This window comes from Actinocrinis sp. (genome assembly GCF_035946395.1).
Classification (GTDB): Bacteria; Actinomycetota; Actinomycetes; order Streptomycetales; family Catenulisporaceae; genus Actinocrinis.
This window is the reverse complement of record NZ_DASYZI010000079.1, coordinates 1-42,418: the sequence shown is the minus strand read 5'-3', so window position 1 is coordinate 42,418 and position 42,418 is coordinate 1. Positions and strand designations below refer to the sequence as shown.

Annotated in this window: 38 protein-coding genes; 23 read left to right on the top strand and 15 right to left on the bottom strand. The window is 69.1% G+C overall.

Features of this window, described 5'->3' with window-relative positions; translation table 11 throughout:
* Both VGS97_RS05585 and VGS97_RS05580 read right to left on the bottom strand, forming a co-directional pair.
* Positions 1-976, bottom strand: a 976-nt coding sequence (locus VGS97_RS05585) for a GlgB N-terminal domain-containing protein (protein WP_414641648.1), incomplete at its 3' end; no start/stop codon positions are given.
* Between the two features lie 149 nt (positions 977-1,125).
* Positions 1,126-1,422 carry a LapA family protein gene (locus tag VGS97_RS05580; RefSeq protein ID WP_326852128.1) on the bottom strand — a complete coding sequence of 99 codons (297 nt, stop codon included), beginning with the start codon at positions 1,420-1,422 and terminating at the stop codon, positions 1,126-1,128.
* Between the two features lie 280 nt (positions 1,423-1,702).
* Between VGS97_RS05580 and VGS97_RS05575 the strand changes: the two genes are divergently transcribed.
* Positions 1,703-2,011 carry a DUF3017 domain-containing protein gene (locus VGS97_RS05575; protein WP_326852126.1) on the top strand — a complete coding sequence of 103 codons (309 nt, stop codon included), beginning with the start codon at positions 1,703-1,705 and terminating at the stop codon, positions 2,009-2,011.
* Between the two features lie 193 nt (positions 2,012-2,204).
* A complete protein-coding gene (locus VGS97_RS05570) occupies positions 2,205-3,422 on the top strand; it encodes an NADP-dependent isocitrate dehydrogenase (RefSeq protein WP_326852125.1) in 1,218 nt (405 codons plus the stop codon).
* Between the two features lie 24 nt (positions 3,423-3,446).
* Here the strand turns inward: VGS97_RS05570 and VGS97_RS05565 are convergent, their stop codons facing one another.
* Together VGS97_RS05565 and VGS97_RS05560 are read right to left on the bottom strand one after the other, a co-directional pair.
* Positions 3,447-4,040 (bottom strand): RloB family protein, encoded by a 594-nt coding sequence (locus tag VGS97_RS05565; protein WP_326852131.1) that lies wholly within the window; start codon positions 4,038-4,040, stop codon positions 3,447-3,449.
* Between the two features lie 64 nt (positions 4,041-4,104).
* Entirely contained in the window at positions 4,105-5,409 is a 1,305-nt protein-coding gene (locus VGS97_RS05560; protein ID WP_326852124.1) for an ATP-binding protein, read from the bottom strand.
* A 267-nt stretch (positions 5,410-5,676) separates the two neighbouring features.
* Here VGS97_RS05560 and VGS97_RS05555 point away from each other — a divergent pair, with 267 nt between their 5' ends.
* The 3 genes from VGS97_RS05555 to VGS97_RS05545 all read left to right on the top strand — a co-directional run bounded on the left by VGS97_RS05555 (position 5,677) and on the right by VGS97_RS05545 (position 9,020).
* Positions 5,677-6,666: a malate dehydrogenase gene (locus VGS97_RS05555; RefSeq protein WP_326852123.1), complete on the top strand. Its 990-nt coding sequence runs from the start codon at positions 5,677-5,679 to the stop codon at positions 6,664-6,666.
* A gap of 95 nt (positions 6,667-6,761) precedes the next feature.
* Positions 6,762-8,423 carry a DUF885 domain-containing protein gene (locus VGS97_RS05550; protein ID WP_326852121.1) on the top strand — a complete coding sequence of 554 codons (1,662 nt, stop codon included), beginning with the start codon at positions 6,762-6,764 and terminating at the stop codon, positions 8,421-8,423.
* 150 nt (positions 8,424-8,573) lie between these two features.
* Positions 8,574-9,020 carry a cellulose binding domain-containing protein gene (locus VGS97_RS05545; protein WP_326852120.1) on the top strand — a complete coding sequence of 149 codons (447 nt, stop codon included), beginning with the start codon at positions 8,574-8,576 and terminating at the stop codon, positions 9,018-9,020.
* 21 nt (positions 9,021-9,041) lie between these two features.
* On the opposite strand, the gene VGS97_RS05540 is transcribed toward VGS97_RS05545, so the two are convergent.
* Positions 9,042-9,479, bottom strand: coding sequence for an Lrp/AsnC family transcriptional regulator (locus VGS97_RS05540; RefSeq protein ID WP_326852119.1), 438 nt, complete (start codon positions 9,477-9,479; stop codon positions 9,042-9,044).
* 147 nt (positions 9,480-9,626) lie between these two features.
* Between VGS97_RS05540 and VGS97_RS05535 the strand changes: the two genes are divergently transcribed.
* The 14 genes from VGS97_RS05535 to VGS97_RS05470 all read left to right on the top strand — a co-directional run bounded on the left by VGS97_RS05535 (position 9,627) and on the right by VGS97_RS05470 (position 26,158).
* Entirely contained in the window at positions 9,627-11,033 is a 1,407-nt protein-coding gene (locus VGS97_RS05535; RefSeq protein WP_326852118.1) for a hemolysin family protein, read from the top strand.
* A gap of 69 nt (positions 11,034-11,102) precedes the next feature.
* Positions 11,103-12,191: a tryptophan--tRNA ligase gene (trpS, locus tag VGS97_RS05530; protein WP_326852117.1), complete on the top strand. Its 1,089-nt coding sequence runs from the start codon at positions 11,103-11,105 to the stop codon at positions 12,189-12,191.
* Positions 12,188-12,718, top strand: a complete 531-nt coding sequence (locus tag VGS97_RS05525; RefSeq protein ID WP_326852116.1) for a 2'-5' RNA ligase family protein — start codon at positions 12,188-12,190, stop codon at positions 12,716-12,718. Before trpS ends, VGS97_RS05525 begins: the two co-directional genes overlap by 4 nt.
* Positions 12,719-12,749: 31 nt before the next feature.
* Positions 12,750-13,670 carry a YihY/virulence factor BrkB family protein gene (locus VGS97_RS05520; RefSeq protein ID WP_326852115.1) on the top strand — a complete coding sequence of 307 codons (921 nt, stop codon included), beginning with the start codon at positions 12,750-12,752 and terminating at the stop codon, positions 13,668-13,670.
* The gene (locus VGS97_RS05515; protein ID WP_326852114.1) at positions 13,667-14,095 is read left to right on the top strand and encodes an OsmC family protein; all 429 of its coding nucleotides are present in this window, start codon (positions 13,667-13,669) and stop codon (positions 14,093-14,095) included. Before VGS97_RS05520 ends, VGS97_RS05515 begins: the two co-directional genes overlap by 4 nt.
* Before the next feature lie 253 nt (positions 14,096-14,348).
* Complete coding sequence (locus tag VGS97_RS05510) at positions 14,349-15,920, top strand: acyl-CoA mutase large subunit family protein (protein WP_326852130.1); 1,572 nt, start codon at positions 14,349-14,351, stop codon at positions 15,918-15,920.
* A 215-nt stretch (positions 15,921-16,135) separates the two neighbouring features.
* On the top strand, positions 16,136-17,431 hold the full coding sequence (locus tag VGS97_RS05505) for an amidohydrolase (RefSeq protein WP_349261992.1): 1,296 nt from the start codon (positions 16,136-16,138) through the stop codon (positions 17,429-17,431).
* 595 nt (positions 17,432-18,026) lie between these two features.
* Positions 18,027-19,115, top strand: coding sequence for a BMP family ABC transporter substrate-binding protein (locus VGS97_RS05500; RefSeq protein WP_326852112.1), 1,089 nt, complete (start codon positions 18,027-18,029; stop codon positions 19,113-19,115).
* A gap of 100 nt (positions 19,116-19,215) precedes the next feature.
* Positions 19,216-20,790, top strand: coding sequence for an ABC transporter ATP-binding protein (locus tag VGS97_RS05495; RefSeq protein WP_326852111.1), 1,575 nt, complete (start codon positions 19,216-19,218; stop codon positions 20,788-20,790).
* Complete coding sequence (locus tag VGS97_RS05490; protein ID WP_326852110.1) at positions 20,787-22,040, top strand: ABC transporter permease; 1,254 nt, start codon at positions 20,787-20,789, stop codon at positions 22,038-22,040. The genes VGS97_RS05495 and VGS97_RS05490 overlap by 4 nt, the downstream gene beginning before the upstream one ends.
* Entirely contained in the window at positions 22,037-23,335 is a 1,299-nt protein-coding gene (locus VGS97_RS05485; protein ID WP_326852109.1) for an ABC transporter permease, read from the top strand. The genes VGS97_RS05490 and VGS97_RS05485 overlap by 4 nt, the downstream gene beginning before the upstream one ends.
* 10 nt (positions 23,336-23,345) lie before the next feature.
* Positions 23,346-23,747: a cytidine deaminase gene (locus tag VGS97_RS05480; RefSeq protein ID WP_349261989.1), complete on the top strand. Its 402-nt coding sequence runs from the start codon at positions 23,346-23,348 to the stop codon at positions 23,745-23,747.
* Positions 23,744-25,039: a thymidine phosphorylase gene (locus VGS97_RS05475; RefSeq protein WP_326852108.1), complete on the top strand. Its 1,296-nt coding sequence runs from the start codon at positions 23,744-23,746 to the stop codon at positions 25,037-25,039. Before VGS97_RS05480 ends, VGS97_RS05475 begins: the two co-directional genes overlap by 4 nt.
* Before the next feature lie 9 nt (positions 25,040-25,048).
* The gene (locus tag VGS97_RS05470) at positions 25,049-26,158 is read left to right on the top strand and encodes an adenosine deaminase (protein WP_326852107.1); all 1,110 of its coding nucleotides are present in this window, start codon (positions 25,049-25,051) and stop codon (positions 26,156-26,158) included.
* A gap of 37 nt (positions 26,159-26,195) precedes the next feature.
* Here VGS97_RS05470 and VGS97_RS05465 read toward each other — a convergent pair whose 3' ends face one another.
* The 3 genes from VGS97_RS05465 to VGS97_RS05455 are packed head-to-tail and all read right to left on the bottom strand — an operon-like array spanning position 26,196 to position 29,066.
* Entirely contained in the window at positions 26,196-26,789 is a 594-nt protein-coding gene (locus VGS97_RS05465) for a hypothetical protein (RefSeq protein WP_326852105.1), read from the bottom strand.
* On the bottom strand, positions 26,786-28,372 hold the full coding sequence (locus tag VGS97_RS05460; protein WP_326852103.1) for a HAMP domain-containing sensor histidine kinase: 1,587 nt from the start codon (positions 28,370-28,372) through the stop codon (positions 26,786-26,788). Before VGS97_RS05460 ends, VGS97_RS05465 begins: the two co-directional genes overlap by 4 nt.
* Positions 28,373-28,379: 7 nt before the next feature.
* A complete protein-coding gene (locus VGS97_RS05455) occupies positions 28,380-29,066 on the bottom strand; it encodes a response regulator transcription factor (protein WP_326852101.1) in 687 nt (228 codons plus the stop codon).
* Positions 29,067-29,475: 409 nt separating this feature from the next.
* Here VGS97_RS05455 and VGS97_RS05450 point away from each other — a divergent pair, with 409 nt between their 5' ends.
* Both VGS97_RS05450 and VGS97_RS05445 read left to right on the top strand, forming a co-directional pair.
* Positions 29,476-30,054 (top strand): SigE family RNA polymerase sigma factor, encoded by a 579-nt coding sequence (locus VGS97_RS05450; RefSeq protein ID WP_326852100.1) that lies wholly within the window; start codon positions 29,476-29,478, stop codon positions 30,052-30,054.
* A 236-nt stretch (positions 30,055-30,290) separates the two neighbouring features.
* On the top strand, positions 30,291-31,367 hold the full coding sequence (locus VGS97_RS05445) for a hypothetical protein (protein WP_326852098.1): 1,077 nt from the start codon (positions 30,291-30,293) through the stop codon (positions 31,365-31,367).
* 606 nt (positions 31,368-31,973) lie between these two features.
* Here the strand turns inward: VGS97_RS05445 and VGS97_RS05440 are convergent.
* The 3 genes from VGS97_RS05440 to deoC all read right to left on the bottom strand — a co-directional run bounded on the left by VGS97_RS05440 (position 31,974) and on the right by deoC (position 35,440).
* Positions 31,974-32,873, bottom strand: coding sequence for an aldehyde dehydrogenase family protein (locus tag VGS97_RS05440; protein WP_349261991.1), 900 nt, complete (start codon positions 32,871-32,873; stop codon positions 31,974-31,976).
* Between the two features lie 85 nt (positions 32,874-32,958).
* Positions 32,959-34,431: an aldehyde dehydrogenase family protein gene (locus VGS97_RS05435; protein WP_326852096.1), complete on the bottom strand. Its 1,473-nt coding sequence runs from the start codon at positions 34,429-34,431 to the stop codon at positions 32,959-32,961.
* A gap of 4 nt (positions 34,432-34,435) precedes the next feature.
* Positions 34,436-35,440, bottom strand: a complete 1,005-nt coding sequence (gene deoC / locus VGS97_RS05430; protein ID WP_414641649.1) for a deoxyribose-phosphate aldolase — start codon at positions 35,438-35,440, stop codon at positions 34,436-34,438.
* A gap of 315 nt (positions 35,441-35,755) precedes the next feature.
* Here deoC and VGS97_RS05425 point away from each other — a divergent pair, with 315 nt between their 5' ends.
* Entirely contained in the window at positions 35,756-36,481 is a 726-nt protein-coding gene (locus tag VGS97_RS05425; protein ID WP_326852094.1) for a hypothetical protein, read from the top strand.
* A gap of 34 nt (positions 36,482-36,515) precedes the next feature.
* Here the strand turns inward: VGS97_RS05425 and VGS97_RS05420 are convergent, their stop codons facing one another.
* The 3 genes from VGS97_RS05420 to VGS97_RS05410 all read right to left on the bottom strand — a co-directional run bounded on the left by VGS97_RS05420 (position 36,516) and on the right by VGS97_RS05410 (position 40,421).
* Positions 36,516-38,201, bottom strand: a complete 1,686-nt coding sequence (locus tag VGS97_RS05420) for a phospho-sugar mutase (RefSeq protein ID WP_326852093.1) — start codon at positions 38,199-38,201, stop codon at positions 36,516-36,518.
* Positions 38,202-38,265: 64 nt separating this feature from the next.
* Positions 38,266-39,108, bottom strand: coding sequence for a purine-nucleoside phosphorylase (locus VGS97_RS05415; protein ID WP_326852092.1), 843 nt, complete (start codon positions 39,106-39,108; stop codon positions 38,266-38,268).
* Positions 39,105-40,421 (bottom strand): MFS transporter, encoded by a 1,317-nt coding sequence (locus VGS97_RS05410; protein ID WP_326852091.1) that lies wholly within the window; start codon positions 40,419-40,421, stop codon positions 39,105-39,107. Before VGS97_RS05410 ends, VGS97_RS05415 begins: the two co-directional genes overlap by 4 nt.
* A gap of 130 nt (positions 40,422-40,551) precedes the next feature.
* Between VGS97_RS05410 and VGS97_RS05405 the strand changes: the two genes are divergently transcribed.
* Positions 40,552-41,946: an NAD(P)H-quinone dehydrogenase gene (locus VGS97_RS05405; RefSeq protein WP_326852090.1), complete on the top strand. Its 1,395-nt coding sequence runs from the start codon at positions 40,552-40,554 to the stop codon at positions 41,944-41,946.
* An 18-nt stretch (positions 41,947-41,964) separates the two neighbouring features.
* Here the strand turns inward: VGS97_RS05405 and VGS97_RS05400 are convergent.
* Positions 41,965-42,418, bottom strand: a 454-nt coding sequence (locus VGS97_RS05400; protein WP_326852089.1) for an acetyl-CoA carboxylase biotin carboxyl carrier protein subunit, incomplete at its 5' end; no start/stop codon positions are given.

Here is a 42,418-nt window from a genome sequence, read left to right as displayed (position 1 = left end):
ACTCCACGTGCGTAAAGCCGAGCTCGTTCAGGTAAGGCGGCAACTGCTCCGCCAACCCGCGGTAATCCAGCCCAGGGCGCCAGGACGCGAGGTGCAGTTCGTACACGGACATCGGCGCGCGGTATGGATCCCACTTCGCGCGCCGGTCCAGCCACTGGGAGTCGGACCACTCGTAGTGCGACTCATCGACGATCGAGGCGTTCGCCGGAGGATGCTCGCACTGGCGGGCCAGCGGATCGGCCTTCTGCCGCCACACCCCGTCGCGGCCGAGGATCTCGTACTTGTACCGCGCGCCGGTGCCGACCCCGGGCACGAACAGTTCCCACACGCCGCTGGAGCCCATCGAGCGCAGCGGATGGCTGGTGCCGTTCCAGTAGTTGAAGTCGCCGACAACGCGCACGCCGCGTGCGTTGGGCGCCCACACCGCGAAGGATGTGCCCACCGGCGCTTCGAACGGTGAGCCCGTACCGGCAGGCGCGTCGAAGCGGCGCACCCGCGAGCCGAGCACCTCCCACAGCTGTTCGTGCCGGCCCTCACCGATCAGGTGCAGATCGATCTCGCCGAGTGTCGGCAGGAAGCGGTACGGATCGTCGGTCTCGACGGTCGCGTCGCCGTACCCGATCTCCAGCCGGTAGTCACTGATCTCGATCGGCAGCACCCCGCCGAACAAGCCCTCGCCCTCAGCCGGCAGCGCACAGCGCGAACCGTCGGCCGTGACCACCGTGACCGTCTCGGCGAACGGCCGCAACACCCGCACCAGCGTGCCGCCCTCGGCCGGGTGCGCGCCGAGCAGGCGGTGCGGATCGTGTATGGCCCCGTCCAGCAGGGCCCTGCGTTCGTCCTCGGCGATCGGCTCGGCGGGCACGGCGACCAAGGCGCCGCGGTCGCGGTCGTCGTCGCCACGGACCTCGTCGTCGCGTCCCTCGTCACCGCCGCCGGCCTGGCCGGCGGTCCGTTCGTCGTCGCGCACGGTCACAGCCCCACGTCCTGTCTCGTTCGAGCGGCCCGAGGTCTCGTTTTTCCGTTTTCTACGATGCCATGCACGGTGGCCGGGTGTCGCGCCGCCGCCGCCCCACCCAGCCATGCTCAACCAGACACGCCCAACCAGAGGCGTGTGCCGTCACCTCATCCACGCTGCTTGCGATCCCGGTCCCGGTCCCGCGTACGCCGCTTCAACAGGAAGCCGAGCACCATCCCGGCGAGAAAGGTCCCGGCCAGCACCATCCACAGCTGCGCGGTCACCCAGACCAGCCAGAAGTGGATCCGGGTGTGACTGGTGTTGGCCAGGATGAACCACACCGTCGCGGCGACGATCAGCAGCCCGATGACCGGTTTCGGACCGACCATCCGCTCGCCCAGCGAGCGTCGCCCTCTCGTCGCGGGTTCGTCCGATGCTGCGCCGATCGGTGGAACGCTACTCATGACTCACTGCTCCATTCGAAGACCACGCGCCGACTGCGACGACAACCACACCGGATGCGTACGTAAGTACCACGCGCCCATACCTTCGCGCCCGAGAATCCAACCGCTCATATGGCTTCTACCCGGATGGCGTACCACCCATCGCCTGTCCATCGCCCGCCCGCCCACTGCCCACCCTCCGCCCGCCCATCCCCCACCCATCACACGCGCTCGACCCCCATCCCTCTTCCCCCCTCCTCCATCGCCCCGGCTGACGTCCGAAAGGTGGTTTAGTGGCTTCATGGAACTTGCCTCTCGCCGGGATGGAGCCTCGATCGGCCGCGCATTGCGCGTACTGGCGGTCGAATGGCCGTTCGCCCTCGTGTTCACCACCGCCTTCGTGGCCGTGATCGTGGTGTCCCTCGGCGCACTCAAGCACGGGCTGACCATTCTCGCCGCGTCCCTGCTGCTCGGCTCGGCGCTGCGCTTCGTGCTGTCCCCGGCCCGCGCCGGCCTGCTGGCGGTGCGCCGTCGCGGCGTGGACGTCGTGACCATGGCCCTGCTGGGCGCGCTCCTACTGCTGCTGGCCCTGTTCGCCGACACCTTCTGACATCCACTCACCCGAGCACCGCCCCTGGCACCGGCTCCAGTTCCCAACGCCAGCCCCGGCCCCCGGCCCCTGAGTAACGGGCTGGTTTCACCCCCACCACGCCGCCACGGTACTCTCGTCCACGGCGACTTATCTTGACGCCAAGATAAGTGCCCGCCCCAGTCGAACCCGCCGTGCGCGAAGGACCGTCCCCATGCCCAAGATCAAGGTAGCCAACCCGGTCGTCGAACTCGACGGCGACGAGATGACCCGGATCATCTGGCAGTTCATCAAGGACTCGCTGATCCTGCCGTACCTCGACGTCGACCTGAAGTACTACGACCTCGGGATCGAGCACCGCGACGCCACCGCCGACCAGGTCACCGTCGACGCAGCCAACGCGATCAAGCAGTACGGCGTCGGCGTGAAGTGCGCGACGATCACTCCGGACGAGGCGCGGGTCGAGGAGTTCGGCCTGAAGAAGATGTGGAAGTCCCCGAACGGCACCATCCGCAACATTCTCGGCGGCGTGATCTTCCGCGAGCCGATCATCATGCAGAACGTGCCGCGGCTGGTGCCCAGCTGGACCAAGCCCATCGTGATCGGCCGCCACGCCTTCGGCGACCAGTATCGCGCCACCGACCTGAAGGTCCCCGGCGCCGGCACGCTGACCCTGACCTTCACCCCGCAGGACGGCTCCGAGCCGATCGAGCTGAACGTCTTCGACTTCCCCGGCTCCGGCGTGGCGCTGTCGATGTACAACCTCGACGAGTCCATCCGCGACTTCGCCCGTGCCTCGATGCGCTACGGCCTCGACCGCGGCTACCCGGTGTACCTGTCCACGAAGAACACGATCCTCAAGGCCTACGACGGCCAGTTCAAGGACATCTTCCAGGAGGTGTTCGAGACCGAGTTCAAGGCCGAGTTCGAGAAGGCCGACCTGACCTACGAGCACCGGCTGATCGACGACATGGTCGCCTCCGCGCTCAAGTGGGAGGGCGGTTACGTGTGGGCCTGCAAGAACTACGACGGAGACGTGCAGTCCGACACCGTGGCCCAGGGCTTCGGCTCCCTCGGCCTGATGACCAGCGTCCTGATGACCCCCGACGGCAGGACCGTCGAGGCCGAGGCCGCCCACGGCACGGTCACCCGCCACTACCGCCAGCACCAGCAGGGCAAGGCCACCTCCACCAACCCGATCGCGTCGATCTACGCTTGGACCCGCGGCCTCGCGCACCGCGGCAAGCTGGACAACACGCCCGAGGTGACGGCCTTCGCCGACACCCTGGAGCAGGTCTGCGTCGCCACCGTCGAAGGCGGCCAGATGACCAAGGACCTCGCACTGCTCATCGCCCCGGACGCCCCCTGGCTGACCACCCAGGACTTCCTCGCCGCGCTCGACGAGAACCTCAAGAAGGCCATCGCCGGCTGACCCGGCATCCCGAAGCCGAACGAGTTAAGGACGGCCCCGCACGGACTCATCCTGCGGGGCCGTCCCGCCGTTCCGATAACGTAAGGCCTCGACCAACTGCCACATGTTCGTGGAGGGATTCGTCTGGTAGGCGGCGCCCGTCGGATCCAGCATCCGAGCACGGTCAGCGGCGTCCAGGTATCGATCGGCGTAACCGTCACGTACGAAGTCGAGTGCGCTCTTGCGGTAGCCGGGCACGTGTTTCTTGACGACCGCCTTCATCTGTGCGTAATTCGCCAGGTGGGCGCGATGGTTCGCAAAGTGCAACACGAGCCAGAACTCGAAGCACGGATTCGTGATCACCATGGTGATGGCGAGATCGGCAGTCGATGTCCGCGCCGCGCGCTTGACCGCCTTGCCGAGGTTGTCGCCGCTGGCGATGAATTCATCCACGTCGACGACGCACCACAGTTCGTCGTAGGGTTCTGTCGAGCGTGACGCCTTACCCAATCCGTATTCGAGCACGTCAAGCGGCGCGCTTCCCTTCTCCTTCACGTCGACCCGCACTGCCGGGTTCCTCAAGTGAAGTCTCAGGCCATTGATGTACCGCGCCTCGTTCCCCTCCGAACCACATACCACGAGAAGCCGTCGGGACTGACGTACGGCCTGACCGCGTTGGATTGAGGTGCTGCGGGTGGGGTGTCTACTCACCGTCCGCACCGGCCTCGTCAGGGTTCGAGTCGGTCTCGTGCTGTAGTGCGGCGATCACCAACTGGTCGTCGATGAAGGGGACCGCGCCATAACCACCGCCCAGATAGCGGCGCTCGGTGTTCTCCTTGTTCCTCGGCTTGAAGTCGCTGAGCGGGAACAGGACGGTCGCTCCGTCCTGTTCTCCTTTCTCGACGAACCAGATCTGATCTCGCTTCAGGATCTCGAAGTTGCTTCCGAGCAGTGAAGTGTTGTGCGTAGTGAAGACCAGTTGGGCGGCACGTGGATTCGACTCGGGACTCTGGAACAGACTGACGAGGTGTTGAGCCAGATTCGGATGCAGATTCGACTCGAGTTCGTCGATGACCATCACCGAACCGGTTTCAAGACACCCCAGAACGCCAGGCAGCATCGCAAGGAAGGTTCTCGTGCCGGCTGACTGCTGCTCAAGAGACAGGTGGGCGTTCCCCTTGTCGCCGCTCATCTCGAAAAGCAGCTCCACCTGAATTCGGGCCGATCTCCTGCGGCCGTCCACTGTCTTCGTCTCTCGGAAGATGCGATAACCAGCTCTCGGGTCTGCTGAAGCGCCGTCATCGAGCTCGCGGACGATCACGTCTCTGATGCCGACGTCCGCGAACTTCAGCAACTTCAGCGCTTTCTTGCGATTATCCTCCCGGTACAGCCACGAGGCGGTTCTTACCGGATTGGATGAGGGCTGCTGCGAGCTGGTCGAGACTTCCATGTCTCGTAGCCAGCCATAAACGGGGAGCACATCCTCTTGTGCGTACCGCGCCGCGCTGGTGATGAAAAGAACCGACTCGGGAGTGATCTCCGCGATGCGGTGCAACTCGTTCTGGACAGTGGTACCGAAATGGTATTCGCCGTCTTTTCTTTCGAAGACGATCTGCCTTTTCTTCGACGGGTAGCGGTAAAGCCATTCTTCGGTGACGCCACTGTCGTTCAAGGCGAAACCGTATGTGAAGCGAACACCGCCGATGTCGGCATCGACGATGAACCAGCTGTCCTCTCCCGCCATGGCGGGGTCGAGCACGAAGGGGGAGCGCTCGACGCCGAAGCCGGGTTCTGTCTCCAGATCCGAGCGAAGCGCCATCGTTCGCATGTATCTCAACGCATCGATGAGATTCGACTTTCCGGACGCATTCGCGCCGAAGATGGCCGCTACGGGTACAGCCGGCCAGTCGACACCCTCGGGGCGGTCGGCTTTGAACGCCCATGCCAGGTTCAGCTGCTGCTCATCGCGCAGCGAGCGGTGGTTCGCGGCTCGGAAGGACAGGAGCATGGACGCTTCCTCCGTCTAGCGGTCAGATCCAGGCGCCACTGTGCAAAAAAATAGCACAAAGAGCGGTCTAGCTCCCTGCAGAGCTCAGCTTACCGTAGCTCCACCTACGTATTGAAGGATGTCGCACGTGTCGTGTTTGTCACGGGAGGGGGGACGGGCTGCGGTCTCGCGGCGGAGTACGGTTGCCTCGGCAAGAAAATCCCAAGTCGTCAACCATTCGTCGACCGGCATCCGGGATGACTCGGTGTCGGCTTGCAGGAGATCGCGATGACCCGCACCCCCGTCAACGTCACCGTCACCGGCGCCGCCGGCCAGATCGGTTACTCGCTGCTTTTCCGCATCGCCGCCGGGCATCTGCTCGGGGCGGACACGCCCGTCCGGCTGCGGTTGCTGGAGATCCCGCAGGCGGTCAAGGCCGCTGAGGGCGTCGCCATGGAGCTCGACGACTGCGCCTTCCCGCTGCTGGCCGGGATCGACATCTTCGACGACCCCATCCCGGCGTTCGCCGGGGCGAACGTGGCGCTGCTGGTCGGGGCGCGGCCGCGTACCGCCGGGATGGAGCGCGGCGACCTGCTGTCGGCCAACGGCGGCATCTTCAGGCCGCAGGGCTCGGCGATCAACGCCGGCGCCGCGTCCGACATCCGCGTGCTGGTGGTCGGGAACCCGGCCAACACCAACGCGCTGATCGCCGCGCATCACGCTCCGGACGTGCCCAAGTCCCGGTTCGGCGCGATGACCCGGCTGGACCACAACCGGGCGGTCGCGCAGGTGGCCGCGAAGGCGGGTGTGCCGGTCACCGAGATCAGCAACCTGACCATCTGGGGCAACCACTCCGCGACGCAGTACCCGGACCTGTTCAACGCCAAGATCTCCGGCAAGAGCGCCGCCGAGTACATCGCCGACCAGGACTGGCTGGAGAACACGTTCATCCCGACCGTGGCCAAGCGCGGCGCGGCGATCATCGAGGCCCGGGGCTCGTCCTCCGCGGCGTCGGCTGCTTCGGCGGCGCTGGACCACGTCTTCACGCTGTTCAACGGCACCGCCGAGGGGGACTGGACCTCCATGGGCATCGTCTCGGACGGTTCCTACGGCGTCCCCGAAGGGCTGGTTTCGTCGTTCCCGGTCACCACTGCGGGCGGGGACTTCTCGATCGTCCAGGGGCTGGAGATCAACGCGTTCTCGCGCGCCCGGATCGACGCCTCTGTCAAGGAGCTGGCGGACGAGCGCGACGCCGTCCGCGCGCTCGGTCTGATCTGATGCCGATCTGACCTGTAGGGATTTCCCTCGTCCCACGCCGACTGCCCGGGAAACCGGCATGCCCCGGCGGGCAGTCGGCGATAGCGTGCGGTTGCATGAGCCATGTCGATGAGATCGCCGACCGGTACGTCGAGCGCGCCGCCGAACTGAACCCGATCGAGGCCACGTACAGCGGCGTGCCCGGCTTCGACGACCTGATGCCCGACCTGAGCCCCGACGGCTTCCGGGCCCGGGCCGAGCTCGACCGCGAGACCGTCGCCGCGCTCGACGCCGAGGCCGTCCCGGACGTGGACGTGCAGGTCGCCAGGGACGCGATGCTGGAACGGCTCGGCCTCGCCGTCGAGATCTACGACGCGGGCGAGGCCACCAGCGACCTCAATGTCATCTCCAGCCCCTTGCAGGCGGTGCGCCAGGTCTTCGACCTGATGCCGGTCGAGGGCGAGAAGGCGCACCGCGACCTCGCCGCGCGGATGGCCGGCGTCCCGGAGGCGTACGCCGGGCTGCGGCGCACGTTGCTGGAGTCGGCGAAGGACGGGCACGTCTCGGCACGGCGTCAAGTTGTCGCGTGTGCGAAGCAGTGCGCCGAGTGGTCCGGGGCTGAAGGCACCGACTTCTACGGCGATCTCGTCGAGCGCACCGGAGCCGAGGGTGCGATGCGAGCCGATCTGGACCGTGCGGCTGCGGCGGCGCGGCGGGCCACTGCGGACTTCGGCGCATTTCTTGAGACCGAGCTGTTGCCGTACGCGCCGGAGCAGGACGCGGCCGGCCGCGACCGGTATCGCCTGGCCTCCCGCTACTTCCTCGGCGCCGCCATCGACCTGGACGAGGCGTACGCGTGGGGTTTGGCAGAGGTGAGGCGGCTGGAGACGGAGATGAACCGGGTCGCCGGGCAGATCGTCCCCGGCGGCACCGTCGATGACGCCGTCGCCGCACTCGACGCCGAACCCGGCCGCCGGATCCAGGGCAAGGCGGCCTTCCGCGACTGGATGCAGGAGCTGGCCGACCGCACCATCGGCGAGATGCACGGCAAGCATTTCGACATCCCGGAGCCGGCCCGTCGCATCGAGTGCATGATCACCCCGACGAGCGACGGCGGCATCTATTACACCGGCCCGAGCGAGGACTTCAGCCGGCCCGGCCGGATGTGGTGGGCGGTGGCCGACGGCGTCACCGAGTTCTCCACCTGGCGCGAGGTGACCACCGTCTACCACGAGGGCGTGCCCGGCCATCATTTGCAGATCGCGCAGGCCGTCTACCAGCGGGAGAAGCTGAACCGGTGGCGGCGGCTGATGTGTTGGGTCTCCGGGCACGGCGAGGGCTGGGCGCTGTACTCCGAACGGCTGATGGAGGAACTGGGCTACCTGGAGGACCCGGGCGCACGCCTCGGCATGCTCGACGGCCAGATGCTGCGCGCCGCCCGCGTCGTCGTCGACCTCGGCGTGCATCTGGGGCTGTCGATCCCGGCCGGTACCGGCTGGCATGACGGCGAGGTCTGGAACGCCGGGCTGGCATGGGAGTTCCTGCGCGGCCACGTCCGGACCGAGGACGAGATGCTGCGCTTCGAGCTCAATCGCTACCTCGGCTGGCCGGGCCAGGCCCCGTCGTACAAGCTCGGCGAGCGGATCTGGCTCCAGGCGCGTGAGGACGCGCGGGCGAGGAAGGGCGCGGCGTTCGACCTCAAGGAGTTCCACAGCCAGGCACTCGCCCTTGGCGCGCTTGGTCTCGACCCGTTGCGGGCCGCGTTGGCGCGCCTGTAGCCGTGACGGGTTGCGGCTGAGAGTTTCAGGGTGGGCGGCGGAGCGTGCGGTGACGACCTGCGCATCAGGGCCCGGTGTCGGATTTGCGGTTGCTGTGCGGATTTCTCGGCCGTACCGTGCACTCGGTTTTCGACGCGAGGAAGGACTCTGATGCACAAGCGGGGAATCGCGCTGCGCGCCGTCGTCCCGATGCTCGCCCTCGGCCTCGTGCCGGTGTCCGCCGCTGCGGCGTCTGCGGCGCCGGCTCCGGCGGCCGCGAGCGGGGTGATGGCGTGCAAGGCCACGCCGGTCGTCTCCACCGCCTGGCAGGGCGGTTTCGACCTCCAGTTCGTGATCACGAACACCGGCACCGTCGCGTTCAACGAGTGGACCGTCACGTTCGACCTGCCGGTCGGCGACACGGTTTACACCACCTGGAACGGTGAGATCCAGCAGAGCGGGCAGCATGTCGTCGCGACGAACTACCCGTCGACCGGCTACAACTCGTTGCTCGCGCCCGGCAGCTCGACTACCAGCTTCGGCATGGTGGTGGAGGGTACTGGTGGCGACACGATCAGCAACGTCACATGCACGCCCGGACTGTTCCCGACGCAGTGAGCGAGTGGCCGGGAGTGAGGGTCAGCGGCGGTCGATGAGGCGGGAGAGCACGAGTACGGATTTGGTCTGCTGTACGAACGGCGCCGTGCGCACGCGCTCCAGCACCGTCTCCAGGTGAGCGGTGCCCCGCGTGCGCAGGTGCAGTAACGCGTCGGCTTCGCCGGTTACGGTGTACGCCGCCACGATCTCCGGGTTCTCGGACATCGCGGTGCGGATTGCGTCAGGCGACGTACGTCCCGTGCAGTAGAGCTCGACGAATGCCTCGGTGGTCCAGCCGAGTGCGACCGGATCGACCAGCGCGGTGAAACCGGTGATCAGCCCCTCGGCGCGTAACCGGTCCACCCGGCGCTTCACCGCCGGCGCCGACAGGCCCACCTGCGCGCCGATGTCGGCGTAGGCGCTTCGGGCATCGCGTAACAGGCAGCCGATGATCCGCTCGTCCGTCTCGTCCGTTCGCACGCGGCGAGTTTAGAGGCGCCCTCCACAGAACGGCAGGCTGGGCCGTACGCAGGCAGCTCGCATCCGCCGAATCGCTAAACTTCCGCGTATGGGCGAAAGTACCGGCTCCAGAGCCAGATCTCTGGACCCAGGCGGACATAGACAGGCGTGCGCGCCACCCCGGCGGAGCCTCCGGCCACAGCGGCGGCCGGAGCCGACCAGGCAGGTGCTGCGCACGCCGTGAACTCGACCATCGCCTCAAGTCTCGTCGTACTCGCCCTGATCCTGATCGAGGCGCTGTTCGTCGCCTCCGAGATCGCGCTGGTCTCGCTGCGCGAGGGCCAGCTCCAGGCGCTGGCCACGTCCGGCAAGCGCGGCAGCACCGTGGTGCGCCTCGTCGGCAATCCGAACCGCTTCCTGGCCACGGTGCAGATCGGCGTCACCCTCACCGCGCTGCTCTCCTCCGCCTACGGCGCGACCACGCTGTCCGAGGACGCCAAGCGGGCCCTGGTCCGCGCCGGGCTCGCCTCCGGTCTGGCCGGGTTCATCGGCCTGGTCGGCGTCACGATGATCATCTCGTTCGTCACGCTGGTGATCGGCGAGCTCGCGCCCAAGCGGCTGGCCCTGCAACGGGCCGAGTCGACCTCGAAGGCCGTGGCCCCCTTCCTGCAAGGGATGGCCCGGCTGTGCCGGCCGGTCATCTGGCTGCTGTCGGTCTGCACGGACGGCATCGTGCGGCTCTTCGGCGGCGATCCGGCGGCTTCTCGCGAGCAGGTCAGCGAGGAGGAACTGCGCCAACTCGTCGCCTCCACCGAGACGCTGACCAGCGACGAGCGGCGGCTGATCGACGAGGTCTTCGGCGCCGGCGACCGGCAGCTGCGCGAGGTGCTGGTCCCGCGTACCGAGGTGGTGTTCCTCGACGGGGCGATGCCGCTGGCCGACGCCGCAGCTCTGATAGGCCGCCGTCCGCACTCCCGCTATCCGGTGACCGACGGCTCGTCGGACAACGTCGCCGGGTTCGTCCACGTGCGCGACCTACTCGCCCCGGACACCGCGCAGCAGGCCGCGCGCGTCGCCGATCTGGCCCGGCCGGTGATATTCCTGCCGGAGACCAAGCACGTGCTCTCGGCCCTCTCCGAGATGCGCCGGGACTCGTTCCACCTGGCCATCGTGCTCGACGAGTACGGCGGCACCGCCGGGATCGTCACGCTGGAAGACCTCGTCGAGGAGGTCATCGGCGACATCCGCGACGAGTACGACATCGCCCGCGCCCGCGTCACCCGGCTGCGTGACGGAGACCTCGAACTCGACGGCCTGATCAACCTCGAAGACTTCCACGAGGAGACCGGCATCGAGCTGACCGACGGTCCGTACGAGACGCTCGCCGGGTACATCATGGCCCGGCTCGGCCGGGTGCCTGCCGTCGGCGACCAGGTCACGTTCGACGGCCTGAAGCTGACCGTGCACGCGATGGACGGCCGCCGCATCTCACGGGTACGGCTCAGCCGTACCGAGTCGGCCGGCTCAGCCGATGTCGCGCCCGACGCGGCCCGGGGAGCCCAGCAGGACGGTTGACGTGCTGCGCACATACTACCGGGATTACACGGATGAAGCGGGTACGCGGTGTCTGCGACAATGGAGGCTATGTCCGCCGACCGTGATGAGCCGAACACCCAGCAGTCCGCCGCGCCTCCCGCGCGCCCGCGGGTGCTCAGCGGGATCCAGCCCACCGCCGACTCGTTCCACCTCGGCAACTACCTGGGTGCGATCAGCAACTGGGTGAAGCTCCAGGACGAATACGACGCCTTCTACTGCGTCGTCGACCTGCACGCGATCACCGTCGAGCAGGACCCGGCCACGTTGCGCCGCCGCACCCGCGTCGCCGCCGCGCAGCTGCTCGCGGCCGGCCTGGATCCGCAGCGCTGCACGCTGTTCGTGCAGAGCCACGTGCCCGAGCACGCGCAGCTGGGCTGGGTGATGAACTGCATCACCGGCTTCGGCGAGGCCTCCCGGATGACCCAGTTCAAGGACAAGTCGGCGCGGCACGGTACCGGCGCGACCACCGTCGGGCTGTTCACCTACCCGATCCTCCAAGTCGCCGACATCCTGGTCTACCAGGCGAACTACGTGCCGGTCGGCGAGGACCAGCGCCAGCACGTGGAGCTGACCCGCGATCTGGCGCAGCGGTTCAACGGCCGGTACGGCGAGACGTTCACGGTCCCGCAGCCGTACATCGTCAGGGACACCGCCAAGATCATGGACCTCCAGGACCCCGCCTCGAAGATGTCGAAGTCGGCCGAGTCGCCGGCCGGCCTGATCGAGCTGCTGGCCGATCCCAAGGCCAACGCGAAGAAGATCAAGTCGGCGGTCACCGACGCCGAGCGGGAGATCCGCTTCGACGAGGAGAACAAGCCCGGCGTCTCCAACCTGCTGCGCATCTACTGCGCGCTGGACGGCCGCTCGATCCCCGAGCTGGAGCGGGACTACGCGGGCCGCGGCTACGGCGACCTGAAGACGGACCTCGCCGAGGTCGTCGCGAGCACCTTCGGCGCCTTCAAGGAGCGCACCGAGGCGGTGCTGGCCGATCCCGACAAGCTCGACGCGATCCTGGCCGACGGCGCGGAGCGGGCGCGCGCCGTGGCCGCCCCGACCCTGGCGGCGGCCTACGACCGGATCGGTTTTCTGGCCGGCGCACCGGTGGCCGGGCGATCGGCTACTGTGCTGCCTAAATGAGTACGATCGGCATACTGCTGGCGATACCGGAACCGTACGGCGGCGAGCTGCGTGCCCGGCGTGCCGCGTACGGCGACCCGCAGGCGGCGGTGGTGCCGACGCACGTCACCCTGCTCCCGCCGACCGAGGTGGATCCGACGGTGGTGCCGCAGATCGAGGGGCATCTGACCGCCATCGCCGCGCGCGGTCGGCCGTTCGCCATGCGGCTGTCCGGCACCGGCACGTTCCGTCCGGTCTCACGGGTGGTCTTCGTGCGAGTGGTGCAGGGCTTGCTGGAGTGCGTGGAGCTTGAGGCACACGTGCGCACCGGGGTGCTGTACCGGGAGCTTCAGTTCCCGTATCACCCGCACGTCACCATCGCCCACGACCTCGGCGACGCGGCGCTCGACGCGGCGCAGGCGGACCTCGCGCACTACGATGCGCGGTTCGACATCGACGGCTTCGGCCTCTATCAGATGGAACCCGCGGGGAAGTGGCGCACGGTGCGTTCCTTCGCCTTTCCGACAGCGGCCCGCGCCGCTGCATAGTCGGTACACGCTGCGCGACTAGCCTGGACGAGTGCCGGGCAGCGGAGTCAAGGGGCGGATCAAACGGCGTTTCGGGCCGCTGCTTGAGCGGGCAGGGCGCACCACGGTGATGCGTGCCTACGACCGCTACCGCATCCATCGCGGCAGCCGCCTGGCCGCGGCGATCACCTACTCGGCGTTCCTCTCGCTCTTCCCGCTGCTGGCGATCAGTGTCGCGATCGCCGCCGCGGCGCTCGGCGACTCCGGCGCGAAGCGCCTGCGCGACCACGTCTCGGCGAACGTGCCGGGCATCGCCGACAAACTGCCGCTGGACGGGGTCGTCAACAACGCGGCCACGATCGGCCTGATCAGTGGGCTGCTGCTGGTCTGGTCGGGGCTGTCGTGGGTCAACGCGGCGCGCGGCGGCCTGCGCACCATCTGGGCGGTGGAGGACATGCCGGGCAGCTTCGTCACCCGCAAGCTCGTCGATCTCGTCGCGCTGGTCGGCCTGGGCGTCACGGCCGTCGTCTCGTTGGCCGCCTCGGCGGCGACCTCCGCGCTTGCCGACGTGATCCTGCGTCACCTCGGGCTCGCCGACACCACGGGTGCGCGCGTGTTCCTGTGGACACTCGGCACCGTCGTCGCCCTGGCCGCGTCCACCGTGATGTTCGCCTACCTGCTCGCCGGCATCCCGCGTCTGCGCATCCCCCGAGGCGTCCTACTGCGCACGGCGTTGGTCGCCGCAGTGCTGTTCGAGGTGACCAAGGGCCTGGTGGCCGCGTATCTGGATCGTGTCGCCGGCAAGACCCTCTACGGTGCGTTCGGCGTCCCCATCGCACTCCTGCTCTGGTTCGACATCACGTTCCAGGCGCTGCTCTTCCTGTCCGCCTGGACGGCGGTCCGTACCGGGGACGTGCTCGGCAAGAACGCTGCTGGCCGGGTGCCGGGCGATCACCTAGGGTCGGCAGCATGACCCAGACATCGCTTCGCACGGTCCAACTCGAACGCGTCTCCGACTTGAGTTTCACCGCGACCAACGCGCACGGCGCCACGATCAACATCGGCAACAGCAGCGAGAACACGTTCGCCCCGGTCGAACTACTGCTCGCGGCGATCGGCGGCTGCACGGCGATGGACGTCGACTACGCGACCAACCGCCACGCCGAGCCGACCGACTTCACCGTCGTCGTGAACGGCAACAAGGTGAGCGACGAGCAGGGCAGTCGGGTCACCGATCTGACGGTCTCGTTCCACGTCACGTTCCCCGAAGGCACCGACGGGGATGCGGCTCGCGCCATCCTGCCGCGCTCGGTGAAGCTGTCCCACGACAAGTTGTGCACGGTCTCCCGGACGGTTGAGACCGGAACCCCGGTCACGCCGATCATTGAACCGGCGTAGCCGCCACGCGGTCGCGCATCGTCTTTCGCTCTTCGACCGCTGTCGCGCGAACAGCCAGCGTGTGATTCGCGCGACAGCGGGGTGCGCGGGTGAAGGGCCATCGGCAATACTCGATTCAGAGGCAGCAACCCTCCGGGTGCCGACCGACCACACTGATTGCACGAGGTAACGCATGTCGCCCGACAGCGCACGGTTTGAGAGCGTTCGGCCTGAGACTGCGCAGTCCGACAGCGCGTCTTCCGAACCGGGCGCGCTGAGCGAGTCGGGCCTGCCGATCCGTCCGGTGTACCGCCCGGACGATCTTGCCGGCTGGGATCCGGGGGAGCGGCTCGGAGAGCCGGGGGCCTACCCGTTCACTCGGGGTGTTTATCCGACGATGTACACCGGTCGGCCCTGGACCATGCGGCAGTACGCCGGCTTCGGCACGGCCGCGGAGTCGAACCGCCGTTATCGGCAGCTGATCGAGGCCGGGTCCACCGGCCTCTCGGTCGCCTTCGACCTGCCCACCCAGATGGGTTACGACTCGGACGAGCCGATCGCGCACGGCGAGGTCGGCAAGGTCGGTGTCGCGATCGACTCGATCGAGGACATGCGTACCCTGTTCGGCGGCATCCCGCTGGACCGGGTCTCCACCTCGATGACCATCAACGCCCCCGCCGCGATCCTGTTGCTGCTTTACCAACTGGTCGGCGAGGAGCAGGGCGTCGCGCCCTCGGCGCTGAACGGGACCGTCCAGAACGACATCCTCAAGGAGTACATCGCCCGCGGGACGTACATCTTCCCGCCGGAGCCCTCGCTGCGGCTGGTCTCCGACGTCTTCGCGTACTGCAACCGGGAGATCCCCAAGTGGAACACGATCTCCATCTCCGGCTACCACATGGCCGAGGCCGGGGCGACTCCCGCGCAGGAGATCGCGTTCACGCTGGCCGACGGGATCGCGTACGTACGTGCCGCCGTCGAGTCGGGGCTGGACGTGGACCGGTTCGCCCCGAGGCTGTCGTTCTTCTTCGTCGCGCGTACGACGCTGCTTGAAGAGGTCGCCAAGTTCCGTGCCGCGCGGCGGATCTGGGCGCGGGTGATGCGCGACGAGTTCGGCGCCAGGGACCTCAAGTCGCAGATGCTGCGCTTTCACACCCAGACCGCGGGCGTGCAGCTGACCGCGCAGCAACCCGAGGTGAACATGGTCCGGGTCGCCCTCCAGGCGCTCGGCGCGGTGTTCGGCGGCACTCAGTCGCTGCACACCAACTCCTTCGACGAGGCCATCGCGCTGCCCACGGAGAAGGCCGCGCGCCTCGCCCTGCGCACGCAGCAGGTGATCGCGTACGAGTCCGACGTCACAAAGACGGTGGACCCGTTCGCGGGCTCGTACGTCGTGGAGAAGCTGACCGACGAGCTCGAAGCTGAGATCAGCACGCTGATGGACCGGGTCGAGGCGCTCGGCGGCGCGGTGCGCGCGATCGAGCACGGCTTCCAGAAGTCCGAGATCGAGCGCTCCGCGTACCGGGTCGCGCAGGAGATCGACGGCGGCGAGCGGGTCGTGGTCGGCGTCAACCGGTTCGCCCTCGATGCCGAGGAGCCGTACGAGCCGTTGCGGGTGGACCCGGCCATCGAGTCCCGGCAGGCCGAACGGCTGGCCAAGCTGCGCGCGGACCGGTCCCAGGGCGACGTGGACCGGACGCTCGGCGAGCTGCGGCGGGCGGCTTCGGGCACTGAGAACGTTCTGTTCCCGATGCGCGAGGCGCTGAAGGTCCGTGCTACGGTCGGTGAGGTCTCACACGCACTTCGTGACGTGTGGGGCACGTACGTACCGACCGATGCCTTCTGATCCTGAGCGACCCTGGCCCCGGTGCTCCACCGGAACCGCGCCGATGCGCCGATGCTGGCAGAGCACGAACAGACGGCTGACTGCACCATGCGGACTAGTCCAGAAGAGCTCCTGACAGGTGGCCCTTTGGGGCCATCTTTGGTCACAGTCAAGCTCTCAACTGGCGAGATCACTGTGATTCCCAGGATTGAACGGTCTACCGTAGGGGAATGAGAATGAGTCCGCTGCCGCAAGCCCGGGATCGAGCCGTCGATGACACCGCGTCGTCGCGGCTCTCTGCATTCCTGGCCCGGCAGGAGCCGGAGCTGCTCCGATTCCGGCGGGACCTGCACGCGCACCCCGAGCTCGGTCGCCAGGAGCGGCGCACCACCGAACGGCTCGTCGAGCAGCTTGAGGCCGCGGGCCTGGTTCCGAAGGTCCTTCCGCACGGCTGCGGCGTGATCTGCGACATCGACCCCATCGACGACGATGGCCCGATAGGTGCCGAGCTCTCGGCCGACAGTGCGCACCGGCGCGGCCGACTGGCCATCCGCGCGGACATCGACGCGCTGCCGGTCCAGGAGGCCGAAGCGCTGCCCTTTCGCTCGACCGTCACGGGCGTCTCGCACGCCTGCGGGCACGACGTGCACACAGCCTGCGCGCTGGGCGCCGGCCTGTTCCTGGCCGAGGAGGCCCGCGCCGGGCGGCTGCCGCGCGGCGTGCGGCTGGTGTTCCAGCCGGCCGAGGAGCTGCTGCCCGGCGGCGCGGTCGACATGGTCGACGCGGGGGCGCTGGACGGGGTCGCCTCGATCATCGGCGTGCACTGCGACCCGAAGGTGGACGCCGGGCAGATCGGCCTGCGCACCGGCGCGCTGACCGCCGCCTGCGACACGATCGAGCTGCGGATGTCCGGGCCCGGCGGGCACACCGCGCGGCCGCATCTGACGGTGGACATCGTCTACGCGCTGGCCGCCATGGTCACCGAACTGCCCGCCGCGCTCTCCCGGCGGATGGACCCGCGCGGCGGGGTCTCCGTGGTGTGGGGCCAGATCAACGCCGGGCACGCCTCGAACGCCATTCCGCAGTACGGCGAGGTGCGCGGCACCCTGCGCGCCATGGACCAGCGCGCCTGGAGCCAGGCCCCGGACCTGATACACGAACTGGTGGACTCGATCGCCGCCGTCTACGGGGCCAAGACCGAAATGGAGTACGTGCGCGGCGTGCCGCCGGTGGTCAACGAGGAACACGTCGTGGAACTGCTGCGCGAGGCGGCGCACCGGGCGCTGTCCGTGCCCGGGGGCGCGGGCCCGGACGGGATCGTCGCGGTCGAGCAGTCCATGGGCGGCGAGGACTTCTCCTGGTACCTGCAACACGTGCCCGGCGCGATGGCCAGGCTCGGCGTGCGCACCCCGGGCGACCCGACCCCGCGCGACCTGCACCAGTCGACCTTCGTGGCCGACGAGGCCGCCATCGCGGTCGGCGTGCGGCTCTTCGCGGAGGCGGCCATGGCCGCCGACCACGCTCGGGTGTGAGGCGCCAACCACTGAGTTAGCGGGTGCGCGGGGGTGGATTGCCGACGGTGCAGCGCATGCGGCTGGCGCCGCCTGGGTGCGGGTTGACGGCTGAGCGTGGCGGGGGTACAGAGGGCGTCGCAGCGCTACGTGGTGTTAGCCGCATGAGCGACACCATGCGGCGCCGACGACACCGTCGCCAGGCGACGTCCATCGGCACGTGAGTCCGGCCACCAATCCGCGCACCCTTTTATCGGGTTGCGTGTCCTCTTAGCCCGTTTACAGCCATCCGAAGTGCTACTGGCCTGGCTTTCCGCGATGCTGGCGGTATGTCCGCGACCGCTGCGCATCACAGTTTCATCTCGGGTTCCAGTCGGACCCGTTGCGTTCCGCACACTGGGAAAGACTTCGTCCGGTACGCCGGTCGCCGCGATCTATTCTCGCTGAATCGGCGCCTCTTCGACGCCGACCGGCGCCGGCGGCGCAGGGTCGTCCGACGCGTAGCGGCGGGCGAGCCCGAAGCCGCCGCAGAAAGCCCCGGTCGAGGTCGAAGAGCCGGATCGGCACGGTGTCGCCGCAGTTCTTGTCTCTCGGGTCTTCTCTCAGGAGGTAATCGGTGAAGCAGACCAAGTTGGTGGCGGCGCTCGCGGTGGTGGGCCTGGCCGCCGCGGCCTGTGGGTCCAAGCCGGTCAGCACGCCTTCGAGCCCTGGCGCCAGCGCGTCAGGCAGCGGTGCCGCCGCCAGCAGCTATAAGGCCTGTATGGTCACCGACACCGGCGGTATCGACGACCACTCGTTCAACACCGCCGCGTGGGCGGGTATGCAGAAGGCGCAGTCGGACGGCAAGGCGACGGTCTCCTACGTGCAGTCCACCACGGAGAACCAGTACTCCTCGAACATCGGCTCGCTGGTGACCGAGAACTGCCAGCTGATCGTCACGGTCGGCGGTCTGATGGCCGACGCCACCACCGCCGCGTCCAAGGCGCACACCGGCCAGAAGTTCGCCATCGTGGACTCGTCCTCGGTCGCCCCGAACATCAAGGGCCTTGAGTTCAACACCGCTCAGGGCGCCTTCCTCGGCGGCTACCTGGCCGCCGGCTACAGCAAGTCCGGCAAGGTGGCCACCTTCGGCGGCCTGAACATCGCCCCCGTCACCGTCTACATGGACGGCTTCTGGGAGGGCGTGCAGTACTACAACTCCAAGCACGGCACTCACGTGCAGGTGCTCGGCTGGAACGAGACCACCCAGCAGGGCTCGTTCGCCCAGTCCTTCACCGACCAGAACGCCGGAAAGCAGATCGCCCAGGGCTTCCTGAGCCAGGGCGCGGACATCGTCTTCCCGGTGGCCGGCGGCACCGGCCTCGGCGCGCTGGCCGAGGCGCAGCAGTCCAACGGCGGGATGAACGCGATCTGGGTCGACACCGACGGCTTCACCGCCGCCCCGCAGTACCAGAACGTGCTGATCACCTCGGTGCTCAAGGGCATCGCGGACGCGGTGACCAAGGCGGTCGACGATTCCTCGTCCGGCACCTTCGACCCGACCGCGTACGTCGGCACCCTGGCCAACGGTGGCACCGGCCTGGCGCCGTACCACAACTTCGAGGGCAAGATCCCGGCGAGCCTGACCGCCGAGCTCGACACGGTGAAGCAGGGCATCATCAGCGGCACCATCACCATCAAGTCGAAGTCGCAGCCCACCGGCTGACCGGCCCGCGCTTGGGGCGCGTCCGGCCGCGGTCTGCGCTGGCCGGACGCGCCGTATGTGTGTTGAGGCACGCAACGGCTACGCACGGAAGGGTCTGACGGTGCGTCTGGAACTGCGCGGCATCACCAAGCGGTTCGGGTCGCTGGTCGCCAACGACCGGATCGATCTGATCGTCGAGCCCGGCGAGATCCACTGCCTGCTCGGCGAGAACGGCGCGGGCAAGTCCACCCTGATGAACGTCCTGTACGGGCTCTACCACCCGGACGAGGGCGAGATCGTGGTGGACGGCGAGGCGCGCGCCTTCCACGGCCCGCGCGACGCGATCGCCGCCGGGATCGGGATGGTGCACCAGCACTTCATGCTGGTGCCGGTGTTCACCGTGGCGGAGAACGTGGTGCTCGGCGACGAGACCGTGGCCGCGGGCTTCGGCAACGCGTTCGGCTGGCTGGACCGGCGCAGGGCGCGCCGTCAGGTGCGCGAGGTCTCCGAGCGCTACGGCCTGCCGATCAACCCGGACGCCCGGATCGAGAACCTGCCGGTCGGCGTGCAGCAGCGGGTCGAGATCGTCAAGGCCCTGGTGCGCGAGGCGCAGGTACTCATCCTCGACGAGCCCACCGCGGTGCTCACCCCGCAGGAGATCGACGAGCTGTTCGCGGTCATGAACACGCTGCGCGCGGCGGGCAAGTCCATCGTCTTCATCACGCACAAGCTCAAGGAGGTCCGGGCGATCGCGGACCGGATCACCGTGATCCGCCGCGGCCGGGTGGTCGGCAGCGCGACCCCGCAGATGACCGAGCAGGAGCTGGCCTCGATGATGGTCGGCCGCGAGGTGCGGCTGACCGTCGACAAGCAGCCCGCGCAGCCGGGCGCCGCCGCCTTCGACGTCGCCGGGCTGACCGTGCTCGACCAGCACGGCAACCGGGCCGTGGACGACATCTCCTTCACGGTGCGCGCGGGCGAGATCCTGGGCATCGCCGGGGTGGACGGCAACGGCCAGTCCGAGCTGGCGCAGGCGATCCTCGGGCTGACCCCGGTGCACTCCGGCTCGATCACCCTGGACGGCAGGCAGCTGGTCGGGCGCACGCCGCGGCAGACCCTGGACGCCGGAGTCGGCTTCGTGCCCGAGGACCGCTCGCACGACGGGCTGGTCGGCGGCTTCACCGTGGCCGAGAACCTCGTGCTCGACCTGTACAAGTCCGCGGACTTCGCCGGGGCGCTCTCGCTCGACCTCGGCGCGATCGAGCAGAACGCACGCGCACGCATCGAGGAGTTCGACATCCGGCCGACCGATCCGGCGCACCTGGCCGGGCAGCTGTCCGGCGGCAACCAGCAGAAGGTCGTGGTCGCCCGGGAGATGTCGCGGCCGCTGCGGCTGCTGGTCGCCTCGCAGCCGACCCGCGGCGTGGACGTGGGCGCGCAGGAGTTCATCCACCGGCGGATCGTGGCCGAACGGGACCAGGGCCGGCCGGTGGTGATCGTGTCCACCGAACTGGACGAGGTGCTCGCCCTCGCGGACAAGGTCGCGGTCATGTACCGCGGGAAGATCGTCGGCGTGGTGCCGCCGGACACCTCGCGGGACGAGATCGGCCTGCTGATGGCCGGCATCACGGACGGCGGGGCCGCCCCGGCCACGGAAGCGGTGGGCGAGGACGCAGGGAGCCGGGAGAGCTCATGACCAGCGACAGCACCACCGAGCAGGAACCGCAGCCGCAGGAGCCCCTCGGCGGGCTGAGCGCGGCCGCGCGCAACGTCTTCACCGCGGAGAACTCGCTGCTGGTGACGCTGCTCGCGATCGTCATCGCGCTCGTAGTCGGCGCGATCCTGATGGTCGTCTCGGACACCGACACCCTGGGCAAGGCGAGCTACTTCTTCGCCTCGCCCGGCGACTTCCTCTCCGCGGTCTGGCACGACATCTCCAACGGGTACACCGCGCTGTTCAAGGGCGCGGTCTTCGACCCGGCCACGGTCAACGGCACGCCCGCGCAGTTCTTCGGCCCGATCAGCAACACCCTGCTCAACGCGACCCCGCTGATCTTCGGCGGCCTGGCGGTCTCGCTGGCCTTCACCGGCGGCCTGTTCAACATCGGCGGCCAGGGCCAGCTGATCACGGGCGCGATCTTCGCCGCGTACGTCAGCTTCGCCTGGCACCTGCCCGGCGGGCTGCACGTGCTCGTGGCGATCCTCGCCGGGGCGTTGGGCGGCACGCTCTACGGCGCGGTGGTCGGCTGGCTCAAGGCGTGGCGCGGCGCGCACGAGGTCATCGTCACGATCATGCTCAACTACGTGGCCTTCTACCTGCTCGGGTACCTGCTCAACGCCAACGGCTTCCACGACCCGGCCAAGCTCGGGCAGGCGGTCTCCAAGCCCGCCGACGCGGACGCCCGGCTGCCGCACCTGTTCGGCGACTCCGTCAGCACCGACGTCAGCCTGGTGATCGCGCTGGCCGCCACCGTCGCGGTGGCCTGGTTCCTCAAGCGCTCCAAGCTCGGCTTCGAGGTGCGCGCGCTGGGCATCAACCCGCGCGCGGCCCGGATCGCCGGCATCGACGTCGGGCGCACCCAGATCCTCGCCATGGGGCTGTCCGGGCTGCTGTTCGGCCTGGTCGGCGTCGTGCAGACGCTGGGCACCACGAACCCGAACGACAACTCGCTGAGCCCGAACATCGACGCCGGGCTCGGCTTCGACGCGATCACCGTGGCTCTGCTCGGCCGCAACCGGCCCTGGGGCATCGTCGGGGCGGCGCTGCTGTTCGGCGCCTTCAACGCGGGATCCTCGGTCATGCAGGCCAGCGCGCAGCTGCCGGTGGACATCGTGACCGTCATCAAGGCCGTCATCGTGATCTTCGTCGCGGCTCCGCGACTGGTGCAGGAGCTCTTCCGGCTGCGCTCCCGGCGCGCCGCCGTCCCGACTGGAGGCCAGGCGTGAGCGCCACCACCGCCGAGATCGCCGCGCCCACGGCCCGCGGCATCGACCGCGCCCGGCTCATCCCCGGCGCCGCACAGGCCCTGGTCGGCGCCTACGCCGTGTGGGCCTTCGGGCTCGGCTCGCGCACCGCGCACGGCGCACGCGCCGCGGTCGGCATGGCGCTGAACCCCAACGCCCCCGGCGCGCTGGGCATGCAGCGGTTCCCGGCCACCCCGGTCGCCGTCGCCTTCTCGCTGATCTGCGTCGCCTGTGGCGTGGTGCGCGTCTTCGTCCCGCTCAGTGCGGTCGGCCGCCGCTGGCTGACCGTCGGCTACGTCGCCTCGTTCGTCATCGCGTTCCTCGTCTGGGCCTCGGCCGGAACCAGCGCGCTCGGCGGCGTCAGCCTGCCCGGGGTGTTGCAGAACACGCTCATCGTGTCGGTCCCGCTGATCCTCGGCGCGCTGTGCGGCATCGTCTGCGAGCGCTCCGGCATCGTGAACGTGGCGATCGAGGGGCAGTTCCTGTTCGGCGCGTTCTCCTCGGCGATGGCCGCGTCGATGTCCGGCTCGGTGTGGATCGGCCTGATCGTGGGCTGCCTGTCCGGGGCGCTGCTCGGCTCGGTGCTGGCGGTGCTGGCGATCCGGTACCACATCGAGCAGGTCGTGCTCGGCGTCGTGCTCAACGTCTTCGCGCTCGGGCTGACCACGTTCCTCTACAACAAGGTGCTCTCGGCGAACGCCGCGCGATACAACCAGCCGCCGGTCTTCCAGTCGATCCGGATCCCTGGGCTGGCGAGCATCCCGGTGATCGGCGACGTGTTGTTCGACCAGAACGTGCTGTTCTACGCGACCTTCGTGATCGTCGCGGTGGTTCAGGTCGGCCTGTTCCGCACCCGCTGGGGCCTGCGCACCCGCGCCGTCGGCGAGCACCCGAGGGCGGCGGACACCGTCGGCGTCAAGGTGCTCGGCATCCGCTACCGCAACGTCATCCTGGCCGGGCTGGTCTCCGGCTTCGGCGGGGTCTGGCTCACCATCGGCCAGGTCGGCTCGTTCACCACGAACATGTCCGCGGGCAAGGGCTTCATCGCGCTCGCCGCGCTGATCGTCGGGCGCTGGTCGCCGGTCGGCGCGCTCGGCGCGGCGCTGCTGTTCGGCTTCGCCGGCGGGTTGAACAACTCGCTCGCCCCGCTCGGCACCCCGATCCCCGGCCAGGTCCTGTCCATGGCCCCGTATCTGGCGACCGTGTTCGTGGTCGCGTCGCTCGGCGGCATCGTGCGCGCCCCCGCCGCCGAGAACCAGCCTTACGTCAAGGGGTGATGATTACCCCATGATGGATGTGGACTGGCCCGCGTTGCGGGACGAGGCGCTGGCCGCGATGGGCAAGGCGTACGCGCCGTACTCGAAGTTCCCGGTCGGCGCCGCGGCGCTGGTCGACGACGGTCGTGTCGTCACCGGCTGCAATGTCGAGAATGCCTCGTACGGCCTGACGCTGTGCGCCGAATGCGGCTTGGTTTCGGCCTTGCACATGAGCGGCGGCGGTCGGCTCGTCGCCTTCGCCTGTGTAGACGCCGCCGGACGGCCGCTGATGCCCTGTGGCCGTTGCCGGCAGCTGCTTTACGAGCACGGCGGGCCGGAGCTGCTCGTCGAGACCCCGCAGGGTGTACTGAGGATGGCCGAGGTGCTACCCCAGCCCTTCGGCCCCGAGCATCTGGAACAGAGAGCCTCATGAACGTCATCGACGTGATCCGTGCCAAGCGTGACGGCGGCGAGCTGACGGACCCGCAGATCGACTGGGTGATCCGCGCCTACACCGGCGGCGCCGTGGCCGACGAGCAGATGTCCGCGCTGGCGATGGCGATCCTGCTCAACGGGATGACCCGGCGGGAGATCGGCCGGTGGACCGAGGCGATGATCGCCACCGGGGAGCGGATGGACTTCTCGGCGCTGGACCGGCCCACCACGGACAAGCACTCCACCGGCGGAGTCGGCGACAAGATCACGCTGCCGCTGGCCCCGCTGGTGGCCTCCTGCGGCGCGGCCGTGCCGCAGCTGTCCGGCCGCGGCCTCGGCCACACCGGCGGCACGCTGGACAAGCTGGAGTCGATCCCCGGCTGGCGCGCCTCGCTGACGAACGATCAGATGCTCGCCGTGCTGCGCGAGGCGGGCGCGGTGGTCTGCGCGGCCGGCGACGGGCTGGCCCCGGCCGACCGCAAGCTTTACGCGCTGCGGGACGTGACCGGCACGGTCGAGTCCATCCCGCTGATCGCCTCCTCGATCATGTCCAAGAAGATCGCCGAGGGCACCGGGGCGCTGGTGCTCGACGTGAAGGTCGGCTCCGGCGCGTTCATGAAGGACCGGGAGCAGGCCCGCCGGCTCGCCGAGACCATGGTCGCGCTCGGCACCGACCACGGCGTCAAGACGGTGGCGCTGCTGACCGCCATGGACACCCCTCTCGGTCTGACCGCGGGCAACGCGCTCGAAGTGCGCGAGGCGGTCGAGGTGCTGGCCGGGGGAGGTCCGGCGGACGTCGTCGAGCTCACCCTCGCGCTGGCCCGCGAGATGCTGGCGGCGGCGGGGATCGACGGTGTCGATCCGGCCGAGAAGCTGGCCGACGGCTCGGCGATGGACGTCTGGAACCGGATGATCCGCGCGCAGGGCGGCGATCCGGCGGCCGAACTGCCGACCGCCGGGGAGCGGCACGTGGTCGTCGCGCCGGTCACCGGAACGCTCACCCGGCTCGACGCGCTCGCCGTGGGGGTCGCCGCGTGGCGGCTCGGCGCCGGCCGCACCCGCAAGGAGGATCCGGTGCAGGCGGGCGCGGGCGTCGAACTGCACGCGAAGCCCGGTGACCCGGTCCTCGCCGGGACGCCGCTGCTCACTCTGCACACGGACACGCCCGAGCGGTTCGAGACCGCGCTCGACGACCTGCGGGGCTCGTACGCGATCAGCCCGGACGGGAGTTCCGGTCACGGGGAGGACTTCGCCGCACGTTCGCTCATCCTTGAGCGGGTTAGCGCATAAGGTACTGCGGTGACTGAAACGAATTTCTTGACACCGGACGAGATCAGGCAGGCGCCCAAGGTGGCGCTGCACGACCACCTCGACGGCGGCCTGCGTCCGCAGACCGTCATTGAACTCGCCGACGCCGCGGGCTACGCCGGGCTGCCGACCCATGACGCGGCGAAGCTCGGCCTCTGGTTCCGCGACGCGGCCGACTCCGGCTCGCTGCCGCGGTACCTGGAGACCTTCGACCACACGATCGCCGTCATGCAGACCGCGGACGCGCTGCGCCGGGTCGCCGCCGAGACGGTCGAGGACCTGGCCGCCGACGGCGTCGTCTATGCCGAGACCCGCTACGCCCCCGAGCAGCACCTGCGGGGCGGCCTGACCCTCGACGAGGTCGTCGAGGCGGTCAACGAGGGCTGCCGTCAGGGTGAGGAGCGCGCCGCCGAGGCGGGCCACTTCATCAAGGTCGGCACTCTGGTCACCGCGATGCGGCAGAACACCGAGCCCGGTCACAGCCTGAAGATCGCCGAGCTGGCGGTGCGGCACCGGGACCGCGGCGTGGCCGGCTTCGACATCGCCGGGCCCGAGCTCGGCTTCGGCCCGAACCTGCACGCCGACGCGTTCAAGTACCTGCGCGAGCAGTTCTTCCGCTTCACCATCCACGCCGGCGAGGCGGACGGCCCGTCGTCGATCGCCGAGGCGCTGCTGTGCGGCGCGGACCGGCTCGGCCACGGCGTGCGGATCATCGAGGACGTCGCGTTCACCGAGGACGACGCGCAACTCGGCCTGGTCGCCGCCTACGTGCGGGACAAGCGGGTCCCGCTGGAGGTGTGCCCCTCCTCGAACCTACAGACCGGCGTCGCCGGCGAGTTCGGTGCGCACCCGGTGCAGCGGCTCTACGAGCTCGACTTCAACATCACCGTCAACTGCGACAACCGGCTGATGAGCGGCACCACGATGAGCCGCGAGTTCGGCCTGCTGGCGGAGAACTTCGGCTGGGACCTGTCCGACCTGGAACTGGTGACGCTCAACGCGATCGACGCCGGGTTCCTGACGCACGACGTGCTCGACGCCATCGCGGACCAGATCATCAACGGCTACAGCGACCTGCGCGGCGACGAAGACGACGACTGACACCGGCGCTGCGTGAACCGAGCCCGGCGCGTGTGGATCAGCCGCCCGTGCCGGGGCTCGGGGCCGCCGACGCCTCACCCCTCATCGGGATGTACTGGTTGGTCGTGTCCGAACAGGCGTTCCAGATCACGTTGGAATCCTGGACCTGTATCCCGATCGACTCGATCTGGTCGTAGTACTGCATGGTGCAGATGAACTGCGACTTCGCCCGCTGGCCGAGCGGCTGGCTGAGGTTGTAGGCGCCGAGCAGCCCGTTGGCGCGCGGCTTGGCCACCAGACCCGACGGGACCGCCGAGCTGTAGCCCGCGGCCTGCTCGGCCTGTGTCGGACCCATGACCAGTGCTTCGAGCACTATCCGCTCGGACACCCCCACCCCGCCCTTCGTGGACCGGTAGGCAGGGGCGAGCCGGTCGTTCTGGTAGAAGAACACCAGGTACTGCGTCGAGCCGGGCGAGGTGTCGAACGGTGCGGCCGGCGAGGCCAGCTGCGCTGCGGGCGCGGCGCCGAGCACGATGATTCCGGTCGGCTGGATCCCGCAGGCCGCGCCGGTCGGCAGCAGCAGCGCCGCGAGCAGCGCGCCGCGCCGCAACCGCCGCTTCGCGTCGCGTCCGGACGGCCGCCTCGGCCTCACGTCTTCACTCCCAGTCGACCGAGGTTTCCCGGCTCCGTCGCCGGACCCAGCACGGGGTCGTCCGGCGCGGTGGAGGCCTCGCCGAGGACGCCCTTCGGGAACCTGAGGGTGAAGACGGCTCCGCCTCCCGGACGGTTGCCCGCCGACAGCTCGCCGCCGTGCATCCGGGCGTTCTCGAACGCGATCGACAGGCCGAGACCGCTGCCTTCGGAACGGCCGCGCGCCTTGTCCGCCTTGTAGAACCGGTCGAAGATGTGCGGCAGCGCCTCCGCCGGGATGCCCGGCCCCGAGTCCGCGACCTGCACCACCACGAACGCGTCGTCGTCGAACACGCTGAGCGCGACCGGCTCGCCGCCGTGCTTGAGCGCGTTGCCGACCAGGTTCGCGATCACCACGTCCATCCGCCGCGCGTCGATCCGGGTGGCCAGCATCGGCGGCGCGGTCACCGTCACCTTGCTGGTCCAGCCGCGGGTGGCCAGCGTCGCCTCGACCAGCTCGGGCAGGTTGATGTCCTCGATCCGCATCGCCGCGGTGCCCGCGTCGAATCGGGAGATCTCCATCAGGTCCTCGACCAGCCGGGCCAGCCGCTTGGTCTCGTTGGCGATCAGGTGCGCGGCGGAGACCGTGGTCGGGTCGGCGTCCTCGACGTCCTCCAGCACCTCGGTCACCGCGGTCATCGCGGTCAGCGGGGTGCGCAGCTCGTGCGAGACGTCGGCGACGAACCGGCGGGACGCCGCGTCCATCGCGCGCAGTTCCGCCATCGACCGGGCCAGCGCCTCGGCGGTCTCGTTGAACGTCAGCGCGACGTCCGCTATCTCGTCGGTGCCCTTGACCTCGATGCGCACGTCGAGGTTGCCCTGCCCGAGCATCCGCGCGGCGTGGCCGAGCCGCCGGATCGGCACCAGCACGTTGCGGGTGGCCAGGAACGCCACGCCGCCGGCGCCGAGCAGCGCCAGCCCGCCGGAGAGCGCGCCGATGGTCACCAGTTCGGTCAGGATCGCCTGCTCGGCGTCCAGCGAGGTGAACAGGTAGACCTGCGGGCCGTTCGGCTGAATCTGCGTGCCGGTCAGCAGGTACGGCGTGCCGTTGACGACCGTGCGCTGCTGCACCACCTGGTCCAGCGCGGCGACCTGGAAGGCCTTCGGGATGTTCTGCGCGCTGAACTGGGAGTTGCTGGCCGAGGTGCCGTGCGGCGTGATCAGCACGACGACCACGCCGCCGCTGCCGTTCTTCGCCATCGCGTCGGCGATCTGCACGTCGGTCTGGCCCGAGCTGGACTGTTGCAGCTGCTGGCCGTTCTCCTGCACGTCCGCGATCAGCTGGGTGTTCGCGTTGCTGCTGACCCGGCTCAGCAGCGCGTCGCGGATCAGGAAGTACGAGGAGGCGGTGATGATCGCCGCGGTGATCAGGGCCACCGCGGCGAAGCCCACGAACAGCCGGGTGCGCATGCCGGACAGCCGCAGCCGGCGCCGGTGCAGGCCGGTGTGGGTGTGCCGTCTGCGCGCCTCGCGCTCCCAGGCGTCGTCCGGCCCGGGGGAGAAGCCAGCGGCCGTGCCGCGCGGCATCGGTGTCTTTCGATTCACCCGCCGGTCACCTCGGCGGGTCCAGCCGGTACCCGATCCCGCGCACGGTCCTTATCAGCCGCGGGTCGGACGGCACCAGTTCGACCTTGGCCCGCAGCCGCTGCACGCAGGCGTCCACCAGCCGCGAGTCGCCGAGGTAGTCGTGGTCCCAGACCAGGCGCAGCAGCTGCTGTCGAGAGAGGGCCTGGCCGGGCCGGCGGGAGAGCTCGACCAGCAGTTTGAGCTCGGTGGGCGTCAGCGAGATGGGAACGCCGCCCCGGGTGACCGTCATCGCGGCCCGATCGATCACCAGGTCGCCGAACACGGCCGTGTCGCCGATGTCGGCCACGCCGTTGCCCTGGCGCCGCAGCACCGCGCGGATGCGCGCATCAAGCACGCGGGGCTGTACCGGCTTGACCACGTAGTCGTCCGCCCCGGACTCCAACCCGACCACCACGTCGATGTCGTCGCTGCGCGCGGTCAGCAGGATGATCGGCACCTGGTCGGTGCGCCTGATACGGCGGCAGACCTCGAATCCGTCGAGGCCCGGCAGCATCACGTCGAGCACGACGAGCTCGGGGCGCTGTGTCTGCCACAGCTCAAGGGCCTCCTCGCCGGTGGCGGCGGTCGCGACCTGATGACCCTGGCGGGTCAGCGCGAGCTCGATCGCCATCCGGATCGACGGATCGTCTTCAACGAGGAGAAGGCTGGGCACCTACCCATTCTTACAAAAGTCACACGTAGATGGTCGAGTGGGCTGCGGGTTTTAGCAGACCTTCACGGTTATGGTCACTGTGTGTGGCAATCAGCGCTCTGAACCGTGATCGCGGCGCAACTGTGATGACTCCCAGTAGTCGCAGACTCGCGCTCGGTTGGAGAATGTGCCGGTTCCACGGCCCCTGTGGCAAAGCTGTGACGGGAGGAGTACGTGACGATGAAGTGCGGGGGCCAGGCTGGTCACCATGAGCTTCCAGACTCTGGCACCACATCCGACCCCCGACTGCCCTGTGGACGCGGATGAAGTGGAATCCGGTTCCATGCAGGTAAACGCCCAGGTAGATATCACAGCGGTGGATGCCACAGTGGTAGGCGTCACAGTGGTAGACGTCGCGGCGGGAAATGTCATGGCGGGAAATGTCACAGCGCGGGCCGCCTCGGCCGCTGACGCACCGGCGGACTTCGCCGCGTACGTCGCCGAGCGCCGCTCGTCGCTGCTGCGTACCGCGCACCAGGTGGCCGGTGACCGCACCGAGGCCGAGGACCTGTTGCAGGAAGGCCTGCTCAAGACGTACCAGGCCTGGCACCGGATCGAGGACAAGGCGGTCGTCGGTTCGTATCTGCGCCGGACGATGACCAACCATCAGATCTCCCAGTGGCGCAAGCGCCGCGTCGAGGAGTACCCGACCGACGAGCTGCCCGAGCACGGCTACGACGGCGAGTCGATGTCCCAGGTGGAGATGCGGGTCGCGGTCGCCCGCGCGCTGATGCGGCTGTCGGCGCGCGACCGCGAGGCGCTCTCGCTGCGTTACTACGGCTCGTACACGGACACGGAGATCGCCGAGCGGATGGGTGTCTCGGTCGGTACGGTCAAGTCGGCGCTCTGGCGCGCGCTGCGAAAGTTGCGAGACGACCCGGCGCTTCGCCCGCTGGCCGGCTATGTGTCGCAGAAGAGCGAGTGGCTCACGCAGCCGCAGGCTGCCTGAGTGCGGGACCGTGCAAGGCTGAGATAGAGCAAGGCAGCGCAAGGCTGAGGTACGTGCGCAGCACCGTTACGCGGCATGGCCGTGTGGCGGTGTCACGGTCGTGACCATCACGGATTATCGGAGGCTGCGGTTCGGATCTTGACGGATCGGCCGGGGCGAGCACTTCAGCCACGCTCGGTAATGTGGAAGTCTTGCGCCGAAAGAAAACCGGACCGATACGGGAGCGTTCCACCCAGATGCCTGAGACGTTGAAAAAGCTGCGGGAACCGGCGGCGTTGGCCGCCGTCGTGTACGCGGGTCTGGTGATCCTGGTGGGAATCATCAACCTGCTGGCCCCGCCGGGCAACGGCGGGACGTCGGTGCCGTTCGCCGACCGGGCCTTCGACGAGTCGACCGTCTTCCTCGACCTGGACATCGCGGCGGCGGTGGCCTTCGCGGTGTACCTCGCCAACCACGTCGCCCCGGCGCTCGCCAAGGCGCGGCTGATCACGCTGGTCGCGCTGGTCGAGGTGGGCTTGGCGGCGCTGTTCGGTGTGGTGGCGGCGCTGGCCCAGTTCGGCGCGAGCGGCGTCGACGGCGAGAGCAAGCTGCTGAAGTTCTTCAGTGCGGCGGGCGGCGCGGCCGTCGTGGCAGTCGCCGGCTTGTTCGTGTGGCTCACCTGGCAAACGCTTGCCCCGGCGCGTCCGACGCAGGGCCAGGGCGGTGCGTTCGTCGGCGGCAACTGGCCGGGCGGCCCCGGCGCGAGTGGGCCCAACCCCGGCGCAGGCGTCGGCGGCCAGCAGTACGGCCAGCCCGCCCCGCCTCCCGGTGGCTTCGGCTGGTCGCCGCAGCAGGGCACCCAGCCGATCGGCGGCCAGTCCATGCCGACCGCATTCGGCCAGCAGCCGGGCGGCCAGCAGGCAGGCGGCTACGGCCAGCCCCAGCCCCAGGGCGCGCCACAGCCGTTCGGCACCGACCGCACGCAGATGCTGCCGCCGGTCCAGCCCGGCCAGCCCCCGTTCGGCCAGCAGCCAGGCCCGGGCCAGCAGCCCGTCCAGCTGCCCGGTCAACAGCGTGGCCAAGCCCCCGCGCTCTCCGGCAGCGGCTCGCAGCAGACCCCGCCGCTCCCGCCGACCATGCAGGGTTACGCGGCGCAGCCCTCGCCGTGGTCGCCGGGCGGCCCCGGTGGCGGCGGCCAGCACGCGGGTATGCACCAGCAGCCCGGCCAACCTTTGCCACCGGCGCCGGGCCAGCAGATCCCTCCGGCCCGCAACGAGGACCAGGACCCGCAGCACCCCGGCCCGTTCCAGATCGGCGACTGGCGTTCCGAATAGCTCTGAGTGCTTCCGAGCAATCCGAGTAGTCGCAGCGCCGCGCCGAGTAGTCGTAGGTAGCTCCGGCCCTGATCCTGAGCAGTCCTAGACCCGAGCAGTCCTAGACCTGGGCACTAGCAGAGTGAGGGCCCGTCACTTCGGACCGGCACCCGGATATCCGGGTGCCGGTCCGTTTTTGGACAGAATTCTGCAAGCACCGCGCTGAGCCGACGGACGAAAAACCGCGCGCTATGCAAGCGTTCGCGCGTACGCTCTCGATGCCGGTCCGGAGATTCCCCACGGGTCTCTGGACCGGCGTTTCGCATCACCCCGGCGACCAGCCCCGGCACCGCCCCGGCGTCGGGGCTGGCATGGGTCCCGGCGCTGGTCCTGATATTGAGCTGGTATTTGAGTCCCGGCATCGGCTCCGGTGTCAGCCACAGTGCCAACTCAGCGTCCGCCGCACTCCGTGCCGTCCCGACGTCGGCAGTGTCCGTCGAACGTTGACTTCCGCCGACCGCTGCCCTCTGTCGACTGCTGCCTTCTATCGACTGCTGCGTTCTATCGACCACGGTCCTTTTCGACCACTGCCTTCCATCGAGCGGCTTCATCGACCGCTGCCTTCGCTCAGACGCCTACCGGGTGCCACACGGTCTTGATCTCCAGGAACGACGTGATCCGGTCGAGCCCCGGATCTGTCGTCCAATCCGGGTTCGGCACCGGGCGCCGTAGCCGCTTGAGGTTCTGCGCGCCGGCACGCTCCAACTCGGTCGCGAGGCTCGGATCCTCGACACCGGCCAAGTCGAGCGCGTCCACGTCGAGGTGCTCGGCCAGCGGCTTGCCGAGTTCGGCGACGCGTCCGGTGAGGAGGTTGACCACCCCGCCCGGCAGGTCGGAGGTGGCCAGCACCTCCGCGAGCGTGATCGCGGGCAGCGCGGCCGCGTCGGGCGCGACCACGACGGCCGCGTTCCCCGAGACGATGACCGGAGCGAGCACCGAGACCAGGCCGAACAGCGACGGCCGCAGCGGCGCGAAGACCGCCACCACGCCGGTCGGCTCCGGAGACGAGACGTTCCAGTACGGTCCGGCCACCGGATTGACCGTGCCGCGGACCTGGCTGAGCTTGTCGGCCCAACCCGCGTACCAGACCCACCGATCGATCGCGGCGTCTACTTGAGCGAGGGCCGAGTCCTGTGTGACTCCCTCGACCGCGGCCACCTCGCCGGCGAACTGCTCGCGTCGCCCCTCAAGCATCTCGGCGATCCGGTACAGGACCTGGCCGCGGTTGTACGCCGTGGCCCCTGACCAGCCGCCGAACGCGGATCGCGCCGCCTTCACCGCGTCGCGGGCGTCCTTGCGGGAGGCCAGCGCCGCGTTCGCCAGGAACTCGCCGTCCGCAGAGGTCACCTGATAGCTCCGTCCGCTCTCCGAGCGCGGAAACGCTCCGCCGATGTAGAGCTTGTAGGTCTTGCGCACGGCGACACGCACACGGCTCCACGTCTCCGCAGCCGCCGCGTCATCAGTCATTTGCTTTACCACCTCGTCAGGCGCCTCCGCGACAGCTCGGGTCTCCTTCAGCGGGCCGTTCTTCGCTGCCGCCTTGCCGGTCTTCTCAGACATCGAGGTACGCCTCCAGACCGTGTGCCCCGCCCTCCCGGCCGTAGCCGGACTCGCGGTAGCCGCCGAAAGGCGACGACGGATCGAACTTGTTGAACGTGTTGGCCCACACCACGCCTGCGCGCAGCTGCTTGCTTATCGCGAGAATGCGCGACCCCTTCTCGGTCCAGACGCCCGCCGACAGGCCGTATGGCGTGTTGTTGGCCTTTGCCACCGCTTCCTCGGGAGTGCGGAAGGTCAGGACGGACAGCACCGGGCCGAAGATCTCCTCGCGCGCGATCCGGTGCGTCGCCGAGACGTTGGTGAACACGGTGGGTACGAACCAGTAGCCGGTGGACGGCAGTTCGCAGGCCGGCGACCAGCGCTCGGCGCCCTCGGCCTCGCCCGCCGCCGCGAGTTCGGTGATCTTGGCGAGCTGTGCGGCCGAGTTGATCGCGCCGACGTCGGTGTTCTTGTCCAGCGGATCGCCGACGCGCAGAGTCTCCATCCGGCGGCGCAGCGCGTCCATCAGTTCTTCCTCGATCGACTCCTGCACCAGCAGCCGCGACCCGGCACAGCAGACCTGGCCCTGGTTGAAGAAGATCGAGTCGACGATCCCCTCGATCGCCTGGTCGATCGGCGCGTCGTCGAACACGATGTTCGCCGCCTTGCCGCCGAGCTCAAGCGTCACCTTCTTGCGGGTGCCCGCGACGGCACGCGCGATGCTGCGTCCGACCTCGGTCGAACCGGTGAACGCGACCTTGTTCACGTCCGGGTGCGCGATCAGCGCCGCCCCGGTCTCGCCCGCGCCGGTCACGATGTTGACCACGCCGGGCGGCAGCTCGGCCTGCACGCAGATCTGCGCGAAGGCCAGCGCGGTCAGCGGGGTGGTCTCGGCGGGCTTGAGGACCACCGTGTTGCCGCAGGCCAGTGCCGGAGCGATCTTCCAGGCCAGCATCAGCAGCGGGAAGTTCCACGGGATGACCTGCGCCGCGACGCCGAGCGGCCGCGGGTCCGGGCCGTAGCCCGCGTGCGAGAGCTTGTCCGCCCAACCCGCGTAGTGGAAGAAGTGCGCCGCGACCAGCGGCAGGTCGACGTCCCTGGTCTCCCGGATCGGCTTGCCGTTGTCGATCGACTCCAGTACCGCCAGCTCCCGTGAGCGCTCCTGGATGATCCGGGCGATCCGGAACAGGTACTTGGCCCGCTCCGATCCGGGCAGCCGCGACCAGATCCGGTCGTACGCGTGGCGCGCGGCGGCCACCGCGCGATCGACGTCCGCGGCCGAGGCCACGCCGAACTCGGCGAGTACTTCCTCGGAGGCCGGGTTCACCGTCTTGAGCGAGCCGCCGGTGGCCGGGACGAATTCGCCGCCGATGAACAGGTCATAGCTCGGCTCGATCTTGACGATGGCGCGCGACTCGGGCGCGGGGGCGTACTCGAACAGCGCTGTGCGCTCGTTCGCCTGTGTTCGCTCGGGTACTTGTGACATGCCGTCAGTCCACCGTCACGTAGTTGGGGCCGGAGTAATGGCCGGAGGTCAGCTTCTGGCGCTGCATCAGCAGATCGTTGAGCAGCGAGGAGGCGCCGAACCGGAACAGGGCCGGATCAAGCCAGTCCGGGCCGCAGGTCTCGTTGACCACCACCAGGTACTTGATCGCGTCCTTCGCCGTGCGGATCCCGCCGGCGGGCTTCATCCCCACGGTCCGGCCGCCGGCCGCCCGGAAGTCGCGCACCGCCTCCAGCATGACCAGCGTCACCGGCAGCGTCGCGGCGGGGGAGACCTTGCCGGTCGAGGTCTTGATGAAGTCAGCGCCGGCCAGCATCGCCAGCCACGAGGCGCGCCGCACGTTGTCGTAGGTGACCAGTTCACCGGTCTCCAGGATCACTTTGAGGTGCGCCGCGCCACAGGCCGCCTTCACCGCCGCGATCTGCTCGAAGACCTCCGCGTACCGCCCTGTGAGGAACGCCCCGCGGTCGATCACCATGTCGATCTCGTCGGCGCCGGCGGCCACCGCGTACCGGGTGTCGGCGAGCTTGACCTCCAGCGAGGTGCGACCCGAGGGGAACGCGGTGGCGACCGACGCGACGTGGATCCCGGTGCCGTGCAGCTCCCGTCTGGCGACCGCGACCATGTCCGGGTACACGCACACCGCGGCGACCTGAGGGCACGTCGGGTCGGCCGGATCGGGCCGCCGCGCCTTCGCCGCGAGCGAGCGGACCTTGCCGGGGGTGTCCGCGCCCTCCAGCGTGGTCAGGTCGATCATCCGGATCGCCAGGTCGAGCGCGAAGCCCTTGGACGTGGTCTTGATCGAGCGGGTGCCGAGCCGGGCGGCCCGAGCCTCCGCGCCGACCTTGTCCACGCCGGGCAGCCCGTGCAGGAAACGGCGCAGCGCGGCCTCGCTGCCGGTCGCCGCGCCCAGATCGAGGTGCCCGGCGCCGGCCCGGTCAGCCGGCGCCCTGCCCTGGCCTATTTCCGGGAGCGGTTCTGTGTGCGGCAGCTGGGCTGCCTCGGTAGTGCTGGTCATGCAATCCACAGTAATCGGCGGCCGAGCCGGTCGCTCGATTCGTTTTCGAAGCTGTGGATAACTCCTTTTCGAGCTTGACCGTGGCCGGCGGCGCAGGGGCGGCTGACGCGCAGCGGCGGGCGACCCTACAGCCGCACACAAGGCCACGGTCAAGCTCGAAGAGCCTGGATAACCGGCTCTTCGAACGGAATGTCGAGGAATATCTTCGGCGGGGTTCGAAAGAGGCCGGGTGGCGTCGGGCCACCCGCGCGTGGACCGGCCAGGGCGCGTGGGGCAGAATCCAGGTTCATGACGCCGCTCACAGCCGACCCCAGTTCGCCATCCGAGAAGCCGACTGTGTACCGCGGCGCGGGCGCGCTCATCGGCGGTGCGCTCGTCGTGCTGTTCTGCGGTTTCGGCTCGGTCGACCTGATGGTCGAGGACGGCACCAGGGACCTGACCGGCGCCGCGATCCTCGCGTTGGTCGCGGTGCTCGCCTGGCTCTACGGCGTCTACCCGGCTGCGTTCGCCTGGACCGATCGGCTCGTCGTGCGCAACCCGTTCCGCACCATCGCCCTGCCGTGGGAGACGGTGACCGATCTGAGTGCGCGGCTGTCTTTCGTCGCCCGCACGGAGACCAAGCGGTACACGGTATGGGCGATCCCGGTGTCGCTGCGCGATCGCCGCAAGTCCGAGCGCGTGCGGATGAAAGAGATGTCGCAGGCGCAGCGCGCGGCCAGGCGAGGTGTCTCGTCCGAGTTGCTCCAGCCGAGCCGCGGCCGGCGCCCGTACGACGCGGTCGACCGGCTCTCCTTCGCCGACCAGGCGATCTCCGAGATGGACGCGCGACGCGAGGCGCACACGGTCAAAGCCAGGCTCGCCGCCAAATATGCAGGCGCGGGTGAGGGCGGGAGCGGGGCTGGCCAAGCGGTGGAAACGGCGCCGATGCTTTCGGGCACCATCCGCTGGTCTTGGCTTTCGCTCGGGCTGTTCGCCGCGTCAGTGCTCTTCGTGATCGCCGCGTTCAGCGTGTGATAGCCCCAGTGGGCCGGGGTCGCAGCCCAGTAGCTCAGTCTGCGCTGAGGCGTTCCCGCAACGCGGCCTTCAGCGAGTCGAGCAGCGTGGTGGCGTCGGCCGCCGAACCACGCGTCACGACTTCGATGTAGCACTTGAGCTTGGGCTCAGTGCCCGAAGGCCGCACGACGATGCGTGTGTCGCCGTCGAGCGAGAGCCGCAGCCCGTCGGTCGGTGGCAGGCCGGGCGAGCCGAGCGACAGATCGTCCAGCAGCGTCACCGCCAAACCGGCCAGCTCCTTCGGCGGCGCGGAGCGCAGCGAGGCCATCATCCGCGTGATCTGCTCCAGATCGTCGACGCGGATGGAGAGCTGGTCGGTGGCGTGTCGGCCATACTCGGCGGCGAGACGCTCCAACTCGTCTTCGACGGTGCGCCCTTCCGCCTTGAGCGTCGCGGCCAGCTCCGCGACCAGCAGCGCCGCAGTGATCCCGTCCTTGTCCCGCACGCCCTCGGGGTCGACGCAGTACCCCAGTGCCTCCTCGTAGGCGTAGGACAGGTCATCGACCTTCGTCAGCCACTTGAATCCGGTCAGTGTCTCGCGGTAGTCGATCCCGTGCCGCCGCGCGATCTTGCCGAGCAGGGTCGATGAGACGATCGTCGTGGCGAACGTACGCGCACCGCCCCGCTCGGCCAGATACGCGCCCAACAGCGCGCCGACCTCGTCGCCACGCAGCATCCGCCACCCGGCCGTACCGTTGTCACGCCGCGCTCCGGCACCCTCTGCACCGACCGGGACAGCTACCGCGCAGCGGTCCGCGTCGGGATCGTTCGCGATGACCAGGTCCGCGTTCGAATCCTTGGCGAGCGCGAGTGCGAGGTCGATCGCGCCCGGCTCCTCCGGGTTGGGGAACGCCACGGTGTGGAAGGTCGGATCCGGGTCCTGCTGCTGAGGAACCGTGATCGGCGCGGTGAAACCGGCCCGGCGGAACGCCTCGACGAGCACGGTGCCACCGACGCCGTGCAGCGCCGTGGACACGACGCGCAGATCCCGTGGGCCCACAGGGTTGAGGCTGGTCAAATGAACGGCGCGCACCGCGCGGTCGAGATACGCGTCCAGCACGGAGTCGTCCAGCGTCTCCCATTCGGTGCCACGCGGTACCGAACCGAACGTCCCGACTGCGGCGATCGCCGCGGCGATCCGCTCATCGGCCGGGGGAGTGATCTGGGAGCCGTCGCCGAGGTAGACCTTGTAGCCGTTGTCGCGCGGCGGATTGTGACTCGCCGTCACCATGACGCCCGCGCACGCTCCCAGATACCGGATCGCGAACGCGAGCACCGGCGTGGGCAGCGGCCTCGGCAGGATCATCGGACGAAGCCCCGCGCCGCTGAGCACCTCGGCGGTGTCCCGCGCGAACACGTCGGAGTTCTTCCGCGCGTCGTACCCGATGACGACCGGCTCGTCAGCATGGCCGGTGTCTAACAGATAGCGACTCAGCCCGGCGGCGGCTCGGCTGACCACGACCCGATTCATCCGGTTCGGTCCCGCGCCGAGTTCGCCGCGCAAGCCGGCGGTACCGAACTGGAGCGTTCCGGCGAAGCGGTCCGTGAGTTGATCGTAGGCGTCGGAGTCGCCCGCGTCGGCGTTCGTGCACGCCTCGATCAGCGCACGCAACTCCTCGCGCGTCTCGGGATCGGGGTCCTCGTCCAGCCAGGTCCGTGCGCTGGAGAGCAGTCGTTCCACGGCGACTCCCTTTGTCTTACGTGTAGCCAGTAGCCGAGCCTTGGATCCCTGTCAGCGTCAGCGCCTAGAGGCGGCTGAGCACGTCGCGCAGCAGAACGCCCATACGCGCTGCCGATGCGTTACCCGTATCGATGACCTCTTGCGCGCTCAGCGGCTGCCCTGTCATCCCGGCGGCCATGTTGGTCACCAGCGAGATGCCCAAGAGCTCGGCTCCGGCCTCACGCACCGCGATCGCCTCAAGCACCGTGGACATGCCTACAAGGTCCGCGCCGAGCGTACGTATCATCCGGATCTCGGCCGGAGTCTCGTAGTGCGGCCCGGTCAGTTGCACGTACACGCCCTCCGTGAGCGTGGAGTCGACTTCCTTGCACAGCGCACGCAGCCGTGCCGAGTAAAGGTCCGTCAGGTCCACGAAGTTCGCGCCGACGATCGGTGAGGTCGCGGTCAGGTTCAAGTGATCGCTGATCAGCACCGGCTGCCCTGCCGAGTACGCCGGATTCACCCCGCCGCAGCCATTGGTCAGCACGACGGTCGAGCAACCCGCGGCGACCGCTGTGCGCACGCCGTGCACGACGCGTGCGACGCCGTGCCCTTCGTAATAGTGCGTGCGGCCAAGGAAGACCAGGGCTCGCTTTCCGGATCCGGACAGCCGCACGGACCTGATCTTCCCGGCGTGCCCGAGCGCTGCCGCCGCGGTAAACCCGGGCAGTTCGGTGACCGGGAACTCGTGCTCCGGGGTGCCGAGCGCGTCGGCCGCGGGTACCCAGCCGGAGCCGAGGACCAGCGCGATGTCGGGCGTGCCGCCGATCCTCGCGGTCAGCGCCTTCGCCGCGTCACGGGCGGCCTCGTACGGGTCGGTGCTCGTCGTGCTGGTGCTCGTCGCGTCGGAGCTCGTCTCAGTCGTCACGCATCAGACGATATAGCCGCTACGGGTACGACGCTGTCCATGGCTGGCGCGGCGAGCACCGCCACAGCCACAGCGGCAGCCGTAGCCATCGGGGTGTCATCGACGTGCCGCGTGCGGATGTCGCGCGAGAGTAGCGTCAGCCCGCTCGCTGTGAGGATGACCACAACGGCCGCATACTGTGTCGCCGATACGCCGATCGCCGATGCGATAGGCCCGGCGAGCAGCGCACCGATCGGCATCGACATCACCGAGCCGAGGACGTCGTACGCGGAGACGCGGGCCAACTTGTCCGCAGGGATGTAACGCGCCATCACCACGTTCCACTGGACCATCATTGTCTCGATGGCGATCCCCACCCCGAGGCTGGCGACGCAGATGAGCCACACCGGCCACAGCATCGCCAGCGCGAGTGAGGGCAGCGCGATCGTCGCGCCTATCACCGAGACGAACAGCATCGGCCGCTTCGGCGAGTAACGCAGCGCGACGAATCCGCCGACGATCAGTCCGATCGACTCGAAGGCCATGATCGTGCCCCACGCGGCCGGTCCGCCGAGGTGCGCGGCGGCCACTGCCGGGCCGAGCACGCTGAACGAGCCGTACCAGCACATCAGGACCACCGAGTACTCCAGCGCGATGCCCCACAGCCAGCTGTGCGACCGGAACTCGTCCCAGCCTTCGCGCAGCTCGCTGAAGATGCCCGGATGGTGTTCGCGTTCGGTCGCTGCGGCCCGGATCAGCAGGTTGGGCGCTACGGCTGCGGCCATTCCGATCGCGTCGGTGGCCAGCGCCCAGCCGGGTCCGACCGCCGCGACGAGGAAGCCGCCTGCCGCCGCGCCGCCCATCATCGCGCCGTTCATGACCAGTCGGCTGACCGCGTTCGCCTGCCGGAGTTCCGCATCGGGCACCAGCTTGGGCAGCAGCGCCTGCGAGGCCGGATAGAAGATCGCGAGGGCGGTACCCGTCCCCGCCTCCAGTGTGATCATCTGCCACAGCGCTGCGTTGTGCGTCAGCACGAGCAATCCCAGCGTGCCCTCACAGATGGCGACGAGGAAGTTGGCGAACGCGATGACGTACTGAGGCGGAATCCGGTCCGCGATCACCCCGCCGAGTGGCGCGAACACGAGGTTCGGCGCGATCTGCGCGGCGAGCACATACGACAAGTCCGCGGTCGAGCCGGTACGTGCGAGCACGGCGAATGACACGCCGACCACGGAGAAGGCGAAGGCTGACGGCGCCAGGAAGCGGTCGGCGAGCAGTAGCCGGAAGTCCCGGTAGCGGAGCACGCCGAAGCGAGTTGACATCGACGTTGACATGGCAATCCGCTCCCCAAAGGCTGTGTCTTCGACGGTATCCGAGGCCTCCGACAACGCGCCAACGCATTTCCGCTTCCATCGGTACATGGCCGGTAACAGGGCAGGTACCTGGGACAATTAGACTTATCCCGTGACACGTATCGCGATCATCGGTGGTGGACCCGGCGGCTACGAGGCGGCCTTGGTGGCTGCGCGGCTCGGCGCGGAGGTGACCATCGTCGATCGCGACGGTATCGGCGGAGCCGCCGTGCTGACCGACTGCGTGCCCTCCAAGACGCTGATCGCCACGGCCGACGTGATGACCGCCTTCGAGGACGCGCCTGAGCTCGGTGTCCTGGTCGGCGAGAGTGGCGGGGACTGTGTGACCGGGGTCGATCTCGGCCGTGTCAACGCGCGCGTCAAGGCGTTGGCCGCGAAGCAGTCGGAAGACATCGCCGAGGGATTGTCCAAGGCGGGCGTCGCGGTCGTGCGTGGTTCCGGGCGGCTGGCCGACGGGGGCGCGACGGTCGAGGTCGCGACCGTCGGCGGCTCGACGGAGAAAATCGGTGCGGACGCGGTGATCATCGCGACCGGGGCGCGTCCACGTGAACTACCGTCCGCGAGGCCGGACGGCGAGCGGATCCTGACGTGGACTCAGCTCTACGACCTCGAAGAACTGCCCGAGGACCTGATCGTCGTCGGTTCGGGAGTGACGGGCGCCGAGTTCGCCGGTGCGTACCAGGCGCTCGGCTCGCAGGTCACCCTGGTCTCGTCGCGCGGCCGGGTCCTGCCGGGCGAGGATCAGGACGCAGCGGCTGTGCTTGAGGAGGTTTTCCAACGGCGCGGCATGCGCGTGCTGAGCCGCTCCCGGGCGGCGTCGGCGACCCGCGAGGGTGATCGCGTCACGGTGATGCTTGAAGACGGCCGCACGGTACAGGGCACGCATTGCCTCATGGCGGTCGGTTCGTTGCCGAACACCGAGGATCTAGGGCTGGCGGCGGCGGGTGTGCAGACGACGCCCTCAGGCCACATCGCTGTGGACCGCGTTTCGCGTACGACGGCGGCGGGCGTGTACGCGGCGGGTGACTGCACGGGCCTCCTGCCGCTGGCTTCGGTGGCGGCGATGCAGGGGCGTATCGCGGTCTATCACGCGTTGGGTGAGGCGGTTTGGCCGATAAACCTCAAGCGGGTCTCGTCGAACATCTTCACCGCGCCGGAGATCGCGACGGTCGGCCGCACCAGTTTCAATGCGGAGAACGGCGATCCGAAGTTCGACGTGGTGAAGCTGCCGTTGGACACGAACCCGCGCGCGAAGATGCTCGGCTTCCACGACGGCTTCGTGAAGCTCTACGCACGTCCGGGCTCGGGCACGGTCCTTGGCGGCGTCGTCGTCTCACCGCGGGCGAGCGAACTGATTCACCCGGTGGCGCTCGCGGTGGACCTGCATCTGACAGTGGATCAGGTCGCCTCGGTGTTCACCGTGTACCCGTCGTTGTCGGGTTCGATCGCCGAGGCGGCCCGCCGCCTGCATCAGGAAGAGGAGTGAGCGGGAACGCAGTCCGGTTCAGTCTTTGATTTCGCAGAGGATGGCTCCGGCGCTCACGCTCGTCCCGACCTGTGCGGCCAGCGCAACAACCGTGCCGGCTTTGTGCGCGGTCAAGGGTTGCTCCATTTTCATCGCCTCCAGCACCACCACCAGGTCCCCCACCGCCACCACTTGTCCTTCCACCACGCCGACCTTCACCACGGTGCCCTGCATCGGTGAGCACAGCGCGTCCCCCGTGACCGCCGTCGCGCCGCGCCCGCCGCCGGCACGTCGTCCCGGCGCCCGGCGCACACCCCCACCCGCACGCGCACCAGGGCCGCTCGAACCGGCGGTCGTGGCCAAAGCGGCGGGCAGCACCACCTCCAGGCGCCGCCCCGCCACCTCCACCACCACCCGTTCCCGCTCCACTGGTTCCGGCGCGTCGATCGCCGGGCCCTCAAACGGCGGGATCACCGTGGCGAACTGCGTTTCG

Bases quoted from the DNA above. Each gene is read 5' to 3' on its own strand.
- VGS97_RS05580 (WP_326852128.1), bottom strand. From the start codon at position 1,422: ATGAGTAGCGTTCCACCGATCGGCGCAGCATCGGACGAACCCGCGACG.
- VGS97_RS05575 (WP_326852126.1), top strand. From the start codon at position 1,703: ATGGAACTTGCCTCTCGCCGGGATGGAGCCTCGATCGGCCGCGCATTG.
- VGS97_RS05570 (WP_326852125.1), top strand. From the start codon at position 2,205: ATGCCCAAGATCAAGGTAGCCAACCCGGTCGTCGAACTCGACGGCGAC.
- VGS97_RS05560 (WP_326852124.1), bottom strand. From the start codon at position 5,409: ATGCTCCTGTCCTTCCGAGCCGCGAACCACCGCTCGCTGCGCGATGAG.
- VGS97_RS05555 (WP_326852123.1), top strand. From the start codon at position 5,677: ATGACCCGCACCCCCGTCAACGTCACCGTCACCGGCGCCGCCGGCCAG.
- VGS97_RS05550 (WP_326852121.1), top strand. From the start codon at position 6,762: ATGAGCCATGTCGATGAGATCGCCGACCGGTACGTCGAGCGCGCCGCC.
- VGS97_RS05545 (WP_326852120.1), top strand. From the start codon at position 8,574: ATGCACAAGCGGGGAATCGCGCTGCGCGCCGTCGTCCCGATGCTCGCC.
- trpS (WP_326852117.1), top strand. From the start codon at position 11,103: ATGTCCGCCGACCGTGATGAGCCGAACACCCAGCAGTCCGCCGCGCCT.
- VGS97_RS05525 (WP_326852116.1), top strand. From the start codon at position 12,188: ATGAGTACGATCGGCATACTGCTGGCGATACCGGAACCGTACGGCGGC.
- VGS97_RS05515 (WP_326852114.1), top strand. From the start codon at position 13,667: ATGACCCAGACATCGCTTCGCACGGTCCAACTCGAACGCGTCTCCGAC.
- VGS97_RS05505 (WP_349261992.1), top strand. From the start codon at position 16,136: ATGAGTCCGCTGCCGCAAGCCCGGGATCGAGCCGTCGATGACACCGCG.
- VGS97_RS05490 (WP_326852110.1), top strand. From the start codon at position 20,787: ATGACCAGCGACAGCACCACCGAGCAGGAACCGCAGCCGCAGGAGCCC.
- VGS97_RS05480 (WP_349261989.1), top strand. From the start codon at position 23,346: ATGATGGATGTGGACTGGCCCGCGTTGCGGGACGAGGCGCTGGCCGCG.
- VGS97_RS05475 (WP_326852108.1), top strand. From the start codon at position 23,744: ATGAACGTCATCGACGTGATCCGTGCCAAGCGTGACGGCGGCGAGCTG.
- VGS97_RS05450 (WP_326852100.1), top strand. From the start codon at position 29,476: ATGGCGGGAAATGTCACAGCGCGGGCCGCCTCGGCCGCTGACGCACCG.
- VGS97_RS05445 (WP_326852098.1), top strand. From the start codon at position 30,291: ATGCCTGAGACGTTGAAAAAGCTGCGGGAACCGGCGGCGTTGGCCGCC.
- VGS97_RS05440 (WP_349261991.1), bottom strand. From the start codon at position 32,873: ATGACTGATGACGCGGCGGCTGCGGAGACGTGGAGCCGTGTGCGTGTC.
- VGS97_RS05435 (WP_326852096.1), bottom strand. From the start codon at position 34,431: ATGTCACAAGTACCCGAGCGAACACAGGCGAACGAGCGCACAGCGCTG.
- VGS97_RS05425 (WP_326852094.1), top strand. From the start codon at position 35,756: ATGACGCCGCTCACAGCCGACCCCAGTTCGCCATCCGAGAAGCCGACT.
- VGS97_RS05410 (WP_326852091.1), bottom strand. From the start codon at position 40,421: ATGTCAACGTCGATGTCAACTCGCTTCGGCGTGCTCCGCTACCGGGAC.